This window comes from Methanocella arvoryzae MRE50 (assembly GCF_000063445.1).
GTDB classification, from domain to species: Archaea; Halobacteriota; Methanocellia; order Methanocellales; family Methanocellaceae; genus Methanocella_A; species Methanocella_A arvoryzae.
The window spans coordinates 2793292-2850037 of sequence record NC_009464.1 but is presented as its reverse complement, the minus strand read 5'-3'; the positions used below and the strand labels follow the sequence as shown (position 1 = coordinate 2850037).

Here is a 56746-nt window from a genome sequence, read left to right as displayed (position 1 = left end):
CTCCGCAGACCTGCACGATTGCCGGCCAGGTCGTAGACAGTCATGGAAAAGGCATCGCCGGGGCGAAAGTAACCCTGTACAACATGACGATCATCGAGGGCAAGACGTTCGATACAGGACTGACGACGGTAGAACATAACCCTCAATACACTTCCAGCGGCGATAAAGCGGGATATTACGAGTTTACGGGAGTGCCGCCGGGAACCTACGACATCATCGTCGACGTGAACGGTATGCGCTACCCCGAGATCAAACAAGTGCACGAGGGGACTTTGATAGTCGACTTTGAGATTTCACCCTCAGGCGGCCATCAGGTCACAACGTCGACACCGGGCCCCAGTAGCAGGCCTGCCACCAGCGAGCCGGTCGTGACCGTCATACCTGCCCCATCTATACCAGAGGAAAAGCAGGGTAACGATGACCCGTTTATATTGCGGGCAGGATTAGGCGTCCTGATAATAATACAGTTTATCATAGCCTGCGTCGCCCTGTGGATTGTCATGACCAGACGATTATAGGCAGAAGAAGTGAGTATAGCGGGTTTTAGCAGGCCGACGCTGGGAAAGCATACATAAACTATATCGTCGCTCTCAGAAAAATACTGTTTTATGAAAATCATCGCCATTCTCTCGAGCCCGCACGGCAAAAAAAGCGCTACGCTGGGCCTGGTCGAGGCAGCAATGGAAGGAGCCCGGCAGGCTGGCGCAGATACGGAGCTCATTGACATCACGAAGCTCAAGATCAACTACTGCAAAGGATGTATCACCTGCTACGCTAAAGGCAGATGCCCACAACAGGACGATTTTCAGGCAGTGCTGGACAGGATGCTGGCAGCCGATGGCATTATTTTGAGCAGCCCCAACTACATCGATAACGTGACAGGCCAGCTCAAGACCCTGCTCGACCGCATGGCAGACGTCATTCACGCCCAGCTGTTCGATGGCAAATACGGGTTCTCAATCACTACCTCAGGCGGGGGCAATGATGATTTCATCCTCCAGATTATGAACTCCTTCCTGACCAAATCCGGCGCAAACGCCATCGGAGGCGTAGGCATCGCAGTAGGCAAGGATTACGCATTGCTGCCGCAGAAGAAAGAAGAGGCAAAGAGGCTGGGAGCAGAGCTGGTATCCGCGATCAGAGAGAAGAAGCGATATCCAGATCAGGACGCCCTGCACGAGGACTTTAGAAAGCGGTTTGCTATCTCCGTGAAATACAACAAGGACCGCTGGGCTTCTGACTATGCCCGCTGGGTCAGCAAAGGCTGGCTGAAAGAGTAGGGCTGATCTACCCCCGCAACGATAAACTATAAATGAGTTATGTGCAGACTGGCATGCCATGGATGCGGCTGCTCTGCAGTACTGGCTTCAGGGAGCGCTACTGGGCCTGGCTTACCTGGCCCCTATTGGCATGCAGAACCTGTATGTCATGAACACGGCGCTGCGAATGGGCCCGTTACGCACCTATCAGGTAGCCGGGATCACCACTGCTTTCGACATCTCGCTGGCCCTCAGCTGCTTCTTCGGAGTCGGCCTGCTGCTGGAGAAAGTACCTGCGCTGATTAACGTGATGCTGCTGGTAGGCTGTCTGGCGCTGTCCTACTTCGGCGTCAGGATGATCACCGCGAAGCCGTCCTCAGACCGGGAGGTAAACGTCAACGAGCCGCTGCTGAAGGTCACTATTGCATGTTTTGCGGTGACCTGGCTGAATCCTCAGGCAGTGCTCGACGGTACCATGCTTCTGGGTAGCATGAGAGCGTCCCTTCCAGCAGGTATGGCTACAGCCTTCATCTTCGGAATAGTCACCGCCTCATGCCTGTGGTTCTGCGGGCTGGCGACTGCGACCAGGATATTTAAGAGTGCGCTCGACGAGAAAGTCATGAAATGGATTAACGTACTCTGCGGTACAGTGGTCATCCTCTATGGACTCAAGCTCGGTTACGAGCTGCTACAGGCTGTACTATGATAGATGGGCGCATAAACCGGGCATACAGCATGGCTCTCGATATGCTTTTAAGCTTACAGCGATAACATCATGATGACCACTTATGGGCAGGATACTGATCGCTACAGATGGCTCTAAATATAGCAACCTGGCCGTCGATTACGGCGTGATGATGGCCAGGAAGCTCGGCTATGACGTTCTGGGGCTTTACGTAGTCAACATGAAAAGCCTCGAGATCTACGCTCTTGAGCACCACGATAACATATCCGGATACGAGGCGGAAAACGCGAGGCTGAAGAAAGAAGGCGAAGCAGCGCTCGGGTACCTGTCCGCAAAGTGTAACGAGCAGGATGTCAAAGTCAGCACTACCATCGTGAGAGGCTACCCAGCCGAAGACATCATCAAGCTCGCGGAGAGCGAAAAGGTAAACATGATCATCGTGGGCAACCTTGGCAAGACCAACCTCGAATACATGTTCATGGGCAGCGTTTCGGAAACGGTGGTGAAGCGGGCTCCATGCCCGGTGCTGGTCGTCCGGGGCAAGATAGACATGGCCTGAATGACAGGCCATAAACCTTCTTAAGTTTTCGGTTATGTCCGGGGCAGCCTGACTGTGGCCAGGAAAGGCGGGACTTTCAGCATTTCGGTGATTTCCGCCAGCGTCTTTTCCCTGCATTCGAGTGCTATGGCATCTCTGATGCCGGCGAGGGCATCGTCGAAGCTCTGAGACTGAATAGAAAGATCCCCGGCCTGAGGAGCGCGGGCAACGTAGAAGGAAGAGCCGTCGTTTTCGTGAAAAGAGATCGATATTAAAAACCGGTGTAAGTGGGTCCCATCAAACAGCGCAAGCGGGACATCGGCCACGCAGAACACCGGTTCGTCGGAGAGAGGGGCGATAGTCGTGCCCTGCCCGGCCAGTTTCTGCTCGGCGTTCAGTAAGGCCTGATAGGGATCCCGACTGCTCGCCTCCACCTGAGACCCGGGGATACTGGCTGTATAGCTCCCCTGTCCCGGAGTGATTACCGCAGTCCCCCACCGGGACTGCTGATCAGGAGAGACATCGATCGTCGCCAGTATCGGGCATTTGGGTATCTCTCGCATTAGATCGTGGAGACCTTCGCCTTTGTACCGGGCTTCGATGACGTCGCCCAGCCGGTTCATAGCTTCCTTAATGGTCTTGCCCGATTCGTGCAGGTAATTGGTAGGGCAGGACGCCTCGAAAGAACGGCGGCCCCGGTAATCTTCGACTTCGTCGACCCGGCAGGGGAACCACTGGGACCTGTACCCGTCTTTCAGGTGTACGGTCACCCGGGCCAGCGTCACAAAAGTGTGCAGTCGCCGGTACCTCGGCAAAGCATATAAGCCCAGCCCCACGTCTTTCCGGACTTCCCGGGCCAGGTTACGCAGAGACGTATTGATCTGTCTGCCACGAGCAGCAGAGCATGCATGTTCGGACACATAAAAAGAATCTGGACCACGCGACCGGTAAATGATCGCATCTATCCTACCGGTCAACTCATCCCTGGCTATACCGGACATGAGAAGACATCCCGGCTGATCATTTAAACTCTTTCTCATCCCTTTCTCAGTAAAAACGCCTGCCGTCCCTGCCATTTTCTATCCAGGGCTGCACTCGCACAGCCTTCAGAGTAAGCCCGTCCAAACATATCTTGTTTATCAGGCGATCCGGGCTGAGAGGACCTGGAGACATAGTCGGTATTTCTGGAGAAATACCCGGCTCTGAATGCCTGATCAAATGTGAACCTATATGTCTGCGGCTTCCGACTTTTACAATACGGGAGGCGCGATGGGCAGATGGATGGCAGGGAGACCCTGATCAGTCTGGGCACATACCTGGGACTCATCGAAAACAGCGAGACTGCCCGGTACCTGGCGGGCAGGATCGACGAGGCTGACGCCGGGAAATGGCTCCTGGCATCGGCCGAGATTTTAAAGAAGGCCGCTGGCAGAGAGGGAATGATGGCAGCGATCACGATCATCGGTTCGACGGATTACGATCGTCTCCACCAACTGGCAGGCCCGGACACGGAGTGCGCTCTCGCCAGGCACGTCTACGACGGTCTGTCGGAAACACGAGCCCGGAGCGCAAATTTACCGCCCTTCGAGACATTCTACCCTTATTTCAGCCAGTTCTTGCGCAGAGTGGAAACGACGCTTCGCGGGGCGTTCTATGCCCTCGGTGTAAAAAAGGAGATCGTGGACCTTGACAATCCGCTGGCGTTCGAGGCAGTTGCGGAGCTGAGGCACCTTCCCGGGAGAAGATACGGTGAAACGTCGCAGTTGCCGAGTAACGTACGCCAGGTGACGGCCATGGTAAGATATGTCCACATCCTGATCGATCGGTACGATAGAAAATGTCTCGGTAGAGATCTCAGTAACCGAGTCAGGCAGAACCTGGACAGGATTTCTGCCTACCCATGGTATTTCGCCATGCTGGAGAAGACGCGAAAAGCAGAGGCGTCGAGACCGCTGGCTCAGGCCGTGGAAAAGCTCCGGAGCTACCCGGAGGACGGAGAAGACAAGCAGGACCTTATCATAGCCCTGTCCATCCTCCTGTTCAACATTCACCCGTCCCCGCAGCTCGCCGACTACCTGGCGAAGCTACGCCCCGGCACCGCAAACCGATATCTGCAGCATGCCTATTATGCGGTGCTGACGCTGAACAGCCTGATCACGGGCAGAAGCAGACTGGCTGCGCAATATGCCAGAAAAGCGTACGAGGTGGCGACAGATGCAGATATGAAAGCCTACGACTGCCTGCTTTCAGGCTGCATAAAAATACAGCTACGCGACTATGAAGAGGCTATCAGGGCTTTCGAGACAGGCATCAGCCTCGCAGACCTGAAAACCAGGTCACTGATAAAATTCTACATGGGGGTGCTACAGTATGAACTGGGCGACGCCGGGGGCGCGATCGACAGCTTCCGGGAAGCAAGAGCAGGCTGCACGGACGAATGCGACGCCATGACCGTGAGCAATAACATCGGCACCTGCTATATAGCCATGAGAAACCCCGTGGCTGCGCTCAAAGCCTTAGAAGAGGCCGAAAACTCTTTCCCGTATAACGGCCGGCTGACTGCCCGACAGATGCGTACTGTGACCTACAGCCTGATGGCTATAATATACCTGAGTATGCGCGAGTTTGACCTGGCAGACCACTATTGCAGGAAAGCCCTCAGGACGTCACGGGAAGCAGGCAACACCAGAAGCGTGGCCGATCAGCTGATCAACCTCGGCCTGGCAGCGAGCGGGAAAAAGGAGTATGCCCGGGCTGCCAACTATTTCACGTCTGCCCTGAACTATTCGTGCAACATAGACTATGTCGAGGGCGTGCTGTACTCTGTAGAGCGGTTAAGGCAGGCTCTGGCGCTGGACGGCAGGCACGGCGAGGTCAGGCAGATCATGAGAAACGTGATTAAAAAACACCCGCGATTCTCAAGCATTCTAATGGCCAGACGCTGGTAGACAGGCAACGCTTTTATACTCGGCACAGGTAAAGTGACAGCGATGAGTGACCGGGAGATCGTCTCAGCCCTGAAATACGTTTCGAGGATGAAGCCATCCTTCATGCTTTCCGAGCTGCGGGACTATACGAAGGATGAAGTAAGCACGGCCGACGTATACAGGATCGTCGAGCCGCTGCTGGATGAAACCGGGCTGAGGGCGGTGCCCGAAGGGGAAGACTACCGTATCGAGCGGCTGCCCAAACCTGCCCCGCTTGCGCTGGGCAAAGAGGAACTGGAGAGAGTGCAGACCTTTTTCAAGGCTCCGAGAGTGCCAAGGAAGCTCGAGCGGCTGATCGAGAATTACGTGGAAAGGAAAACCCACAGGCAGTATGACGATCCCGCGGTGCTCGAGAAACTCCGGCAGGCAGTCCAGGCGCAGAAAACGCAGTACTGGAAGGAAGGCAAGGCCAGGAAGATCGACTACAGCAGCGGCTACAGCGTGCTGGGCTATTTAGCATACCAGTTTCCCGTCTACTTCGTCCAGTTCCAGCACGTGCTCCACGATCTGGCCACAGACGGCCTGCTGAAGGACCGTATCAAGGTGCTGGACATCGGCACAGGCCCCGGTACCGTACCCCTCGCCATCGTCGATTACTACAACCGGCTGGACAGGGCTGAGGCTACCGTATACTCGCTGGAAAAATACGACGAGAACATCGAGGCATACCTTACGCTGGTGCCGGAGTACGCCGGACAGAAAGGCCGTGTCAGGATAGAGAAGCCGGTGAAAGCTGATCTCATGGAAAAGCCCCCGGTGCCAGACGGCATTGACCTGATGGTATTCTCCAATGTCCTCAACGAGATCGACGCGCCCTTCGATGCGAAGGTCGACGCGGTAGTCGAGCTGGCTTCCCACCTGGCGCCGGACGGCAACATCGTCATCATAGAGCCGGCAGATAAGGAAAACTCCACCCGAATGCGCCGCCTGGTCCGGAGGCTGCTCGATAAAGGCCTGGGCATATACAGCCCCTGTGCATTTATATGGTGCGACAAGTGCAAGGCAGACATGTGCTGGAGCTTCGAGGAGAAGGACGACATCCAGCCCACCGGCCTCATGAAGAAGCTGGCGGACACGGAAGAGTCCTACAAGTACCTGAATACGGACATCAAGTTCTCCTATGCAATCTTAAGGAAAGATACCCTGACCAGAGAAAAGTACAGAGTGCCCCGCCGGGCGAGCTATATGAGGCTCGCCATGCTCAAAAAGCACGTGGAGAAGCGCCTCAACGTCGTCGCCGCAGTCATGTCCGGCGATCTGGGAGACAAGAAAGACCACGTCTTCAAGATATGCGACGGCACTCCCGCAGGGCCGACGTATGCCATGCTGGCGCAGTACAACGTCAAGCCGGACAATGAGGCGCTGCTGAAGGCAAAGTATGGAGACGTTTTAGAGTTCGAGAATGTGCTGGTCAGGTACAATAAGGAGAACGACTCGATCAACCTACTGGTCAGCAAAGGTTCCATAGTCTCCCCGGCCGGGGCTGAGGAGAACGAGGAATAGTCCTCAGCGACTGGTTTACCACAGAGACGCACAGAGAAACGGTCAACCACAGAGGCACAGAGACGCACAGAGAATATTAGATATAAGGACATATTGATAATTAATTTTAAAGTAAGTCTCTGTGTCCCTCTGTGCCTCTGTGGTAAACCGTTTCTCTGTGAACCTCCGTGCCTCTGTGGTAAACCGTATCTCTATGGGTCTCTGTGGTGAACAGCCGATATGAACCCCTGTGGTAAACAATCCCCAATCTCTAAACGGATATTAGGAGATAATGTTCTGGACTAAGGTTTGACGATATCCGGCTCTTTGGTGTAGTCCCTCGCTTTCTCGCCCGAAGTCCAGAACCGTTCCCGGATAAGCAGGATGTTCTTGCGGAGCTCCATCAGGGGATCATACAGCGCGTGGATCTCGCCTTTCCAGACGTCCGAGGTCCAGTTTTTCTGCTTCTCGTCCAGATCCATGAGCATGAGGAAGACGTCGGAGTAGTGCTCCAGGTTTCTGACGTCTCTTTCGAGCTCTTCCTCGTCGGCGAGCATCTTGGCGATGATGGCGTTGATGTTCTGGTTGGCGTGTTCGAGCATTTCTTCCCGGGTGGGCATGAGAGATCACCTGCATGTCACATGAAGGACAATAACCTTATACAATACGGCCCGAGTGGATAAATAATTAATTCTAAATGCTGTGTTGAATAATTCTGAGTTTCTCACATTTTATCGGTAACTATACCTCTGCCCTTACTTATTCACAAGGGAAGGTACACGAACACGAATGCTGCGCTGTGACCGAGACGAAGGTCTCTCTTGCATAACCGAGACGAAGGTCTCTCTTGCATAACCGAGACGAAGGTCTCTCTTGCATAACCGAGACGAAGGTCTCCCTCGCATAACCAACTGTAAGCAGTCCCTTGCATACAGGATAACGGACTCTACAGCCCAATTCCGCCATATAATAAAGTTGTATTATTAAATTATGTTTTAACTAATGGTATTAAATATAAATCATGAAATACTCACGTGTAAAATCGTAATGATTAATCATTAGGTATCTGGGAAAAACATCCGGAGTGATATCATTGGATCTGAAAGATCTGAATTTCAGGTTTAAAGAGCTGGAATCCGAACTGGGGCGCATCAAGGAATTTGAGGTCTCAGTCGGCAGGATAGCTCCGCAAAACTGGGAAGAAAAAGTCGGCCCCACCCCGTTTCCGTCGATGACGGCACTTCGAGGCTGGGACAGGAAACTCCTCGGGCGCTATCGGCCGTTTTACATGCCGTACTGCGACGTCTGCTGCATATGTACAGCCGGAAAATGCGACCTTACCGGTGACAGGCGGGGAGCCTGCGGAATCCAGATGGCGGCCCAGCAGTCCCGCATGGTTTTGATCGCCACGTGTATCGGGGCCGCCACCCACGTCAGCCACGCCAGAGAGCTGGTCACCCACCTGATCAGCCGGTACGGCAGCGGCCATCCGCTCGACGTCGGCGGGCTCTCGACAGAGGTCGAAGCGCCGCTGACGCGGCTGGTGTGCGGGCTCAAGCCCGAAAAGCTGGGCGATCTGGACGAAGTGCTGGACTACCTCGAAAAGGAGATCACCGGCCTGCTCGCGACGGCGCACACCGGGCAGGAGGGAGACTGCCTCGACTTCGAGTCCAAAGTGTTCCACTCCGGCATGCTGGACCTGGTCGGCCTGGAGGTCGCCGACATAGCTCAGATCTCGGCCCTGGAGTACCCGAAAGCGGAACCTGACGCACCGCTGGCCGAACTGGGCATGGGCACGATCGATCAGTCTATGCCGGTCATCCTGGTCGTCGGGCACAACGTGCTTCCCTCGGTCAGCATCATCGAGTACCTCAAAGAGCAAGGCCTCACCGGACAGGTCGAAGTGACCGGCATCTGCTGCACAGCCATCGATGCTACCAGGTATTCACAGAGCGCGAAGATCGTAGGCCCTCTCTCCTGGCAGATCAAGTACATCCGCAGCGGCATTCCGGATGTCATCGTAACAGATGAGCAGTGCATCCGGACAGATGTGCTTTTCGAGGCGGAAAAAATCGGCTCGCGAGTCATCGCGACCTCGGAGAAGAACTGCATGGGCCTGCCCGATCGGACAGGGGATCCGGCCGACGCGATAGTCGCTGACCTGGAGACGGGGAAAGCGGCCGGGGCGCTGGTCCTCGACCCGGAAAAAGCCGGGAAGATCGCTGTCAGAGTCGCTCGCTCAGTTGCGCCGGCGCGCAGGAACAAAGTCTCTACGCCCCCGAATATCGCCGATATGGCCAGGGCCTGCACCGATTGTAAGCAGTGCCGGCGGGCCTGTCCCAACGACCTCCCGGTGCCCGGGGCGATCAGGGCGGTCGCAGCCAGAGATCTGGCGCCGATCGGCGAGGTATACGATAGGTGTAACGGCTGCGTCCGCTGCGAGCAGGCGTGCCCCAAAAAGATCCCCGTATATTCCGTCATGACTGCGGCGGCCGCCCACAAAACCAGGGACGAGAAGTTCAAGATCCGCGTCGGCAGAGGTGCCATTCAGGACGTGGAAATCCGGCAGGTTGGAGGGCCGATCGTCCTGGGAGAGATCCCGGGAGTCATCGCGTTTGCCGGCTGCGCCAACTACCCGAACGGCGGGAAAGAGGTGGCCGAGATGTGCCTTGAGTTCGCCCGGCGCAGGTTTATCGCGGTGACCTCCGGCTGCGCGGCTATGTCCATCTCGATGTACAGAGACGAGGAAGGAAAGACACCCTACGAGCAGCACCCGGGTGACTTCGACGCAGGGGGCATTGTCAACGTGGGCTCGTGTGTCTCCAACGCTCACATAGCCGGCGCCGCAGTCAAGATCGCCAGCATCTTCGCCAGGCGCAGCCTCCGCGGCAACTTCGAGGAGATCGCCGACTACGTCTACAACCGCGTCGGGGCAGTAGGCGTGGTCTGGGGTGCCATGTCCCAGAAGGCGGCGGCCATAGCGATGGGATTTGTGCGGCTGGGCATACCGGTCATAGTCGGGCCCCACGGGTCGAAGTACAGACGGATGCTACTGGGCCGGGCTGACAGGGAGGAGGACTGGTACACCTCCGATCCCGGGACGGGCGAGCAGGTCTACGCCGGCCCCGTGCCCGAGCACCTGTTCATCGCCGCGGAGACCAAAGAGGAGGCGATGGTGCTTGCCGCCAAGCTCTGCATGCGGCCGAACGACACCGGCAAAGGGCGGGCGATCAAGCTCACCCACTACATTGATCTCCACAGGCGGGTGCTCGGCACTATCCCTGAGGACCTGCCCTTGTTTGTCCGCAGCATGAGCGACGTACCGATCACCATGAAGGAGGAAATTTCCAGAGTGCTACAGCAGGCCGGCTGGCAGGAGAGAAAAGCTCCAGGCCAGAGGCCGTGAGTGGCTCCCGGCACTGGCCGGGAGCTGACGAGTTCTCGAATAGGGAGGTATGATAAGCAATGGCTATACTCGAGCCCTGGCAGATCGCCGAGATCTCCGGGCCCAGAAAGGCGGCGGCCATCTCTAAACCTGAAGTGGTAGTCGCCATGATCAAACGATCGAAACGTCCTGTCATGATCATCGGACATCTGGCCGCAGAGATCGCCGCGGGCGACAGAAAGCTGCTGGATTATCTGATCGACCTCGGAAACACGAAGAACATCCCTATCATAGCAACCGGCCACACCAACCGCAATCTGGTGAGCAGAGGGTACACGAAGGCTACGATCCTGCCGGCAGTGGAAGCCGCCCACAGGCTTGCAGACTCCGGATGGCAGGGGCTGGATGGAAAAGGGCCGCACGATCTGGCCTTTTTCGCCGGCCTGCCCTACTACCTGGAGTGGACGATCCTGTCCGGGCTGAAGCACTTTGCCCCGCACGTCAGGACTGTGTCCCTGGGCAACGGGTACCAGCCCCACGCCGGCTATTCGTTTGCCAGCATTCCGACTGAGCAGTGGCTGGAAAGCCTGAAAGCCGTCATAGGGCAGATGGAGGGTTAAAAAGCATGTTCAAGGAGATACCAGTTGATGTCAGCATTGCACATGCGGGTGAACGCATCCGGAAAAATGACCTGCACGTCGAGCTCGGAGGCCCGGACGTCGAAGAGAAGTTCGAGCTGGTCAAAGTCCGGCAGGGCGACCAGGTAAAGGATAGTGCCATCACGGTCATCGGCCCGGATGTCGCCGACATGGAGCCCGGAAAGAGCTATCCCCTCGGCATCCTGATCGAAGTAGCGGGCCCGGAGCTTGAGCCCGACTTCGAGGGAGTGATCGAGCGGCGGATCCACGAGTACGCCAACTATATCGAAGGGCTCATGCACCTCAACCAGCGTTACGATACGTGGATAAGGCTCTCGAAGAAAGCCTACGGCAAGGGCTTTACCACACTCAGGTTCGTGGGAGAGGTGCTGGAGCAACTTCTCCGGAACGAGTTCCCGATCATCGGGCAGATGCAGATCACCTTCTACACCGACGCTGCCAAAATATCGTCTGCCTATGCTGAGGCGATGAACTCCTACGAAGCCCGGGACGCCCGGGCCAGAGGCCTGACCGACGACGAGGTGGACGTCTTCTACGGTTGCGCCCTCTGCCAGTCGTTCGCGCCCGGCCACGTGTGCGTCATCACCCCGCAGAGATATGCGAACTGCGGCGCCATCAGCTGGTTCGACGGGCGGGCGGCCGCCCGCATCGACCCGAAAGGCCTGATCTTCCCCATAGAGAAAGGCAGCTGCCTGGACCCGGAAAAGGGGGAGTACACCGGGATCAACGAAAGTGCCGGCAAACGCTCCCTGGGGGAGGTTAGCCGGGTCTACCTCTACAGTGCCTTCACCTATCCCCATACGTCCTGCGGGTGCTTTGAAGGGATCGCCTTCTACATCCCCGAGGTCGAGGGCTTCGGCATCGTCACCCGGGGCTATAAGGAGGCCACGGTGAACGGCCTGCCTTTTTCGGCCATGGCGGACTCCACGGGGGGAGGTAGACAGATCGACGGGTTCCATGGCCTGTCCCTGGAATACATGCGCTCCCAAAAGTTTCTCGCTGCAGATGGCGGCTATGCCAGGGTTGCCTGGATGCCCGCCGGGCTGAAGGAGCAGATGAAGCCGTTCATCCCGCCGGAGATCTTCGGCAAGATCGCGACGGAGAGAGAAGTGAAGAACGTGGGCGAGCTCCGGCAATTCCTCGTAGAGCGGTCCCACCCGGTTATCCAGCGCTGGGAGGCAGAGGAGGAAAACCCGGAGGAAGAGCATGTGGAAGAACCGGGGCATGCCGAAATGCCGGTTTTCTCCGCAGGGGAGCTTCCCCTCAGCTACGGCGGCCTGAAGATCACGCTGAAGAACGCCAGGATCTACGCGGACCGGGCGATCATCCAGTGGAGCAAACCCAAAAAACCAGGAGCAGGTGAATGACATGGCAGGAAAAGATAACAGGCTGACAGGCGGCGGAAAGATGCGTGACAACATGCCGGACATTCTCTCGCTGATGGCCGGCGTAGACAGGATCGAGCTTGAAAACTTCACTATGGAGATCGGAGACCTGGAGCTCTGGATTCCTGCCCGGCGGGCAATGTCCCGGGCGATGCCGCAGGCGGTACAGCCTGTAGCGTCCCAGATTATGCAGGAAAAGCCGTCGGCGCTGTTCAGCGAAACCTATGTACCCCCGGTTGAAAATTTCCCGTGCAGCATCCGGGAAGTCAGGCTTGGCGCCACCAGAAAAGACGGGGGCAGCCGGAGAAGGACTTTCACCCTGGGCGGATCTGGCTCGCCGCCGTTTGTCTACGCCGATAGGCCGCCGGCTAACCTGCCGGTCTTCGCCATGGACGTCTTTGATATGTCCATACCGATGCCCGCCGCCGTCAAGGCAGACATCCGGGACGTCATGGACGACCCGGCAGAATGGGCGCGGAGAAACGTCGAACAGTTCGGCGCAGACATGGTCACCGTTCACCTTGTGTCCACCGATCCGCTGGGCAAGGACTCTTCGCCGGCAGAGGCGGCCCGGACGGTCGAGGACGTGCTGCAGGCGGTGGACGTGCCACTGATCATAGGCGGCTGCGGCGATCCGCAGAAGGATGCCGAAGTCTTCGCCAAAGTCTCCGAGGCGGCTTCGGGGGAGCGGCTGCTGCTGAACTCGGTCACGCTGGACATGGCAGCTGCAGGCGTACTTGAGACCATTACAGGAGCGGCTAAGGCCCACGGCCACGCGGTGATCGGGCTGACCGGCCTGGAGCTGAACAAGGCGAAGGAGTTGAACCGCAGGCTGTTCGACTACCTGCCGCCGGAAGACATCGTGATGGACCTCACCACAGTGGCGCTGGGCTACGGCCTGGAGTACTCCTTCAGCATCCACGAGCGTGCAAGGCAGGCCGCCTTGCTGGGGGACGATGAACTGCAGCAGCCGACCATCTCCGCGGCATCCAACGCCTGGGTGGCCAGGGAGGCCCGGACGAAGATGGATCCGGTGTACGGCCCCAGGGAATTCCGGGGCCCGCTGTGGGAGACCCTCAACGCGCTCACTCTGGTGCTCGCCGGAGTCGACATCTTCATGGTAGCCCATCCGGCCACCCTGAAAACCCTGAAAGAGATCATCCAGATGCTGATCCGAAAAGAAACTGTACCGTCGCCGGAAGCGAACATGTGCTGGAGCACGGCCAGGATATGAGGAGGTGAAACTGGTATGTCAGAGTCTAAAGTGAAAAAGAGCATCAGGGAGATCAGCCCCATCGACGTGTACAAGCTGCTCCCGAAGACGAACTGCGGGGAGTGCCACGAGGCCAACTGCATGACCTTTGCCACCCGGGTGGTCAACGGCGAGCTCACAGTCGAGGATTGCCCCCCGATCGCCGGTAAAAAATACATGGCAGATTACGAGAAGCTGCGGGAACTGATGAGGCCGCCGGTCAGGACGGTCACGTTCGGCACCGGCGAGACGGCTGCGAAAGTCGGGGGAAAATACGTTCTCTACCGGCACGAGTTCACCTACCACAACCCTCCGCCCATCGCCATCGACGTGGCCGACTACATGGCGAAAGAAGAGATCGATGCCAGGCTGAAGATGGTCAGCTCGTTCACGTTCAACTACATCGGGCGAACTCTGCGGCTGGATGCAGTGGCCATCCGCTCGACTACGAATGAGCCGGCGACCTTTGCCACGGTGGTCAAGGACGTGGCCGGACAGACTGATCTGCCCTTCGTGCTCTGCGCATACGACCCTGCAACAATGGCCGCCGGGCTTGACCAGGTCAAAGATCGGCGACCGCTGCTGTATGCGGCCACGAAAGAGAACTGGAAGGAAATGGCAGAGCTTGCCCTGCAGTACAGCTGCCCGCTGGTCGTCTCAGCCCCGCACGACATCCCTGGCCTGCGTTCGCTGGTCAGGACCCTTACAGAGTACGGCATTTCCGACCTCATCCTCGATCCGGGCACATCTGTAGAGTCTGACCTCGCCCGGACGATCCATGAGTTCTCTCAGATTCGGCGCTCGGTCTTCCAGCAGGACGACGAGCTCCTCGGCTACCCGCTGCTGGGCACCCCCATCAGCGCCTGGCTATCTCCCGAGCTTTCCCCCGAAGTCGTCCAGTGGAAGGAGGCGTGGATGGCCTCGCTGCTCCTCTCCAGGCACGCGGACATGCTCATCATGCACAGCGTCGAAGGCTGGGTACTCCTGCCCCAGCTGATCTGGCGGTTCAACGTGTACACTGACCCGCGCAAGCCCGTCTCGGTTGATGCAGGCGTCAAGACCTTCGGCTCGCCAGATAAGCAAGCGCCGGTGCTCATCACCTCGAACTACGCGCTGACCTACTTCATAGTGGAGAACGACATCAAGACCGCCAGCATCCACTGTTACCTGGTGGTTGCCGACACGGGCGGCAACAGCGTAGAGAGCGCCGTCGCAGGCAGGTACCTGACAGCGGAGTCCATCTCGAACGCCCTGAGCGATTACAAGGTAGCTGATCTGGTAGAACACCGCCACCTGGTCTTGCCGGGCCTGGCCGCCCGCCTCAGCGGGGACACCGAAGAGGCGAGCGGCTGGAACGTCATGGTCGGGCCGAGGGACTCTTCGGGCCTGGCCGAGTACCTGAAAACCCAGTGGCCCCCGAAGGACGATAAGCATGCTGCAGGTGCCTGAGAGAGAAGCCCGGGTCATCTTCCAGCCCATGAACAGAGTGCTCACAGTGCCCGGAGGGACGCTGCTGCTGGACGCGATGCGGACAGCAGGCCTGGCTATCGAGTCCGTCTGCGGGGGAAAGGGGACTTGCCGGAAGTGCCGGGTGATCCTGACCAGGGGTAAATGTAAGGTAGATGCCCGGATCGGGGGGAAGAGGCTCACAGCGGCGGAAGAGGCGAAAGGCTACTACATGGCCTGCCAGGTACGGGTCGTCGAAGACTGCGAGTTCACCATACCGGTCGAGAGCCGGATCGACTCGCCTCAGATCCTGCTCTCGGCCACGGTAAAGATCGATAGGGTTAACCCTGCGGTCGTCCGCTACCCGGTGGAAACCATGCCATCGATCGGTCCGCTCCCGGGCATGCAATCTATCAGGCTGACAGGCTATACAGGAGCCAGACCACACGTACCGGATACAGTCTATCAGCAGCTGCGGGCGCCAGACGAGCCCATGCTAGCCACGCTCTCTCTGGCACGCATACCTCCGGAGATCACAGGAGTAGAGGCTGCCAGAGGAGCCGGACCACTTTACGGAGTGGCTGTGGATCTAGGTACGACGACCGTCGTCGGCTGCCTGGTCGATCTGCAGTCAGGCCAGATCGTCGGCACCGGATCGGCCCTTAACAGGCAGATCACCTACGGCGAGGAACTGATGACCCGCATCGGTTACGCCAGCACACCGGCAGGTCTGGAAGAGATCAGAAAGGCAGCGGTCGAAAGCGTCGACCAGGTCATCAATTCGCTGGCGGAAGCAGCCGGCATCCGAAAAACCGACATCGTTGACATGTGCCTCGCCGGTAACACGGTGATGCACCACCTGTTCCTCGGCATGGCCCCGCGCTACCTGGAGCTGGCCAACGCGGACGTCTCGAGGGTCCCAGTAGTGAAAAAGGCGGCCAGCCTGGGACTTTCTCTCAGAGATGGCGCAACTGTCTTCTGCCTCCCCGGCGTGAGCAGGTTCGTCGGCGGGGACGCCATCGGAGACGTGCTGGCATCGAATATGTACTGCTCGGACGAGATCTCGCTGGTCGTGGACCTGGGGACTAACGGGGAGATCATTCTGGGGAACAAGGACTGGATGGTGTCTGTATCGTGCGCCTCGGGCCCCGCCTTCGAAGGCGCGGGGGCCACCTACGGCGTCCGGGCGATGAAAGGAGCCATCGACCACGTCAGCCTCGACCCGGCGACATCAGATGTATCCTTCACTACCATCGGGGGTGTGCCTCCGCGGGGGATCTGCGGGTCGGGCATTATCGATGCTGTCGCAGCCATGGTAACGACTGGCGCACTCGACTTCGCTGGCAAGCTGAACAGCGGCCATTCCCGGGTACGCCCCGGAGAAGAAGGCCTTGAATACGTGCTGGTGCCCGCCGGCAGGTCTGCCATAGGCCGGGACATCGTGATCACCCAGCAGGACATCGACTACCTCATGGACACTAAAGCTGCCGTCTGCGGCGCCATCGGCGTGCTCCTGAACAAGTGCAAGCTGAAGGTGACAGACGTCCGGCAGGTATACCTGGCGGGAGCCTTCGGCGCCTACACGAATCTGGCAAGCGCGACGAAGCTGGGCATCATCCCGGAGTTTCCCCGTGCGGAGGTTCACCCGATCGGCAACGGATCGCTCTCGGGCGCTTATGCCACGCTGGTTTCCCGGAGCCAGAGAGTCGTGGCTGAAGAGATCGCCAGGAAAATAGCCTACGTGGACCTGATGGTAGACTCGGAGTTTTTCGAGGAGTACCTGGCCGCCCTGTACATACCGGGAAAACGCGAGCTGTTCCCGGTCTCTTACGGAGGGAAAGGAACGCTGTATGAAAGTAGATGAAAGGATAGGGAAAAAGGAGTTTTGTAAATGAAAATCGCTATCGCAGGAAAAGGCGGAGTCGGAAAAACAGTCCTCGCCAGCAGTATCGCCTGGGCTCTGGCCCGGGCAGGCTATACCACGCTGGCCATCGATGCCGACGAAGCACCCAACCTCGCGCTATCACTGGGCCTTACCCGGTGGGAAGCGGCAGAGATCAGGCCAGTTCTGGAGAACGAGGAGCTGATCCGGAGCAAAACCGGTACAGACTATGCGGGAGTCTACAACCTGAACTTCACCGTGGACGACGTGGTCCGGGATTTCTCGGTCAGGACTCCGGCTGGCGTGCACCTGCTGGTCATGGGCACTGTGAAGGCCGCCGGATCAGGATGCGCCTGTCCTGCCAACAGCCTGCTCCAGGCCCTGCTCCGCCATCTCGTAGTGGAGCGAGACGAGGCGGTGGTCCTGGACCTGGAAGCGGGAGTCGAGCACCTGGGCCGGAAAACCGCAGAAAGCGTCGATTGCATGCTGGTGGTCAGCGACGTGAACCAAAAATCACTGCTCACCGCCAGGGCCATCGCCAGGCTGGCCCGGGAGACGGGTATCCCAAAAGTCCGGCTGGTGGGAAATCGCGTCGAAAACGGTGCCCAGCACGAGATCATCAGGGCCTTTGCCCGGGAGGAGGAACTCCCGCTGCTGGGGATCGTGCCCTACGACAGTGCAGTCGTCCAGGCAGGCATACTGGGCAGCTCCACGCTGACCCTCCGGGACTCTTGCGCCGCCCGGGCGATAGATAAGCTGACAGGCTTGCTCATTCAGGCCTCGGAAACGAGCGAGACGAAGGCAGTTCAGGAAGGTGGTAAAGCGTGAAAAGACTGGTGACGGCCGGCCGCGGCGGTACGGGCAAGACCAGCTTCGTGGCCCTGATGACGAAGTACTTCCTCGAAAAAGAGGAGACTCCAGTCCTCCTCGTAGACGTCGACCCGGACCAGAACCTGGCCGAGATGGTAGGCGTAGACCTGGAAAGCGAAGGCGTGAAAACGATCGCTGAGCTGGTCACAGATACCTTCCTCGAAAAGGGAGGGACCTCCGTGGGCATATCCCCGGCCGATCGCATCGAGGCAGCCATCTTCGAGCACGGGCTGTACGAGGGCGAGACATTCGATCTGCTGGCGGTCGGAACCAGGTGGATCGAAGGCTGCTACTGCCTCCCCGACGAGGCGCTCAAGAGTGCCCTGCAGGCCCTCACTAAGAATTACAGATACGTCCTGATCGACTCCCCGGCAGGCCTCGAGCACCTGAACCGCAAAATAGCAACGCAGGTGAACGACGTCTTCGCAGTGATGGGGCCGTCCCACAAATCCTTCGAGAACGCGAAGCGCTCCCTCCGGATCATGGAAGAGATCGAGATCGGCTTCGACCGGTTCTACCTGGTTGGAGGCTGCCTGTTTCCAGAAGAGCTGGAGAAGGAGGCGGCCGAGCAGACTGGCCAGCCGTATCTAGGTAAGATAGAGTTCGACCGGCAGGTCCAGGATGCCGTTATAGCAGGGCGATCGTTGCTCGATCTGCCCGATGATAGCCAGGGATACGCGTCGGTGAAGAGAGTGATGGAGAAGGCAGGGTACAGGTGAAAGGCGCTTCCTCAAAGATCGATAATTCTGAAAATTTAAAAATAAGCACATCAGCGAAGCGCTCTTTTTACTTGAACGCGTCGCCGATCTTCTCGAAGATAGTCTTGTGCTTGCCCTTCCTGGCCTCTTCCTTCTCGGCGGCCAGGATCTCGGCGTACATCTTCCGCTGGCTGTCAGACAGCTTCGACGGGGTCTTGATCACGACTTTGACGTGCATGTCGCCCCTGCGATTAGATCTCAAGCTCTGGATGCCTTCGCCTTTGAGCCTGAAGACGGTGTCTGTCTGGGTGCCGGCCGGGATCTTGATTCTCGCCTTGCCGGTCAGTGTCTCGACTTCGACCTCGTCGCCGATAGCCGCCTGGGCGAAGGAGATGGGCATGAGGCACGCCACGTCTTCGCCGTACCGCTGGAAGAACGGGTGCGACCGGACTCTGATCTGGACGTACAGGTCGCCTGGCATGCCGCCTGGCATCGGCGCGGGCTCGCCTTCGCCGGTGATCCGGAGCTGAAGGCCGTTGTCGACGCCTGCGGGCACTTTGACGAGGACTTTTCTGACTTTTCGTGTCCTGCCCTTACCCCTGCATTCGGGGCAAGGGGTGTCGAAGGTCTTGCCTTTACCGGCACAGCGGCCGCAGGTGCCTACCCGGACCATCTGGCCGAACAGGCTCTGGGTTACCTGGCGCACCTGGCCGGAGCCGTTACACTGGGGGCAGGTGGTGATCTTCGTCCCGGGCTTTGCGCCGGAGCCGTTACATACGTCGCAGGGCTCCATCCGGGGGACGACGACCTCTTTCTCGCAGCCGAAAGCGGCTTCCTTGAATTCGATCTCCAGGTCGTGGCGCAGGTCGCTGCCACGGTTAGGCTGGCCTCTGGAGCCGCCGCCTCCCCTGCCGAAGAACATTTCGAACAGGTTGTCGTAGTCTCCGAAACCCATGTCCCGGAAGATGTCGAAGTTGTTGAAGATGTCCGACTGAGAGTAGCCTTCCATGCCCGCGTGGCCGAACTGGTCGTACCTGGACCGCTTCTGGTCGTCGGACAGGACGGCGTACGCCTCGGAGATCTCCTTGAACTTCTCCTCGGCGCCTGCCTCTTTGTTCCGGTCGGGGTGGTACTGGAGGGCGAGCTTACGGTACGCCCTTTTTATGTCGTCCGTGCTGGCACCCTTCTCGACTCCCAGTACTTCGTAATAGTCTCGCTTGTTAACAGCCACAGTACTACATCCCCGGAACCGTTTCTATTTATTTCTTGTCGTTGACGACTTCGTAGTCGGCGTCCACGACGTTGGGGTCTTTGCCAGGGTTACTGCCAGACGCCTGCTGGCCGCCGGACTGCTGCTGCGCTGCCTGCTCTGCTGCCTGTTGCTGCTGGTACTGCTGCTGGGCAGCCTGGTACAGGACTGTCGCCACTTCGTTCATGGTCTTGGTCAGGTCGGCGGTGGCAGCCTTGATCTTCTCGATGTCGCCGGTCTTCTGGGCTTCGCGCAGAGCATCGGAGCCCTTGGTGACGCGCTCCTTCTGGTCTGCGGTGATCTTGTCACCCGCGTCTGCGAGGGTCTTCTCAGCGGAATACAGGAGAGTGTCTGCCTGGTTCATGACCTCGGCCTTCTCCTTCTTGGCCGCATCTTCTGCCGCGAACTTTTCGGCATCCTTGACCATGCGCTCGATATCGGACTTGTCCAGCTTGGTCGAGGCGGTGATGGTAATCGCCTGCTCCTTGCCGGTGCCCAGGTCTTTTGCCTTGACGTTCAAGATGCCGTTGGCGTCGATATCGAAGGTGACCTCGATCTGGGGGATGCCCCTCGGTGCAGGGGGAATGCCGATCAGGTGGAACCTGCCCAGCGTGGTGTTGTCGTAAGCCATGGGTCTTTCGCCCTGGATAACGTGGATCTCTACAGAGGTCTGGTTGTCGGCCGCCGTGGAGAAAACCTGGCTCTTCCTCGTCGGGATCGTGGTGTTGCGCTCGATGAGGCGGGTAGCCACGTTACCCAGCGTCTCGATGCCGAGGCTCAGCGGGGTGACGTCAAGCAGCAGCAGGTCTTTGACCTCGCCTGCCAGAACGCCGCCCTGGATAGAGGCACCCATAGCGACGCACTCCATCGGGTCGATGCCCCGCTCCGGCTCCTTGCCGAAGAACTTCTTGATCGTCTCGATGATGATGGGCATCCTCGTGGGGCCGCCGACCAGGATGATCCTGTCGATCTGGTTTGCGGTGAGCTTCGCGTCAGAGATCGCCTGCCGCATAGGGGCATAGCAACGCTCGACGACTTCTCTTACCAGCTCTTCGAGCGTGGCGCGGGTAAGCATCATATCGAGGTGCTTCGGGCCGCTTGCGTCGGCTGTGATGAAGGGTAAGTTGACCTGGGTCTGCAGGGTGCTGGAAAGCTCGATCTTGGCCTTCTCTGCCGCATCCCTGAGCCTCTGCATTGCCATCTTGTCGTTGCGGAGGTCGATGCCCGTGTCCTTCTTGAACTGGCTGGCGATGTAGTCGATGATCTTGTTGTCCATGTCGGTGCCGCCCAGCTGGGTGTCGCCCGACGTGGAGAGTACCTCGAACACGCCGTCGCCCATCTCCATGATGGTGACATCGAGAGTGCCGCCGCCCAGGTCGAAGACCAGGATCTTCTGGCTGCCCTTCTTGTCGAGGCCGAAAGCGAGAGCCGCTGCGGTCGGCTCGTTGATGACACGGAGGACTTCCAGGCCGGCGATAGTACCCGCATCCTTGGTAGCCTGACGCTGGTTGTCGTTGAAGTACGCCGGCACCGTGATGACTGCCTTGGTGATCTTCTCGCCGATGTACGCTTCTGCGTCCTGCTTGATCTTCTGCAGGATCATGGCAGAGATTTCCTGCGGAGTGTACTTCTTGCCGTCGATCTCCACCTTGTAGTCGGTGCCCATCTTCCTCTTGATTGCTATGATGGTACGCTCAGGGTTGGTCACGGCCTGTCGCCTGGCGGCTTCGCCTACCAGACGCTCGCCGGTCTTCGTGAACGCCACCACCGACGGGAACATCCTGGCGCCTTCGGCGCTGGGGATGATGACGGGCTTGCCGCCCTCCATAATCGCCGCTTCCGAGTTGCTGGTCCCTAAGTCAATTCCTAGAATTTTGGACATTTGCAATCTACCTCTTAGATACTTTCACTTTCGCACAGCGAATGACTTTTGAATGTAACATATAGCCTCGCTGGAACTCGTCGAGAATCGTGCCCTCCTCGACATCCTCCGAAGCTTCCTGCATCATCGCTTCATGCAGGCGTGGGTCGAATTTCTTGCCCACCGCCTCGATCGGCTTCAGGCCATGTCTGGACAGCGTGGCCGACATCTGGGCGTAGATCATCTCCAGTCCTTTGGCCATCTGTCCGTCGCCCGACTTCTTTGCGTTTGCAACGGCACGTTCCATGTTCTCGTACGCGTCGATGAGCTCGAGGATGAGCCCTTCGTTAGCGTACCGGACGACGTCTTCCTTTTCCCGGGCAACGCGTTTCTTGTAGTTCTCGAAATCCGCCTGCAGGTAGCGCAGACCGGTCAGGTACTCCTCCACCTGTCGTGTCAGGCGGGCGACTTCGTCGCCTTCGTTCGGTTCCTCGGCTGTAGCTTGCTCTTGCCGATTAATCTTTTCAGATTCATCCCCTCCGGGGACGCTTTTCGAGTCCATACATGCCCTCCGTAGCCCGGTTATTATATAGACGGGTTTAACGTAATGTTTGCACTTCTATATATAGTTTATCGTACAACCGATCGTGTAATTGCGCACCGTAAACGGTGCGATCACCGTCCACGGTACGATCACCGTTCACGGCGTGGTTCACGATATCTGCATGAGTGCAGATGCAGCCCCGTGAGCAGAAAACGATAGTCCTTTGTGAAACTTTTTCTACAGTCCGGGGACTGTACAATATGTTTCAAGAATGACCATTAATCCTGCAACAACCCATTACTTCAGAGTATAAATTTAAAGAGACAAAGCATAAATATTTTCCAGCGCCGCCAGTTTTTCCGGACGCTGACAACTAAAGCAGATAGATTTGGACGCTCCCGGATAGCCCATCCATGCCCTGCCCTGCCAGCGAAAACCCTCCAACCATAAGGCTTTTTAAAGAAGAACGGCAATTGCTATTATAGTCTTTCTTGAAACATGGTATACAGTCCGGCAGGTTGTATCCCCGGCTATGCGGGGGCTGCTGAAAGGCTGTATAGTTTCATAAAGGACTATATTATAGCAGGGACAGGTAACTACCCTGTAACCGCATACTGAAAAATGAATGGGTTGCCACCATGGAACGCGTTTCGACAGGCATAGATGAGCTGGACCAGTTTATCAGCGGAGGCTACCCCCGGGGAAAAAGCGTGCTCGTAACAGGGACTCCCGGATCTGGCAAGACTATTATTGCCATCCACTTCATCTACAGGGGCTGCCAGGACGGTAAAAAATGCGTTTATATAGCCACTGAAGAAGAGCTGGAGGACATCCTGCATCAGGCGGAGAGCATCGGCCGGGACATCAGGCCTTTCTACGAGTCCGGCCAGCTGAAGATCATTAAGCTATACGAGGAGAGAGCGTACACCACAATTCAGACGATGTCCCTGGGCTTTGAAAAGATCGACAGCCTGCAGTCGGACATCATCAGCCTGGTCGAGAAGATCCCGGGAGAGACAGACCTGGTCGTCATCGATAACCTCGGCGTGTTTACCCTGAACATGTCCATGGATGAGTTTCGAAAACAGCTGGATACCCTCAACCTTTTGCTGGGCAAGCAACACTATACCTCATTGTACATAATGGACGACACGTCCAACCGCCGCACGGAGGGCGTGGCATCCTACTCCGCATATGGCGTGATCCGCCTCTCCATCAAGGAGAATCCGTACACGAACCTGAGAGAGCGGCACCTCGAGATCAGCAAGATGAGGGCGACAAGCATCCCGCTGGAGAGCTACGCGTTCAACATCACGTCCGAAGGCATCATGATATTACAAAAGAAGGGTGTCTGGTCCCTTTAGGAGCCAGAGAGGAACAAAAGATCAGTGCTGAGCCTTCATCTTGATCAGGTCATCCATGGTCTCCTTTTTCCTGTAGGCCATGCCCTGGAATATGGCGATAAGGCAGCCGTTCTCGTCGGTGATGTCGATGGCGTAGGTGCCGATGCGGCCGCCCAGCGACGTTTCCCGGGCGGTGGCTGTAAGTACGCCGGTCGATGAGGGTTTCACATATGAGATGCTGCAGTTGATGGCTACCGCCACGGTGCCATGAGAGTTGCAGGCTGAGGCGAAGGCATAATCGGCCAGCGTAAAGATGACGCCGCCGTGGACTGTCCCGATGCCGTTAAGGTGGTGCTTCTGAATGACCATTCTGGCCTTCGAGCTTCCGCCTGCCGCCTCCAGCAGCTCGATGCCGCAGTGCTGTGCAAATAGATCATTGTCCCGGAAATATTGTGCAACGTCAGCCATGATGATTCGATGCCAGATTGTGAGGCATCTATAATAACAGTTGTTACGTGCGATCACAGACAGGCATGTACGCATACCCTTAGTGCCCATACTTGTGTGATGGCGTGCCGGAAGTCCGGATTGCTGCGATAACTGCAGGATATTATTTAATAAATTTGTCAGAATACTTGTTCTGGAGTGATTATTATGGCGCAGATGATGATGAAGAAGCCACCGTCAGGACTTGAGGATGGCATCGAGAAGATCTCGGCGACGCAGGAGTTAGGCCTGGAGCACGCCCTGCTCGACCGGATTATGCTGGCTATGAACCATACTATCAGGATGGCCGGAAAAGGCTCAAAATCCAGTCTCGAGCCCTGCGTCAGGGGATGTGAGCTCATCAAGCAGGTTGTAGACAAGCACCACATGGTGATGGAAGAAGAGGAAATCTACCCCAGGTTCGAGAACACTAAACTGGCAGACCTGGCCAGGGTCTTGAAAGATCAGCACACCGAGATGCGCAAGATGGTCGCCAGGATGGAGAACCTCGCCAGCAAGGGCAGCGACGTCGACGAGCTGAGGAATACGTTCATGGACTTCCACGACATGGTCATGGCTCATGCCGCCTGGGAGGAGACCTGCCTGTTCCCGTGTATGGAAGGCACCTGGTCCCAGAGCGACCTGGACAACCTCAAGGAGACCCAGGAGAAGCATGAAAAGAAGCTCCTCGGGGAAGACGCTACCATGAAGATCTACGGCATGGTCTCAGAGCTGGAGTCTTCGGCTGGCATCAGTGGCCTCAAGGACTTTACCCGCAGAGCGAAGTAAATCACTTTTTTACAGAGAGCCATCCCTCACAGGGATCGGCTCCTGTACCTGGCTTGCCGGCTGAACCTACGGCAAAGATTATGTTCACGCCGCCTTTAGGGATAGCAGACAGTGGTAAGGATGGCAGACGCAGTTATTGTTCGAGCTGGCATGGCAAAGGCCAGAGCCCTATCAGATCTCGTGAGGACGGAGCTACCCCTCTCAGCAGGCATATGTGTGGTGGCGGGAGAAATCCTGGCGCTGGGCGGGCTGCCTTCGCTGCCTGTCGCCATCCTGGGCTTCGCTACGGGCTTTTTCATCTCAGGCTCGGCAATGATCACTAACGAGTACTTCGATCTCGAGGTCGACCGGATCAACCACCCGGACAGGCCGTTGCCGTCCGGCAGGGTCAGTATCCTGGAGATGGCGGTAATGGCGGCACTGTTCAGCGTCGCCGGCCTCGTCGCTGCGGCGCTGTTAAGCCCCCTGCTTCTCGCTGTTGCCGTCCTGCTGCTGGTGATCGGCATCCTGTACAACTGGAAACTCAAAGAGTCGGGCCTGCCGGGAAACATGATGGTAGCAGTCTCTGTGGGTATGACGTTTATATGCGGAGGGATGGCTGCCGGCCGGCCGATGGACGGAGTTGTCTGGACCTTCGGCGCCATGGCATTCCTGTTCGATCTCGCCGAAGAGATAGCGGGGACTGCGATGGACATGGAGGGCGATCGGCAGAGGGGCGCGAGGACGCTTGCCCTGATGTACGGCAGGCAGCCCGCGCTGCGAGCATCCATGCTGCTGTTCGCAGGGTTCATCGGGCTCAGCCTGCTGCCGTACCTGGCAGGCTGGCTGGGATACGGCTACCTCGCCGCTATACTGCTGGCGGATACAGCCATCGCTTACCTGGCCTTCGGGCTGTACAGGAGCCTGACACCGCGGGAAGGCCGGGCGAAAATGCGCCGGCTCTACCTGACGATGACGGATATGATCGTCGTCATATTGCTCCTGACAGCCGCTAACCTTGCCTGACCTGCGACACTCGTTAAAACCGGTAACGCAGGTGCCGGATCAGCCTCCGGTAGAAGCCGAGCCTGCCCATTACGCCGGACGTCACGCGCTGAAGCCGGGACACGGATAACCGGTCGACGAGCTCGGGCATGGTCAAAAAGGAGACCGAATCTACCAGCCTGAGACCGGGAACCTGCTTTTCGAGCTCCAGGGGATCGCCGATGCCCCAGGCCAGAGTAATGCCTGACGCCCTGACGGCCGGGACCAGAGATATCAGCCGTGTCATCAGCCTGCTGTAAGCGTCGAACACGAACTCGCCGGCCGGGAATGTCCCGGTGATTCGCCTGAACAGCGCCAGCGCCGCATCTTCCGAAAGGTACATCACCAGCCCTTCGGCGATCACCAGCACCGGCCTGTCAGACGGGACCTCTTCAAGCCACCGCAGATCCGTGACCGAAGAGCCGATCATGGCGTAATTTTGGCGCTCTGGATACAGGCGCCTGCGCAGCTCGATCACGTCCGGGTAGTCGATGTCGTACCAGAGGACCGAAGCCGGAGGGTCGATCCGGAAAACCCGGGTATCCAGGCCGCAGCCCAGGTGCAGCACTGTCGAAACCGGGTTGGCGGCGATGAACTCCCTCGCCCAGCCGTCCAGGTGCCTGGCCCTCATGGGGAGAGTGATGTGGCCACCCCTCTCAAACCCAAGCCTGGCAAAATCGTAGTCGATCCGTTTGACGGCTTCGTCTGCGAACTTATCGCCCAGGATGGGGTGCTCTACCCTGTTATCCAGCGCTTTGCCGTACAACGTCATAAGAGACGTTTCCTTCTCCTTCGTCAGGTGAACTTTTTCCGTATCCGTTGTTGAGACCTCCTAAAAAGCGCCGGCAGAGTCGGCCACTATCGCGGCATCAGGCGTTTTTTAACACGCATTTATGTCCTAATGTCGCTAATTAAGGTTGCGTGTGCATACGGACCATAATTACAGAAAGGTAACCGGCGCATACCGAGAGCCTTGAGCCGATCAATAAAACCGGCCGCCGGCCACGCAGTATTCAGGTAGCAGGCAGGACCGGCCGCCATTATTGTAAATTAACTATTTCGAGCCGGTGTTTTAACTTTACCAGGGACTGCGGATTACATGCCAGTAAGTGCGTCCACAACCAGGAAACCGGAAGATAGCCGGATTGTGGTCCCCGGGCGAGTGCTGGATATCCTGGCGCGGAACCGGGGCCGTTACCTGAGAGAGCTGGCAGAATTTCTGGAGATCCCGAGCGTCGGCGCAGATCGGCGCCATACAGCCGATATGAGAAGGGCGGCGGAGTGGTTCCTGGCAAGGGTGGAGCGGTCGGGCTTTTCTGGAAAAGTGTTCGAGACACGGGGACATCCGATAGTCTACGCGGAGCGTTGGCCGGAGAAAGCAGCGCCGACACTGCTCGTTTACGGCCACTATGACGTCCAGCCACCCGGGCCTCTGCATGCCTGGAAAACTTTGCCTTTCACCCCGGTCGTGAAGGATGGAGCTATATATGCCAGAGGGGGCAACAGATAACAAAGGCCCGGTGCTCACGTACCTGAACACCATGGACTCCATCATAGCCGCCGAGGGCACTCTGCCCCTCAACGTCAAACTGCTCGTGGAGGGGGAGGAAGAGATTGGCAGCCCGAATATTGAGCGGTTTGCCCGGGAGCACCGGAGGATGCTGAAGGCTGACACCCTCGCGATGTCGGACACAACCCGGTACAGTACCAGGGTTCCAGCTATCCACTACGGGTACCGCGGCCTCGTCAACATGCAGATCGAAGTGACCGGCCCGGTCTTCAGCGTACACTCGGGCGTATTCGGCGGCATCGTAAGGAACCCGGCTATGGTGCTGGCCAGAATCCTGTGCCACCTGAAGGACGATGACGGCAGGGTGACGATACCGGGCTTTTACGATCACGTCAGGAGAGTGGAGCAGTGGGAGCGGAAAGAAATGGCTAATCTGCCGGTTGACGACGTAGCCCTGAGAAAATACCTGGGCGTGGACACGCTGGCACCTGAACAGGGCTACACCCTGCTGGAAAGCAGATACGTTCGCCCGACGCTGGATGTCACAGGCATATCAGGCGGCTACGAGGGAGAAGGCATGAAGACTATTATCCCCCATAGAGCCGGTGCAAAGGTGAGCATACGACTGGTGCCGGATCAGAAGGCGGATGTGATAGGGCCGCTGGTCGCAGACTACATATGCTCGCTGGCACTACCCGGCTCCAGGGTAACGATCCCACACTGGTATGGAAACGACCCGATGCTCACCCCCACCGACACTCCGGCGATGGCGGTGGCGAAGCGAGCCATCGAGTACGGCTTCGGCCGGCGGCCGGTCCTGGTCCGGTCAGGCGGCACAGTAGGAGCGGTGACAGCGCTACACAGGGAGTTAGGCATCGAGAATATCCTCATGATGGGCTGGAGCAGCCCGGAAGACGGCGCTCATGCACCCAACGAACATTTCAGCCTTGAAGACTTTGACAGAGGCATGAAAACGGTTGCAGCTCTGCTTTACGGGCTGGCACAGCTAAAAGAATCAGAAATGACCAAAATTAGCTCATGAATAGTTTATTGTAAGTGATGGGCCCGCTGCGATTTGAACGCAGGACCTCTCGGTTATCAGCCGAGCGCTTGTCGCTGCTTTTGAGCAGTTCCGACCTGGCTAAGCTACGGGCCCTGAATGACCTGCTCATTTATCCCTTGCCCTTCCTTGCATGATACAGCACGATATGTGTAGCGATTCATGGTAAAAGGCAGGATAACGAGCTCAATATTTTTCCGTCGTGAGATGATGGGCCCGCTGCGATTTGAACGCAGGACCTCTCGGTTATCAGCCGAGCGCTTGTCGCTGCTTTTGAGCAGTTCCGACCTGGCTAAGCTACGGGCCCGACATCTCTGTAAAAGGTACTACTACTACATAAAAGTTATGGGCGAAAGCACATGTTTACACGCCTGAGTACGACAGGTATATAAAACCCGTATGTGATCATTACCCCGCAATGAAGTGCGATAAGTGCAACCGGGAAGCGGTCATATTTCAGAGGTACTCCGGGATGCATCTTTGCGGCCCCCACGAGGTCGCCGACGTAGAGCGGAAGATCAAGCGCAGGATGCGGAAGGAGAGGATGGCGAAGCCAGGCGATCACATAGCCGTGGCTATGAGCGGCGGCAAGGACAGCGCTGTCACCCTTTCCATACTGGTAGACACGTTCACCACCAGGTCTAACATCAAATTCTCCGCCATCACTGTCGACGAGGGCATCGAAGGCTACCGGAACGAGTCGATCCCGTACGCGAAAGAGCTCTGCGACCGCCTGGGCGTGCCCCACTACGTCGTCTCGTTCAAGGAAGAGATCGGGCACACGCTGGACGACATCCTCAGCCGGGAGCGCAAGGAAGCGTCCTGCACCTATTGTGGCGTCTTCCGCCGTACTTTGCTGAACAGGAAGGCGAGAGAGATCGGCGCCAACAAGCTCGCCACAGGCCACAATCTAGACGACGAGGCACAGGTAGTCCTGCTGAACGTCATGAACGGAGACGTCGAGCGTCTCGCCAGATTAAGGCCCTCAAGAGCCCAGGAAGGGCTGATCCCCAGGATCAAGCCGCTGATCGACGTGCCGGAGAAGGAGATCGCACTTTACGCATTCCTGAAGAAGCTGCCGTTCTACATGGGCGAATGCCCGTACACCAGCGAATCGTTCCGGGGCGAGATCAAGGACATGCTCAACGACTTCGAAGCCAGGCATCCGGGCACGAAGTACTCCGTCCTGAGCGGGTTCGAGAACATGATCGACTGCTTAAAGGAAAAATACCCCCAGGTACCCCTGCATAATTGCGAGGTCTGCGGGGAGCCGGGCATCCAGGGCGTCTGTCAGGCCTGCAAACTTAAGAAGCGGGTAAAGATCGACAGGGAACCGGAAGCCTGAAGCTCCTTATTTTGATAATAGTTTTTAGCCTGCCAGTGAACAGTATGTGTATGGCCGGCGCAGTTGAGGTAGAGAAGATCATTCAGGAAATGGGCGAGCCCTATTCATCGATACTCGGGATCGACCTGAAGCGGGGAGACCCTGAATGGCTGAAGTGGTTTCTGGCTGCATTTCTCTACGCGAAGCCAATTCAGGAGGACTCCGCAGCCGAGACCTATCGGACGCTGGTAGCCAGCGGCCTGACCAGCGCCGCCGCCATAGCAAGCATCGACCGGGACCTGCTGGTACGACTGCTGGACGAAGGCGGCTACGTCAGGTATGACGAAAGCACCGCAGACCGGCTGATCGCAATTTTTAGCACGCTGCAGCAGCAGTACGACGGCAAGTTCAGCCGCCTGTATGCCGCTGCCACAGACAGCCGTGACCTGGAGGAACGCATCAAAGCCCTGGGCAAAGGCATCGGCCCCGTAACAGTCTCAGTGTTTCTCCGGGACATGCAGGCAGTCTGGCCCAGGGCAGACCCCGAACCCACGCCCAGAGAGAAGGAAACAGCAAAGGCGCTGGGAATAGGCGACATCCGACAGTATGCCCGCGACCACAGGATCGACAGGGTCCGGCTTGAGACAGCATTACACCGGTACTCCCGTAAGCTGCGGAGAGGCCGGTGCATAAGCAAGAAGAAAAAATGAGATATTCTCGGCCCCGGGAGGCCTCGGTTTTAAATCGCAAAGTCGCAGAGGCGCAACGACGCAAAGTTTTATTGATATGTCTTTGCGTCGTTGCGTCGTTGCGCCCTTGCGAATTAAGTACAAGGGGGTCTGTCGCCGAGAATTGCTTTGACTGTTGTATATCTCCCTTATCCTTTGGCCACTGCCAGCGGCACGAGCCGGGCGACCTTTCGGGAGATACCCAGCCTGTGCACTACTTCGACCACCTCGTCTATGTCCTTGTAAACTTCGGGGGCCTCTTCGGAGATCGCTGCGGCGCTGGGGGCCTTGACGATGATGCCCCGCTCGGCGAGCTCGCGCTTGATCTCGTTGCCGTGGACCTCTTTCTTGGCGGCAGAGCGGCTCATGACTCTGCCTGCGCCGTGGCAGGTGCTGCCGAAGGTCATCTCCATGGCGCCCTGCGCTCCCACGAGGACGTAGGAGGCGCTGCCCATGCTGCCCGGGATGATCACGGGCTGGCCGATGTCCCGGTACGTGGCGGGCAGTTCCGGCCTGCCGGGTGCGAAGGCCCTGGTGGCGCCTTTGCGGTGGACGCAGAGTTTTTTCTTCTCGCCGTCGACCGTGTGCTCTTCGTACTTGGCCACGTTGTGGGCTACGTCGTAGACGAGGTCCATCTTCAGGTCGGTGTGGAATTGCTTGTTGAAGGCTTCCCTGACCCAGTGGGAGATCATCTGGCGGTTTGCCCAGGCGTAATTGGCACCGGCGGCCATCGCCGCAAAGTAGTCCTGTGCCTCTTTTGAGGTCAGCGGGGCACAGGCCAGTTGTCTGTCGGCGAGCTTGATGCCGTACTTGCGGGAAGCCTGCTCGAGCGTCCGGACGTAGTCAGTGCAGATCTGGTGGCCGGCACCCCGGGAGCCGCAGTGGATCATGACTGTGATGCCGCCTTCCTCGAGGCCGAAAGCCTTTGCCGCAGCTTCGTCGTAGATCTTCTCCACGTGCTGGATCTCGAGGAAGTGGTTGCCGCTGCCGAGCGTGCCGAGCTGAGGCTTGCCCCGGTCCCGGGCTTTCCGGGATACTTTTGCCGAGTCGGCGCCCTTCATCTCGCCGTTCTCCTCGCAGTGCTCCAGGTCGGCTTTCACCCCGTAGCCGTTCTCTACCGCCCACCGGGCGCCGTGGTTGAACACCTGGGTGAGGACGTCCTCGGAGGCCCGGAACTTCGACTCCGAGCCCACGCCGGATGGCACTTCCCGGTAGAGGCTGTCGATGAGGGCGTCAGTCTTGCCCTGCACGTCCTCGAATCGCAGCGGACTACGTAATAGTCGGACGCCGCAGTTGATGTCGAAGCCTACCCCGCCGGGGCTTATCACTCCATTTTCCATGTCGAACGCGGCGACGCCACCTATGGGGAAGCCATAGCCGACGTGGGCGTCTGGCATGGCCATGGAGTACTTCTGAATACCGGGCAGCGTGGCAACGTTAGCCACCTGCTGGATCGCGTCCTGCTCCAGGTCTTTGACCAGCAGATCGGACAGGAATATCCTCCCCGGGACCAGCATTCCGGGTTTGGAGTCTATCGGCAGTTCGTAGATATCTTCTCTGACCTTGACTAAATTAACCATGATCGCACGCCTCAGATGTCCAGTAAAACTTGTGCTTCGTACTTAGAATTTTTCTTCTCTACCCGCAGATCGTGGTAGGTGACAGCCTTAATATGCAGGGAGACTTCGTGTTCGGGACGAACGGCCTCTCCGTAAGCCCGGCCGCTCAGCTCGTAGCTGCCGTCGCTGCCGGTGATCCGGACCTCGAACCGGGAGAAGACCAGACGCTCCACTTCGGTCAGGTAGAGTAGCTCGGATAGCCAGTCGTACAGCAGGTACTCCAGCGACTCGGCTGTCAGGCGCACTTCCCGCTCCAGCTCCGGCTTCACCCTGCCGGGATCTACGATCAGCGCAAACGTCGCCCTGGCGGCGTTGACGAACGCCTCTTCCAGTGTAGCTCCGTAAGCGATGAACTCGGCGTCAGCCGTGTGCTCGAGGTACTCGTAATCCATAAAAACGCCTTATAAAAATTAGAGAATTAAGTATAAAAAGGCTCAGTTCATGAAAGACATGAGCATCGTGTCGTCGATCACGTCGATATAGCGAGCCTGAGTAGCGGAGACGTACAGGTAATTCTCCCCGACCGGGATCTTGATGTCATTGGGCTTGGGGCGCTTGATCGCCGTCGGCAGCAGGATGGCACCCCCGCAGGATGTGCAGACCCGGTAATCCCGCTTCTGGTTTTTGATGAGCTGAATAATTGATTCGCTGATCTGGAACTCTTTCACTTAAAATCACCATTTTTGGGTTATAAGTCAATACTGCTTCTCCAAAATAAACTTAACGCAGGCCAGAGCTACCTGTATAATTGCCTGTCATATATACTGACCTGTATATAGCCCGCCAGGAGCATAATAAACGAAAAGATGCGCCTGTATACCGGTTTTCGCCTTTTCCGGGGTACGAGTAAATATTAATACATTGAAGGGCGATTTATCGACATATATACTCGCAGAGTGGTGATGAAGTGGTCGAATATCCAAGTGCAAGCTGGAACCAGCAGAGAATGCAGGAAGCGCTGAAGAGCCCCGAGTTAACGGTCAAGATGAGCGCGCTCCGCGTGCTCCAGGAGGTGCCTAAAGACGAGTACGTCCAGGCTCTCATGAATTCGCTAGAAGACCCTGACCGGCTGGTGCGCATCAACGCGGCCATCGCCCTGGGCAAGATCAGAAACCCGCAGGCGACCATTCCGCTCATCCGCCACGCCGTCACCGATCCAGACCGGGAGGTCCAGTCGTACGCCCTGTGGGCATTCAGGCAGATCGACTATTCGATGGCATCCCAGCAGCTGATCGAGCTGCTCACCACCAGCGACAATCATCCCATGATCCGGTTCGCCGCCAACGAGATCCGCCAGAAGAGCGACGTCAAGGCGATCGAAGGGATCATCCAGCGGTTCCACAGCCGGGAAGCTTACGCAGCCTACGACCTGGACGTAAGGGCCTCGGGCGCGCTGTACGAGATAGGCAACATTACTGTCGAGCCGCTGGTCAAGTGCCTGGACAGCGAAGACGTCCGGGTGCAGGTCAACGCGATCTATACGCTGGGCAAGATCGGCGACAACCGTGCCGTCCTGCCCCTGATCAGCCACATCCAGAACGCGGGCATCGAAGTCCGCTCACGTATCAGTGACGCTCTCATCAAGATCGGCGATTCCGCAGTGCCCGACCTGATCAAGCTGCTCGAGCACAACGACCGGGACATCAAGTGGATCGCCGCATATACGCTGGGCAAGATCGGCCCCGCTGCAGAGCCTGCCCTGATCGCCGCCCTGCAAGCCCGGGGAGATAAGCCGTCCGAAGACATCATCTACGCCTTAGGCACGGCTGGCACGGCAGACTCCTTTAGCCTCATCCATAAGATTTACCAAAATACAAAGGACGACAGCGTCAAGGCATGGTCCACCATCAGTCTCTCAAACCTGATCGCCCGCAACTATGACAGCCTGGACAGCCCTGAGATGGCGGAAGAATTCCTGGACTCTCTTGGTGAACAGCTCAAGCCCCACATGACCCTCGATAGTGAGGCGCTGCTGAGGCTGGGAAAAATCTACGTGATCCGGGCGCTCCGGTCGGAAACGCCGGATAAGCTGAGCCAGAACATTACAATAGCAGTCAAGTGTTTCGACCTGTCGATCATCGAGGGCGAGACCGTCCTGGCCAAGGCCTACCGGCTGTTCTACGGCTCCTATCTGAAGCTGATGACATCCAGGTCTGCGGAAATCATGGGCTACGTAGAAAGGGACTTCACAGACCTCAAGAAAGACGCTGAGAAGACCGATAACAAGAAAGAGATCATGATCGTCATCGGGGATGTCCTCGCAGTCCTCAGGAAGGCTTACGCCGACCGCAGCTACAATTTCACCGGGCTGTTCGCGGAGTACGTGGACACTTGCGTGACTATCGAGCGGTTTATCCCGCTGGACGAAGGGCCGAAGGAGGAGGCGAAGAAGCTCAGCCAGAAGGAGATCGCCAAACTCCACACGGACATAGAGATCGTGCAGAAGAAGATCGGCACCCTCATCGACCAGTTCGGAGCCTCGGCCGATACAGAGTCGGCTGCGCAGGCGCTGCGCCTGTCGACTGAGCTGGCCAAGATGGACACGGGCACCTACAACGACTTCAGGGTCGTCGAGTCCTGCCTGAAGACCATCGTCAACCACATGAAAGTGCCCGCGGAGGAAAAATCCGACCTGCACTTCAAGATCCTGATGATCTCGAAGAACGGCCTGTCCCAGGTAGAGGCTGTAATCGACCAGATCTCGAAGAGCCTGAATGTCAAGCCGTCGGCCGAAGAGGAACAGAAAGGTGCGATAGAGACCAAAGCTACCGAAGCAGCGACAGAAGATAAGGAGGTAAATAAAAAGACCAGCATCTTAGAGTACGTTGCCATCGTTATTCTGGTGCTCCTCATAGCCGCGGTACTGCTCTTAGCCCTGAACAAGTTCGGCTACATAGACCTGCCGTACACATTCCCCATCAGCTGGCTCAACAGGGATATCGCAACGCTGTTCTTGAACGCGTAAAAAGAATGGCTGAGCCTTGACAAAAGGCTCACCCGTCTACTTTTTTCTGAGAAGATAAACAGAGATTAACCCGATGCCGGCCAGCGCAGCTTCAATTCCCATCCCTGGGGCCGGTGTTGGCGGAGAAGCCGGTGTGGCGGTGGCGGAGGGCGTGGCTGTTGGCAGCGGGGTGACAGCCGCAGTTGCAGACGGAGCTATCGTCGGCGTATCAGTCCAGTTCCTGGGCGGTATCGCCACGTTTGCCGTCGTAGTGCCTTTATCTACAGTAGCGATGGCAAACCAGCTGTTATTATTGTGCACCGCCTCGATGTAGTACTTGCCTTCCGGCACCCGGGTAAAGGTATAGGTGCCGGGCGCAGCCGCCTGTTCGTCCCACTGCACGTACTGGGGATTATCCGGCAGCTCCACCATTTCGCCTTTTCCGCCGGCAGCCTCGTCATAGTAGTACAGAGTGACGACAGCCCCTGAGATATTACCGAGATTCACCTGTGCAGGAACAGGCTCAGGGGATACAGTCTGGGCATAAGCCGGCACTACGAATGCTGCTATGGTAATAACGAGCGATATCAGCAGAGTAAGAACGGTCTTTTTATGCAAGGGCAGTCCCCTTAGAAACCCGCGATGGACTGAGATATATATTTTCTCGTACTCTACTGGCAGGCGTGTTGCCAGGAAAAAGACTACAGGAAAAAATGATCCGAGTTACTGCCAGGTACTATCGCAGGGACGCCGGAGATCTACCCGGTCCCGGCGATAGCCCTGTGTAAGCGAATATAAAACGCTTACATCGGGTATACAGAACTGGTAACGTCCTTATCGCAGACGCACTCTTTAGGTTCCCTGTGGCACCCGGAGCACTGGTTCTCGATTACCGAGGCACCGCAAGTCTGGCATGCTGTCGTATCGCAGGATTCACCTTTCTTCTCTTCCTCCATGATTAATGCACCACAGGTGAATTTATTCCCGGCATATTTAACGTTGAGCGCGCCTTTAAGCGGGCTGAAAGCCCGTAACATCGTGAATACGAGTTTTTGCTGTGCTGCTGAAGGAGCATACCGCCTGGATTGTAAAGCAGATACGGCAATGCCTGAATCTATTTCAACACCGTAGCCTGGCTTTTCGCACCTCTTCGCGGATAAACGACCAGGATAGTACCTAAAACTGTATTAATTTTTAATAATACGGAGGCGGAACTGATCGGTGAGGTTGAGGAGGGTATAGAGGGTATGATCTGGAGAAAGTGTTTGTTAGCTTTGCTTATAATTGCAATTCTGCTGGCCGGCACCGTGCAGGTTGCCGCCTGGAAGGCGGCAAAGACGAAGTGGGTAATCGGTGACATCGTTTACGGCAACGAGGTCGTTCTGCAGAAACCTAGCCAGACGCTCTTTCACCAGCAGACGCTGGCGACAAGCGATACCGAAGCCATTGCGATCGCGTTTCCAGCAGCATTGAGTATAACAGGCGTGGCTCCGGCTTTCCAGGCAGGGCTGACAATCACCCAGACATCGGACGCGGCCATCCTCGCTACTGATACAGGCTTTTACACCGCCAACTGGTGCTTCAACTGCTTCTCCAATAATGGCGGATGGGCAGTCGGCGACATCGCGGCCATGAGCCCGATCAGATCAGCCTCCATGGTCGGATCAGGCCTGATCTGGCCATATATGAACACGCCAGACCCCACGGCCGGTTACACAGTCATGAGATTCAAGCCGTACATCAACTCGTCCGAAAGCCCCGGCAACATCAGCATATCGCCGGGTGCCGGCCTGATCAATAATACAGTCGATAATGCTACTAGCCCCACTGTAGTAGGTACCAATAACTCAACTGCGGCCTGGAAGAGTAAAGAGCCGATCAACTACAAGACAGCCACGAAAGAGCAGATCAGGAACGCATCCGGGCTAGAAAGGATGTGGAGAAACGCCAATCTGGCTAACACGGTCCCCAAGTCCTATAATGGTTCGGTAGAACGGCCCACCTGGATCAACCCCAGCCCGGACGTCCTCAAGATGGCCGACAGGAATAAGGTGCTCAATGACTCTCTGAACATGACCAGACCGGGGGAGAAGGCCCACACACTTTTCTGGGACCTGTAAGATTGGGCTGAACTCTGAACAGCGTATGCCTGAGCCGAACATATCTTGGCGCATAGCACGCACAGATCAGTACCGTCCTCACTCTTGCTGGCTCAATGGTAGCAGAGAGATAGATGAGCCCGGCAAGCAGTTCAACCTGTACAGGCATAGCGCAATCGGAATAAATTAACATGGCCTACCTGTAAGCCGGTAGTTGTAGATGGCGGCAATTATTTCAAGGGTCTAATTGACTTTTAGCACCAATCTTATCCCTATCGCCCGAAATTCTCCCGGAAACCGTATGAGTTTTTAAGTCAACGGGAACTGACAGATTGATCAGGTTGAGGAGGGTATAGAATAGATGAAATTGAGAAGGGTATTAATAGCTTTGCTTTTCATAGCAATGCTAATTGCTGGCACGACCCAGGCATATGCATGGGGAGCCAGCAACATAAAGTTTGTTATCGGCGACGTCGTTTACGGTAACCAGGCCGGCGTATGGAAAACCAACCAGCAGTTGTTCCACCATCAAACGCTAGCGGCAAGCGATAATGAAGCGTTTGCCATCTCGTTCCCCGACGTCAGCACCGAAAATAAGATTGGCGCTCTGGCACTGGCAGGCCCGACCATCGCCCAGACATCCGATGCGGCAGTAGTAAGCACGGATACAGGATTTTTCCAGGCCAACTGGTGCTTCAATGATTTCACCAACAATGGAGGGTTTATTGTCGGAGCTGCCGGAGGAATGATCCCGCCCATATCCGGGCCCATGCTCGGGTCAGGCTTGATCTGGCCGTACATGATCTCCCCTGAAGAGGTAGCGGGACCCACGACCATGAGATTCAAGCCTTATACGAACTCATCTTCAGGCCTGGGCAATGTGACAATCTCGCCGGAATCGGGCATGATCAATAACACAGTGGCGAATACCTCTGCCCCCGGGGCAGCCGTTGCCAACAATACTACCGCCGGGAGCAGTAAAAAACCTTTGAACTACAAGACCGCCACTAAAGATGAAATCCAGAGTGCCTCCGGGATGGAGAAGCTGTATAGAAACGCCAAGGTGAAAAGCCCCTTACCGCAGTCATACAAGGGTACTATAGAGCGGCCCACCTGGATCAACCCGAATTCCAGCGTCATAAAAATGACTAACCAGAGTAAAGCGATCTCTGATTCGATGAAGATGACGAATCCGGGCACGAAACTTCACACGCTGCACTGGCGACTGTGAATAATCAGGGTTAGAAAGGTGAACTTGAACGTGGATGTATCTGGCACCGGATCGCCGACGATCTGGTGCCCGGCCGTCCGGCAGAGCCGATTTTTCCTGCATTAACGACGCCTAAGGCGCTCTTTTAATCGATAAATTATTAGAATAAATTCGTCGTGAACCTGATTGGAGGGATTGGGTGAGAAAGATCATATCATATGGGGCATTAATACTCACGTTTCTGGCCATCGTAGCGACTGGCACAGCCGGAGCCTTACTCGGCGGCACAGCCTTTGGCTTCCCGAAGATGGTGCAGTCGGGCACGACCACGGCTTTCAACCAGGATTTCGCGCAGGCCTTCAACAATGAAGCGGTGAACGTCGGCTTGCTTGGTGCAAGCTCCGGTTTCGGCGGCTTCCCGGGCGTTTCTCAGTCTGCCGTCCAGGGCCAGACCTTAAGGCACGTTGACTTCGAGCAGACCACTCAGACCGCTTCGTTAGCATACCCGCTGGTCGATACAGGACTGGGCTTCGCCGGCTTCGGCATGGGCGGCTTCGGCAGCGGCTTCGGTTTCGGCGGCTTCTGCTAAGTCTGACGTCAGGATCAGGATTATCAAAGCCAGCCCGGACTTTGTCCGGCTTAAGCGCGGGCTGAGCCTGTGCTCTATATCCTCTGGCCAAAAAAGATACGCTCTCCGGACGGGGCTTTTAGTAGATGGTGGAACCTTACTCGGCTTACGATAAGCGACCGTCCGGAGGCCAGAAGAGCAAAAGGGGAAGCGAGCGTTAAACGCCTTTATTATTATCATCGTTTACTGACCACCACACCAGTAAACCTCCGGCAATCGATAACACGACTCCCGGCAGAGTGGTGATTGCCATGATCAGGAGGTAGACGGGCAGAAACGGGGGCTCTGTCGGATACGGCCCTGAGCCGATGCGATCATTGTAGTACTGCTGTGTACTGTTAAAGTACGACAGCAGCAAGAACAAGTCGATGGCTGCCAGCGGTATCGAAGCTGCGAGCAAAGGCGCATACAGCCCTTTGATCAGCGAGACGCCCGAAGGCCGGGATAGTAGCGCAGCAAGGATGCCGCAGAGCAGAATAGTGACCGCGAAAAACAATAAAAACAGGCCTGCAGTGTCGAGAGCCGAGTAGTAATGGCCTCCAGGCCCCTGCAGTTCGTACAGCTTCCACGACATCCTGGACAAGCTCAAATCGATCGAACTGATAATTGTAAATGCGTACCAGATCAGGGCTAAAGTGGCCATACCGACGATGATCGAGATGACGGGCCAGCCCTTGCGCATAGACATAACAATAGCTTAAGATAGTATCCATATAAATAGTATATGTCATATAGTCCGGTGACTACGATATCGTAGACTATCTGTATGATAAACGCAGGAAACAAAACTAGTTTTAAAATAACAGCGCTGAGGGAGGGATTCGAACCCGCGCGAGACTTGCGCCTCAACAGCTCTCAAGGCTGCCGCCGTAGTCCACTTGGCTACCTCAGCATAAAAGATGTGCTCTTGCGAATCTTACATATGACGCGGACTGTATAAAGGTTTCGATGTCCAGCCAGCGGCAGCACAGAAATCACGTGGAAGCCTGAAAACTATATATGGGCGTCAGCCCATATGCTCTTAGCGTGACAACGCAACGTTTTGTAGTCGGCTGCGGCGCTGTCATCGTCAACCGCAGCGGCATGATCCTGATGGTCCGCCAGATGAAAGGCTACTGGGCGGATAAGTGGATCTTCCCTGGCGGCAAGCTGGAGATGGGCGAAACCCTCGAAGCCTGTGCCCACAGGGAAACTTTAGAGGAGACCGCCTGCCGGTTCGAAATCGAAAGACAGGTCGGGGCGTACATCATTTACGATCCGCAAACGCCCTTCGAAAAGCAGGTCGTCCTCATCTACTTCCTCGGCAGGTACACTTCCGGAATACCCACAGTCGGCGACGGTGTCACAGACACAAAGTGGATGACGGCTGAAAAGATAGAGGAGATGGGTGCGAGAGGCGAAGTACCGGCCATACTGATACAAGTCCTCCACGATGCGCTCCAGCTGAAAGCATGAAGGCGCAGGAATAAGAAGTAGTTGCCGCCGAGATATTGAAGAAGTTCTCAGGCTTAGAAAAAGTTAGGAAAATAGTTTGATCACGGTGCTATTTACACCGTGATGATGATTACTTCGGACTTCTGCTTGTTGATGCTGATCTCGCAGGTATTCTGGCCACACTGGGCATGCCAGACGTCGACTACGGAGGCGGCGTCGGTGGACTTCACCCGCTCCAGGGTGCCTTCCTCGAGGCGGCCGATGTTAGCCGAGTGCACGATGTGCTTGATGGTGTGCTCGGGGTTGTTCTTGTAGTCTTTTGCGTTAATGTGCATAACCTTCCTCATGTGTTTCATCTCCATAAGCTTTGATTAGCGTCAGAAACCGGGAGTGCGCGTCAGGACGAGCCTGCACTGCTCGCATTGTGCCTCTGTTACGGTTCGCCTGAGGCGGACGCAGGTCCAGGTCATCGTGCCTTCCAGCACACACAGGGACATCGTTGCCACGTAAGGGCACTGGCAGCGCTCGTTCATCAACTGTGACACCTTCCCTGGCCTGTACGGGGTTGTACAGGCCTCGGTTTTCTAAAGTATCTGCGCATCTACGGCATATACTTTACCGGTGCCATATATTCACGGAACCAGTAGATATATTTTGGCCATACGATCGGGCGTTGACGGACTATGAAGACCGATCGGCCTTCTTTTTCTTGCCGCTCGCCTGGACGTTGACGCTGATCTGGTCCAGGATCACAGTGAGGTCTTTCTCCAGTTCCTCGCAGCTGATAGGTACGCCTTCGAGGTCCTTCATGATCGACGTGTCGATGACTTCCTCCTTGACGGTCTCGGCAGCGATCTCGGAGAGGAGATCGGATGCGGCATCATGGACTTCTCCTGTGAAAGCGTTTTCCGGTGACCCGGACTCTGGGGGCTTAGGCGTCAGTGGCTGCAGGGAGAGATCTGGTTTACGCTCTTCCTTCGGCTTTGCCGGATCCTGCGGTGCAGATGCCATGGCGTCAGGCGGGTTTAAGCCCATGTCTCCGGCCTGTGTGTAGGGGTTCAGGCCTTCCGGGGACTCAGGCGGGGACTGGGCTTCGGGCTTCTTCTCCTGAGCCGGCTGCTGGTTACGCATGCCGGTATCAATTTCCCGCATGGTCTTGCTCTCGGAGAGGGTGCTGAGGTTAGGGATCTTCACGTTGCTGCTGATATCCAGGCCTATGTTCTGGGACTCCCTGAGTACCTGCTCCAGCTGCTCGTCGATGTTCTGTACCTCTTGCTTCGTCTCTTCTCTGACCTTGCCCCGGCTGAAGATGCCCCGGAGCAGATCGGTGATGACTGTAATGAGGTTCGCAGAAGAGTTTGCCTCAGGCTTCTGGACTTCCTGCACGATGACGTTCTCCTCCGGCTCGAAAGAGAGGCCGTCGAGATCTTCGATCTCGGGGAGGGACAGATCGTCAGTTCCGGGCGTGCCAGCACTTCCGGCATCCGGTTCAATAGTCTCTGTCTCTGCTTCTTCGGCGGCCTGCTGGTCGTGACCACGGTTTAGCACGGGCAGCAGCAGTCCGTCGGAAGCATCAGAGTCCTTCTTGACGGTCAGCCGGATAGCTACGACTATTATCACTATGGCGAGGGATAAACCCACGAGTAGGATTAAGAGCATGTTGCCTTCTAGTTCCATTTTATAAACCACCTGCCGTTAATGTAGGGAAGTTAAAGATCGACTGAACTAAGACTGGTACGATGATCAGGCACAGGCCTGCAGAGACGCACATGATGGCGCCGTAGTAGCACAATTTATAGTTGTCCCCGCCCACAGCGCATTTCGACGCGAGAGTGTTGACCAGCGTGAGCACGAGCACCATCAGGACCATGTACTGGCTCAGGAGGGTGACGTCCACGTTCTGGAACAGGTTAAAACCCATAGAGGAGATGGATATGCCTCCGCTAACACCCCCAGTGTCCATGAGGTCAGTAGAGCTATAGAGTTTAGAGATCATCGTGGAGAAGATGATCATGATCTCGACGATGAAGATAATTAATGCGGACATGCTGATGTGCAGAGGTATGGCCAGCGAGGTAAAGCTGGACGAGGTCAGGTTGCGTTTCATGCGCAGCAGCACGATCTCGAGGTCCGAGCTGTTGACCAGCTTGCCGATCTTCACCGGGTCGCCGCCCATCTCGACCGAATCGAGGAAGATGTAGGTGAATTTATGGATCAGTTCGCTGCCAGTGCTGCCTACGAACTTTTCCCAGCAAATCTTGGGATCCATGCCCATCATCAGCTGCACATAGACCCGCTGAACCATGGTGTCCAGCGAGCCGATGGACTTCTGGTCCACCTTCTTGATGCCTTCTTTGACTGTCACGCCCATGCCGCCGCACATGGAGCCCAGCATCTTGATGAACTGGGAGAAGTCCCGGTCCCGGCGGTCGATGTTCTTGTCGTCTATCATGCCTATGAAACCGATCGGGGCTATGCACATGCCGAAAACGATCAGGATAAAGCCGATGTTTACATTGAGCATGAAGAGGAGCGCAGACAGAAGGAGACCTCCCGGTATCAGGATGTTCTGCATGTCCTTGATCTGCTTTTGCTCAATGGACAGGTACCTGGCCCGGTGGGTTTTGTACTCTTTGGGAGCCTCAGCATTGATGACGAACACCGCGATGCCGCCTACGCCCCCGGTCAGGAGGACCGTAAGCATGAGCATGGTGAACGGGTCGCCCAGGTTATACAGGATAACGGAGAGGAGCATCGTCACGGCGACGAAGGCCATCGACACAAGCAGCGCTGTGTATGCGTCGGTCCACTTTTTCAGGGACTCGAGGCTCCGCTCGTACTCGTTCTTATAGATCGTCATCATCGTCAGGTATTCGCTTTCGAGGAACTTGGATTCCGGCTCGCCTGAAGACATGGCGTTGGCCAGGCGCATGAGGAAGTCCTTCAGCCGCTTGTTGGCCACGCTTTTTGCGACGATCTGGCAGGCGTACGCGTATTCGTAGTTCCAGTTCTTGGCCAGCATGTAGACCTGCTTGAAATATTTGCTGCAGACGAAGTCTTCTCGCTCCGCGACCCGGCGGAAGATCTCGTCCCTTGCCAGATCGGCGGTCGCGATGGTATTCATGTAGGTAACGGTGTACATCAGGTCGATGTCGATCCGGCCGCTTTCCGCGTAGCTCTGTAAGTAGGTGATAATGGGCCGCAGGATACCTTCGAACGGGAGCGGCTGATGGCCTTTAGCCTTGACAGCCTTCTTGTTCACGGCCTTTGCATTTGCAGCAGCGCTACCGACGTCCTGCACGCTCAGACCTCCATCTTGGTGAGCCCTTTACGCTCCACCTGGGTGATCATGCTGAAAAACTCAGCGTAATCCCGGATGCCGGACTCGCCGATCTTCTTGAGGATCTTGGCCCGCTTCTCCAGTTCGTCGTAGATGAGTTTCGTCCTGGTCTGGGGAATGCCCAGCTTTCTGGCTATTTTCTGCTCCAGCAGGTAGCTGGAGCCATAGGCCTTGAAAGAGTGAGTGTCCGTGACCGGGTCCCACGCGAACGCTTCGACGAAGCTTAAACCTTTGGTCTGCGGGTTATAGCCCACGATCTCGTTGATGGACAGCACGCGTCTGACGATGCGGCCGTCGGGCCTTCTCACTGCGCTCTGGATTATCACCAGGTTGAGGTTGTCCACGTAGGTCTTGGGCACGTTGATCGGATCGCCGGTGAGACGCTGGATGAGCTTTTCTACCGATGCAGCGTGGAACGTCGACAGCACAGGGTGGCCGGTTTGAATGGCCTGGAAGGCGATGGCACCCTCTACTCCTCTGATTTCACCTACGATGATGTAGTTAGGCCTCTGACGCAGCGCTGCCTTCAGCAGGTCGAACATTCCTACGTCCGACATATTCATGCCTTTGCCCGCGCCTCTGGTGATCTCTCTGGTCCAGTTCTTGTGAGGCGCCTGCACTTCGGCCGTGTCTTCGATGGACACAATCTTAGCGTTGGGCGGGATGAAAGCCATCATGGCATTCAGCAGAGTGGTCTTACCGCTGGCAGTTTCTCCGCTGACGAAGGCGCTCATGCCTTCCTGCAGCATGATCCAGAGGTAGGCCGCCATGGTGTAGTCCAGCGAGCCGCCGTCGATCAGGGTGAGCAGGCTGAGGGGCTTGTCGGAGAACTTACGGATGGTGAAGTTGCTGCCCCGCTTGGACACGTCGTCGCCGTACACGATGTTGATACGGCTGCCGTCCGGCAGAGTGGCGTCGACGATGGGGCTGGCGAAGGTAATCGGCTTGCCGATCTTTTCCGACAGCTGCAGGACGAACTTGTTCAGGTCCTTGTTAGTGAACTCCACGGTGGTCTTCAGCCCTTTGAAGACCTTGTGCTCCAGGAAAATCGGGCCATACCCATCACAGGTGATATCTTCGATGTTCGGGTCTTTGATCACTGGCTCAAGCAGGCCCATGCCTACTTTCTCTCGCATAACGTAGTATTCCACAGCCCGGTACTCGTTTTTGGTGAGCGTGACTGTTTTTAAGCCGGCTTTCTCCTTGCTGCCGAACAGGCCGGCGAACGGGAAATTACTCTTCTTCTGCACTGTAGTCGCAGTCTTCTGCTTCTTCTTGTCGTCGATCACGCATATCTTGGCCAGGCACTCCCGGAGAATCTCCTTACGCTCCTCGAGGCTGGTGGGATTGAACTTGGCCACCATATCGACGAGCCGTTCCTCTACTATGGGTAGATACGGGCCGATGTCGACGATGAAGTGCTGCTCTACAGGGATGTAGTAGTTACGCACATCCTTCATGTCCGGATAAATGTGGATATAGATCTCGTCACCCGCCGGGTAGATCAGGTTCGGCGTCTTGAGCTCGCCCAGCTTCCGGTCGAGCTTTGGGTAGATCTTGGGCATGCCAATCTCGTCGATCGGGATCATGTGGAGGTAGTCCAGCAGGTAAGGGTTCTTCTCAGCCTCTCGCTTCCCTTCCTCGGGCAGAATACGGTATATGCCGCACTGGTTCAGGTCTGAGTGGTCGTGATCTACAGGTTTTCTGTTTGCCTCGAACGGCAGTGTGAAGCCTTCCACCATATTTTTCTCCTCCTTTGCTTATGATGCGATACGCCTGAGCCTATACCTGCGCAGACGAGAACGGAATGATTTTCAAGCCGTAGCCCGGGTGTACCTCGAAGCTGATAATGTTACCCGTGGACTTTCTCGCGCCCCGGATCTTGGAGACCTCCATCATGGCTACATATTTGTCGCCCACCTGCTCCAGTCGTAGCTTTATGTGGCCGTCGGCGATAGACCTGATCCGGATCAGGGTATCCTCGTCGAACGCGTACTGGTGCAGAGTGATCAGGATAGTCTTGCCCTCGTCGCAGAGATTCTTGCACTCTGCAAAGAACTTGAAGATGTCATCCTGGGTAGCGCTGATAGTGAACACAGTGAACGAGTCGATGATGATGACCTGGGACTTGCCAGCCTTGATGTGAGTAATGAGCCGCTGCAGGAAATTGCGGGACAGGTCGGCAGCCATCTCCACGCCCTCGACGTGGATGGGATAGATCTTCAGGTAGCCCCACGCGAAGTGATCGGAGATGTCCAGGCTCAGGCTTTCCATCTGGCTCAGGAAGCTTTTGATGGTGTTCTCGGTCGTGTAGATGGAGAAAGTAAAGCCCTGGCTGAGGCCGCCCCAGCAGATCTGCTGGGTCAGGACACTCTTGCCGGTATCGTTCGCGCCTTCTATGAGGTTGAGAGAGTGGATGGGGAGGCCATCGGCCATCTTTTTGTCCATCTCGGTGTTGCCTGTCGAGAGCAGTTCTTTCTTCCTCTCTTTCTCTATAGCCGCAAAATCGGTCAGTTCGGTCATTTTCTCACTCACCTATGTTAGTATGAAGCGCGTAGATGCCGTAACCCCGTCCGGGGCTGCCACCAGTACGGTTCCGGTGCTCGCGGGGAACCCGCTGTCGCTGGCGATCTCTACGTGCAAGGTCTCGCCGGGATCCAGTATCCCGGGGTTGATGACGTCGCCGGTGATCGAGTCTATGCCGGCGTTTCTCCAGTACAGGCCGGTGGTCTGGTCCGGCTGCTGGTGTGGTACCCAGCAGGTGTCTATGACACCATTGCCAGGGTCCGTGAATTTGAGTATTATGTCCATCCGGGGGAGGTCAGTAATTTTTTCACTGCCCACGTTATGCACATCGAACGCGAGCGAGCCGTTCAGATAGCCTGCCGCCCCGTCCAGCTCCAGCGCAGTCTTGAGCTGCTGGTTTTTCAGGTCCCCTGAGTTCTTCAGTGTCGCAGTGGTGAGGTCCGCTGAGTGGGCCATGCCCCCGATAAGGACGTAGCCCGCCGCTATCAGCACGACGATGGAAATGGCAGTAGCAATCACAGGACCGAAACCCATGCTCTCACACCCTGAAATCGAACTGTGTCATAGCAGATACTCCGTTGGGCGCCGCCACCTGTACTACCCCGGTAGCAGAGGGGTGAGATGCGCTCAGTACTGCCCGGACCGTCATCGACTCCCCCGGCAGCAGCAGGACTGTACTCGTAGTGTTCCTCATGGGTGATGCGACACCGGCGCTGTACCACTGGCCTGCGCCGGTAACGGGGCTCTCAGCTGCAGGCACGTACCCGAGCCATATGGCATCCACGTATTGCATGGTGTCCGGATCTACGTACTTCAGGAGCACGTCCATCCCGGAGACGTCGGAGATACTGGCGCTACCTGAATTGGTCAGGTTGAACTCAAGGGTATCTTCGCTCACCCTGGTCACATTGGCCACAGTCAACGCCGTATTTAGCTGCCCGGCCTTTTTATCACTGACCGTGGCAGCTGATGCAGTCGCAGCATTGATCGTGTAGCTCATGCCGGCGAGGATCATGTAGCCGGCCACCAGCAGGATGACGATCGAGAGTCCCGTTGTGATGATGCCACCAAAGCCCATGTTTACCACCTACCAGGAGAAGGTATCCTCCGCGTACACGCCGTTGTCCAGCGCTATCCTGAACTTTGCAGTGCCGGCCGGAAGCGCGCTCCCGTAATCTATGGTCACCTGCAGCGTCTCTACAGGATCCCAGTCCCTGTCGCCATCTCCTCCGAGTATGACGTAATCCCAGTATCGGGAGTCTCCGGACCGTGAGATCCTGGTCGAGACCCCGTTGCCGGGGTACAGGTATATGTCGGTCTGTTCGAGGTCGGACTCCCTGATGACCGTGTCGCCGGTGTTCTTCACCCAGACGACCAGAGTGAAGTGGCCTTCTGCATCAGTACCGGGGTACTCCGTCAGCACTTTCAGGTCTGTCTTCATCCGGTCAACTGTAACACTGTTCATGGACAGGATAGATCCCGAAGCACTGTATAGTGCCGGATAGATGGCGTTCAGCAGCACTACTGCCGCGATGATGGTCGCCACCGTCAGGATTGTCGTGCTGATGGTCTCTTCTGCCATGGTTCAGTGCCTCACAGGGTAAACTCTTTCCCGGCTGCTACGCCGTTATATACTACCAGCCGGACAATCTGACGGTCCGATCGGAAGTCGTAGTCATCGGTGCTGATGGCGATGTCGAGCGTCTCTCCGGGATCCCAGTTCTGGTCGCCGTTGCCGTCCTGGATCTCATATTGCCAGGAGGGCAGAGCTGTACCGGTCTTGCACTTGTACAGGTCAGACCCGCTGCCGAAGTAGACGTCAGTCTTAACCAGGTTTGCGCCGGTGATAGTCAGCTTCCCGGTGTTCTTTACATACACGTGTAGTGTGCTTGAAACCGAAGGGTCGAGCCCCTCGGATATGATGGTGAAGTCCGTTTTCATCCGGTCGCCGGATGCTTCGGACACTGATGTTACTGATCCTGAGATGCCGTATACGGCGGGAAACATCGCGTTGATGAGGGCCGCAACGGCGACGACACCGGCGATGATGAGGATTGCGGTGCTGATGGTGTTTTGAGCCATGATCTCTCGCCTCCCGCTTCAGATCGTAATCGTGCCTTCGAAGCTCGCGCCATTATGGAGCACGAGCTTGATCTGGTGATCGCCGGAGGAGAACTTCGAGGCTCCCGGGTCGTAGACCGTCAGCTCCAGCGTCTCGCCGGTGTTCCACTGGCCATTGCCGTCAGTATCGTCGAGACTGTAAGCCCACCATAACCCGGCGGATGGGTCGGGCGATGCTCTGGCCATGCTGCCTTTATCGCCGAAGTATACGTCGGTATAGGTAATCCTGCTCTCGGGAACTCCGACGCTTCCGACGTTCTTGACCCATACCTGAAGTGCGGTAGAGTTAGGCGAGTTGGCCATCACGACCCGGATGTCACTCTTCGCCCGGTCGCTGGCCAGGCCGGATACGCTCGATATTGATCCCGTAGCTGTGAAGAGGGCGGGATACACGGCATTGACCAGCACGACAACGGAAATGATGGCCGCTATGATCAGTATTGCAGTCGTGATGACATCCTGAGCCATGTTTACCAGTCCCTCATGATCTTATTCTTAAGCTATACTGTGAATGTCTGTTCGCTCATGCCGCCGTTGGCAAGCTGTAGCCTGATCCGGTAGTTGCCGCCCGAGAAGCTGGCCGCCGGGTCGAAGACCCTGATGATAAGGGTTTCACCGTATCCCCAGTTCGTGTCGGCACCGGTAAGCGTGTAGTCCCAATACCTCTCTGTCTCAGAGACCTGGCCAGATACAAGCATCAGGGGCGCGTTTTCTTCTGCCAGGTAGACGGTCATCGTCTGGAAGGATTCTTCCGGTATCTCTGCCCGGCCATTGTTCAGCACGTCAAAGCGGAACTCCGACGAAGAAGCCACCTCATAATTGATGAAAGCTATGCTGGTAGCAGCGCGGTCACCCGCCTCGCCGCCAGTCGACCGGATATTGTCAGAGCTGCCGAGGATGGACGGGAAGATGGCGCCCAGCAGGGCGGTGGTGATGATCACCGTAGCTATAACCATTATTGCCGTACCGATTACCTCGTGCGCCATTTCTGTCACCGCTCATATGGTCAGCGTGTACTCGCTGGTGGCCCCGTTAGGCAGGGCAAGCCTGATCCTGTGCGTTCCCGGGTTCTGTGGCAGCCCGGCAGAGATCACTTCTATCTTCACCGTCTCCCCGGGATCCAGGTAACTGTCGCCGTTGTTCGGCGCTTCGATGCTGCTGGAAGATACATAGTAGGTCATTGATCCCGTATCGTTGCCGTAGTAAAACCGCACGGCCTGCAATTCGCTTTCAGGGATGCGCGTCCGCCCGGTATTCTTGGCCCACACATCGAGAGCAGTACTGTTGACAAAGCTGTATGATGAGACGGACAACAGCGTTTTAGCCCGGCTGTCGGTATCGGAGGTAGAGGAAAGAATGTCGCGGGTCGAGCCGTTAAGCGTCGGATAAATAGCACTGACTACAGCGACCACCGCGATCACTGAGGCGATAATAAGAATCGCTGTGCTCATCGTGTTCTGAACCATAGTTTTTGCTCCCGCTACACTTGCCTTATACCAGTCTTTATCGGCAGGCTGATGTCTGCCAGTAATTGTTTTTGCCGCAGACAGGCCTGTTGTGTCCGGAACCATCCCACAATGGTCCAGGCAGGCTCTTGCCCGCAGTTGTTTTTACGATTAGTACCGCTCTTCCGGGTTGAGCAGGACATTGAGCATCCTCGAGTCAAGCTCCTTGTCCCCGGGGTTCAGGATCATGTACAGCGTGTACAGATCGCTGACGCATTCTTTGATGTCGAGCCGCTTCGGAGGCCTCTGGGGCTCCGATTCCATCAGCTTGGACATCCGCTGCACGATGAGCTTCGTCTCTTCGCTGAGGTAGCCTGTGGACACGTACATCTCCAGCAAGTCGTTGAGCCTCTCGCTCCCGTTCTTGCGGATCATGTTGCGAGTCCAGTCCATGATCTGGTTGATCGTGTAAGGATCGATCTTGCGGCTGCCGGTCAGCGTGGCAGGCCCGCCGGTGCGTGTCCTGTTCCGCATGGTCTCCAGCATCCTCCGCTGCTCCTCGAACTCGTTCATGACTTCTATGTCACGCTTCGTGTAACCGTCCGGAAGGTCATTCTCGCCCCTGGCGGCGGCTCCGTACTTATCCATAGCTTTGTCGAGCGCACGCTCCCGTTCCAGGAGTTCCTGCTCACGTCGCCTGAGATCGCCAACGGCAGACAGTTCATCCGCATCGCCCGCATCAGCCTCTTCTTCATCGTCGACTTCCGCAGGCTTCTTCTTGCTCTTCTTAGGCTTTTTCTTGCTCTTCACAGCCGGCCTTTCCTCTTCTTCATCCGCTTCATCCTCTTCGGGCTTCGGCGGCATCTCGAACTCGATGGGATCTTCCTTGATGACCGGCGGAGTGGCCGGCATCTGCAGCTGCTGGATATTGAGGAAGGGGTTTTCTGCGTTGTTCATCTGTTCCCTGATATCAACGATCAGCTTCTTGATCGACCCCTTGAGAATCATGATCTCTTTCTCGAGCTTGTCCACTTTCCTGGAGGGATCCTCGCTCGAGGCATCCATGATGATTCGATTGATGGTGTTCTGGTCTATCTGTTCCATACCCACACCTCTAGCCCGTCACTCCCCGGGTTTGCGACTGAATTTCAGCCGTCGCCTGCGGTGCAGGCAACGCATAGCAATTACTGATTGCGCCCGCTGCAGGCGTATAAAGATAATAACTGGTCCGGTGAACACCTGTTTTGTCGCGATTGATCTGGGTCATGTTCAGTTACTCCAGCTGGCTTTCTTACACTTCTATGCATGCAAGCACACGTGTAGCGTGCCGTAATTACACATAAAACTCGGCCAGTGTTATAATATATTTTTTGTACAGAATGCGAAATTAAGTGAATTTAATTTCAAAAGTAGAAGTATCAGCAGATTATTTCCCATTTATTAATTGTAAAACTGAAAATGGATACTACAGGGTAAATGCTGGTCGCCAGAAAAAAGTAGAGTGACAGGCATGGTCAGCCATGCCTGCTGTGCTCAAGCCCTGTGCTTGACAGCCCTGCTCCGTCGGGGCCTGGGGTTGGGCTGATCCACAATCTGCGGGAGTCCGGGCTCTGGCACGATCCTGACGTTACGGGCCCTCTTCCGGATCCGGAGAGGCTCTTCCTCCTGCTCAGGCTCGTTCGGCAGCAAGTCAATATCCGGCAAGGGCTCGGTTATTTCGAACTCGTCTTCATCAGTGTCATAGCCCCGGTATAGTGGAGAAGGCTCCTGATGCCGCCTCTGGACCGGGCGGTAACGTGCAGGCCCTCGCAGCTCATCGGGCGCAGGCCCATAGTAGCGGTCTTCAGGAAGGCCGGCAGTCCCCCGGTATACTCTCCGGGGACCAGATGCAGGCCGATAGTAGTCCCGCTCATACATGTCTCTGACAGGCTCCTGCCTGAACCCATATGGTTCATGCCAATAGTAGCGCCGGTCGCCATGGCCCCGGTAATAGTACTCGGGAGGATATCTGGCATCTCTGTGCCGCCCGGCATTCTGCGGACGGTACCTGGGATCAGCCTCGCCAGCTTCAGCCTCATAGCCATAGTAAGGATAGCCATAATGTGCCGGCTCGTACTCAGGATGCTCGTAGAAGAACTGACGAGGATCGTAGTAAGGCTGTCCGTAAGCCTCGTGGTACATCCCGTATCCCCACCGGTCAGGCCAGTGCTCCTGAGGAGGATAGTGAGGGTAATGAGGATAAGAATACGGCCAGCTGCTTCCCCTGTGGTGCACATCATAATCGGGGCTCACAGGCCTGCCGCATGCAGAACAGACGTGCCTTTCGCCAGAGCGGGCGAGGCCGCCAGAATAGCGATCTAATCCGGCATTTCCCGTTGCCCGATCGGCAGGTCTGGACTGCTCGATCAGTTGCAGCAGATAAGTTAGCAGTTCAAGATAATGAGCGTTAGTCTCGTAAGACCGGTTTGGAGTCTCCGCCCTCTTCGCCAGAGGGCAGCCTTGAGCCGGGCTGTTAACTGAGGCCGACAGCGGGCAGTTATTGTGCATGTGCGCCTCGCTCACTCTCGCCGCGTAAGGACACCCGGTGTAATTGCCAGCATTCTTCTCCTGAGCCATAGTTCTCTCCTTTTCTGCCTGCCTGGCTGCTTCTGCCTTTGCCTTATCTTCTGCCGCTTTCTTCTCTTCTTCCTCATCTGGCATCTCGAACTCGATCGGATCTTCCTTGATGACCGGGGCCGGGGGCGGCATCTGGAGCATCTGGATGTTGCTGAAAGGGTTCTCCGCGGCGTTCATCTGTTCCCTGATATCGAGGATCAGTTTTTTAATCGAGCCCTTGAGTATCATGAATTCCTTTTCTATCTGGTTGCATTTGCAACCCTGTGATAGTTCGGCATCCATGAGGATCTGTGTTACTTCGCTCTGGTCCATTTGCAACACCTCCACACAGGCGTTTGCTGTGCAGGCATGTTCAATAAATGCTCAAGCTATGCCTGTCAGACCCCGTGCTTTGAAGACCAGAGATCAGCGTTGCTAGATTGTAGAAAGACATACGCTGTCCAGGTTTATGGGGCCTAATCGGCACTATTAGTGCACCTTAAGCATCTAAAAAATTGACAATTGCTTATAATATAGTTTTTGTATAAAAAATGAGATTAAAGAATTTTATTTGCAAAATTGCAACAACCGTTGCCGAAAAAATTTCAGGCAGGGATTGTATGCGCCAGCTATAGAAAAGCCTGCCTGGAAGATGGTCAGTGGAAAGGCGATACAGAGCTGACCAGGTAGTACAGGTGGAAGTTATTATACAATACAAGTCAAGGTGCTGTTTATGGAGCATTCCGGTGAGCCTTGCAGCCATCAATCCATGCGTATGCCCAATACGATCTTGAAATTGCTGAACAGACTATCGAGAGGCAACCGATCAATGCCAGGAAACTTGACATAGTAACGATGTAGGTCCTGATGCCAGTATACTTGTTATCCCATTCCGCACAGCCCTTTAATTGAAGAACTGGTGAAAAGAAGTGCCACTATAAAGCTGAATAAAGATATAAAAACGCGGACTATTGGGAAATAAAGGGCTGTGGGTGCCTTACGGCACCGCTTCAGCTTAGAATAACGACATTATGGGTTCAATTGCGGGCGGAGTGGTAACCGAGACCGACAGGACTGCACCAGTCGGAGGCTTAACCTCGAGAGTGATCTTGGTGTTAGGCCCAACCTGCTCATCCTCAGCGATGTTGATCTTCAGCTGAACCTTCTCGTACTTCTCCAGCAAGTTGTTCTCATTAGTCTGCTGGATCCACTTTACCTGTCCACCTTCTTCCCAGGAGGTTCCGTCGAACACACTTTCATTGTAGACATTTGCCGTCCTGTACGAGATAATCGTCTTGTTAATGTCAACCGGGTTGTTACCAGCGGTAATCTGCAGGGTCATCATAAGACCAGTCAGGTTACCAGAAGCACCAATACCGACGACATCGCCGGCCATCTCAATCGAAGACGTTGCCTGATCTACACCTGTGTGCACGACTTCCTTGCTCTTCTGCGAAGTGAAGAAACCTGCACCCAGCATGACGTAAGAGAAGACAGCAGCAACCACCACGAAAGCGATGAGCACTATAGCAGCCTCAAGACCCGTGAAAGCCGCATCGTTCTTCTGGAATTTCCTTCTGTTGCTTTTCATCGTATTAACCTCACACGTATTTTAGGTTCACCTTGTAATTTTTATAAAGGGCTGTGGGTGCCTTACGGCACCGCTTCAGCTTAGAATAACGACATTATGGGTTCAATTGCGGGCGGAGTGGTAACCGAGACCGACAGGACTGCACCAGTCGGAGGCTTAACCTCGAGAGTGATCTTGGTGTTAGGCCCAACCTGCTCATCCTCAGCGATGTTGATCTTCAGCTGAACCTTCTCGTACTTCTCCAGCAAGTTGTTCTCATTAGTCTGCTGGATCCACTTTACCTGTCCACCTTCTTCCCAGGAGGTTCCGTCGAACACACTTTCATTGTAGACATTTGCCGTCCTGTACGAGATAATCGTCTTGTTAATGTCAACCGGGTTGTTACCAGCGGTAATCTGCAGGGTCATCATAAGACCAGTCAGGTTACCAGAAGCACCAATACCGACGACATCGCCGGCCATCTCAATCGAAGACGTTGCCTGATCTACACCTGTGTGCACGACTTCCTTGCTCTTCTGCGAAGTGAAGAAACCTGCACCCAGCATGACGTAAGAGAAGACAGCAGCAACCACCACGAAAGCGATGAGCACTATAGCAGCCTCAAGACCCGTGAAAGCCGCATCGTTCTTCTGGAATTTCCTTCTGTTGCTTTTCATCGTATTAACCTCACATTACATTATAGCCAGAACTCTTAGGATTCTCCTAGCTATCACTATTAGCTACTTGACTGGGTGCTAATATAAATTTTTTCTAATTGTTGCGAAATTATTCGTAAATAATTTCAGATATGGAAAATTGGTTATGGAATTACAAAAATATAACAAAATTGAGTTTGTTTCAATAAAGTAAAACATGCGACTATAATATGACAGTTAATTATGATAATAATAATATGGACAAATGCCAGATCAGAGGTCGTTTCCAATTATGTAAGCTATCATCCCGAAAAGGAAGATGTATAATATAATAGAAATGCTGCCTGATTCGGGCGATAATGCAATTAGCAATGTGTAATATTCTTAAGCTATTTGTAAAAACAGGAAGTAATCAGCCCCCGTGCTTAAAAAACAGAGATACTACAGCCCGCGCCGCACCCGGCTGGAACGGCGTAGCATGGACTATAGTATCTACTGGATGAAACGCTATGCGTCACCGGTATCCGTAAGCTGGCGCACCGCCGGAGGGCTGGCCGTATGACGGCTGACCGTAACCTGGCTGTGGGTATCCCGGCTGCTGATACCCGGGCTGCTGATACCCAGGCTGCTGCGGATACCCGGGCTGAGCGACAGGAGCAGGTGTGACGGCTGCCTGCGGCGGTATGCGATAGTACTCGAACGCGTTCTTTGCGTCAGAGAACCTGGCCGTAGTGATCACATTACCGGCAGGATCGTATACGGTAAGCAGGATGTCGCTGCCCTTCATGTCAGTGAAGCTGTAGATCGAGCTGACCATGTACGTGAGGTTGGCCATGGTGCCTGCCATGCCGTACGGGTCGCCGCTGACCAACAGCTTAACGTCGAGGGAAACCGTCTTGTTGGGGTTCTCACTGACGTACACGTTGGCGTTGCCCTGAGAGCCTTGAGAGAGCTGCTCGCCGATGATGGCAGCCCGCTCGTTGTTGCCGTAAGCCATGTTCGCCACGGGCTTCGCGGGCGCGGGCGGTATGTTCAGGACGCCGGGCTGCTGCTGTTGCTGTTGCTGTTGCTGTTGCTGTTGCTGTTGCTGTTGCTGTTGCTGGCCGCCATACTGAGGCTGCTGTTGCATGCCAGGCTGCATGCCCTGCTGCACCAGGGGCTGCTGCACGCCCGCAGGCTGTGCGCCTTGCGGGAGACCGGCCACTTGCTGCTGGCCGGCACCCAACTGCTGCGCTACCGCAGTCCCCGCTACCAAGAGCAGCGACAGAAGAATAACTGCACATGTCATTGGTTTCATTCACAATCCTCCCCACATAATACCTGTTATGAATCCACCAGTCAATCTGGAGGGTATTTATTTATAAATTCACCAATTAAAATTGCGCGAGAAAAGGTTCCGGCCTAAGATCATGAGTTGGCGGTTCGTCAGCTCAGGAGACAGATGCAGGAGCAGAGAGCAACTCGATCCATTTTTTAGCCTCTATCCAGCACGTCGAAATAATCGCTATAGCGATAATGGCGATCCATGCGGCCGCTGGCAGCCCCGAAGTCTTAAGAACAGGATGCAGGGCAGACATGCTGGTGATAGTCACCGAGAGCACTACCATTCCAGCCAGCCACAATACACCGAAGCGGTTGGACATAAGGCCCTGCTTCAACAGTGGTAATTCCTTCTGCTTCAGGTTCAGGGCCAGCAGGATGTGGCCGATCAGCCAGGTGACAAAAGCGGCCGTCTGCGCCATGACTACGTTACCAGTAGTATAATACAGCCAGAGATATACTGCCAGAATTCCGATTGCCAGCCCGGCCCCATTTCTGGCGATCTCTCCCGCCATGGACAGGCGGAGGAAGTCCGTCGTTTTGCGGGGAGGGCGCTTTATTACGTCAGGCTCTTCGGGCTCGGTGACGAATATGGTTGAAGAGGCCAGATCCATCAGCAGCTCGACGAGGATGATGTGTATAGGGGCAAGCGGGAAGGGTATGCCGAACGCGAGTGGCACGAGGAATATGGCCAGCAGGACAGCCTTGGCAGAAAGGTAATAAGTCAGCCCTTTGCGGAAGTTGTCAATCGCGGTCCGGCCAATCCTCACCGCATCTGCCAGGCGGGCGTAGTG

Annotated in this window: 59 protein-coding genes and 3 tRNA genes (2 of these 62 running past the window's edge); 26 read left to right on the top strand and 36 right to left on the bottom strand. The window is 56.2% G+C overall.

Translation table 11 applies throughout. The annotated features are described in order from the left end of the window. The 4 genes from RCI_RS13920 to RCI_RS13905 all read left to right on the top strand — a co-directional run. Positions 1–518 carry the 3' portion of a carboxypeptidase-like regulatory domain-containing protein gene (locus tag RCI_RS13920; protein WP_048198692.1) on the top strand. Its footprint begins 121 nt before the window's first position, so 518 of the gene's 639 nt are visible here — the last part of the coding sequence; the start codon falls outside the window, past its left edge; the stop codon is at positions 516–518. A gap of 90 nt (positions 519–608) precedes the next feature. Next, positions 609–1280 carry a flavodoxin family protein gene (locus RCI_RS13915; RefSeq protein ID WP_012037089.1) on the top strand — a complete coding sequence of 224 codons (672 nt, stop codon included), beginning with the start codon at positions 609–611 and terminating at the stop codon, positions 1278–1280. Positions 1281–1338: 58 nt separating this feature from the next. After that, positions 1339–1965 carry a LysE/ArgO family amino acid transporter gene (locus RCI_RS13910; protein WP_048198690.1) on the top strand — a complete coding sequence of 209 codons (627 nt, stop codon included), beginning with the start codon at positions 1339–1341 and terminating at the stop codon, positions 1963–1965. An 82-nt stretch (positions 1966–2047) separates the two neighbouring features. Beyond that, positions 2048–2503, top strand: coding sequence for a universal stress protein (locus tag RCI_RS13905; protein ID WP_012037087.1), 456 nt, complete (start codon positions 2048–2050; stop codon positions 2501–2503). A gap of 32 nt (positions 2504–2535) precedes the next feature. Here RCI_RS13905 and RCI_RS13900 read toward each other — a convergent pair whose 3' ends face one another. After that, a complete protein-coding gene (locus tag RCI_RS13900) occupies positions 2536–3402 on the bottom strand; it encodes a hypothetical protein (RefSeq protein WP_148266644.1) in 867 nt (288 codons plus the stop codon). Positions 3403–3759: 357 nt separating this feature from the next. Here RCI_RS13900 and RCI_RS13895 point away from each other — a divergent pair, with 357 nt between their 5' ends. Beyond that, positions 3760–5430, top strand: coding sequence for a tetratricopeptide repeat protein (locus tag RCI_RS13895; protein WP_048198688.1), 1671 nt, complete (start codon positions 3760–3762; stop codon positions 5428–5430). Between the two features lie 42 nt (positions 5431–5472). Next, entirely contained in the window at positions 5473–6972 is a 1500-nt protein-coding gene (locus tag RCI_RS13890) for a small ribosomal subunit Rsm22 family protein (RefSeq protein ID WP_048198687.1), read from the top strand. Positions 6973–7253: 281 nt separating this feature from the next. On the opposite strand, the gene RCI_RS13885 is transcribed toward RCI_RS13890, so the two are convergent. Continuing rightward, positions 7254–7571, bottom strand: coding sequence for a hypothetical protein (locus tag RCI_RS13885; protein WP_012037083.1), 318 nt, complete (start codon positions 7569–7571; stop codon positions 7254–7256). A 464-nt stretch (positions 7572–8035) separates the two neighbouring features. Between RCI_RS13885 and cdhA the strand changes: the two genes are divergently transcribed. From cdhA to RCI_RS13845, 8 genes are read left to right on the top strand one after another with little or no spacing between them, the layout of a single operon-like run. Further along, positions 8036–10357, top strand: a complete 2322-nt coding sequence (cdhA, locus tag RCI_RS13880) for a CO dehydrogenase/acetyl-CoA synthase complex subunit alpha (protein ID WP_012037082.1) — start codon at positions 8036–8038, stop codon at positions 10355–10357. A 59-nt stretch (positions 10358–10416) separates the two neighbouring features. Continuing rightward, positions 10417–10956: a CO dehydrogenase/acetyl-CoA synthase complex subunit epsilon gene (cdhB, locus tag RCI_RS13875; protein WP_012037081.1), complete on the top strand. Its 540-nt coding sequence runs from the start codon at positions 10417–10419 to the stop codon at positions 10954–10956. A 5-nt stretch (positions 10957–10961) separates the two neighbouring features. Further along, a complete protein-coding gene (cdhC, locus tag RCI_RS13870; RefSeq protein WP_012037080.1) occupies positions 10962–12362 on the top strand; it encodes a CO dehydrogenase/CO-methylating acetyl-CoA synthase complex subunit beta in 1401 nt (466 codons plus the stop codon). Position 12363: 1 nt separating this feature from the next. Further along, on the top strand, positions 12364–13614 hold the full coding sequence (gene cdhD / locus RCI_RS13865) for a CO dehydrogenase/acetyl-CoA synthase subunit delta (RefSeq protein ID WP_012037079.1): 1251 nt from the start codon (positions 12364–12366) through the stop codon (positions 13612–13614). A gap of 15 nt (positions 13615–13629) precedes the next feature. Then, positions 13630–15081 carry an acetyl-CoA decarbonylase/synthase complex subunit gamma gene (gene acsC / locus RCI_RS13860; protein ID WP_052309995.1) on the top strand — a complete coding sequence of 484 codons (1452 nt, stop codon included), beginning with the start codon at positions 13630–13632 and terminating at the stop codon, positions 15079–15081. Next, entirely contained in the window at positions 15065–16942 is a 1878-nt protein-coding gene (locus RCI_RS13855; protein ID WP_052309994.1) for an ASKHA domain-containing protein, read from the top strand. The genes acsC and RCI_RS13855 overlap by 17 nt, the downstream gene beginning before the upstream one ends. A gap of 27 nt (positions 16943–16969) precedes the next feature. Beyond that, positions 16970–17788 carry an ATP-binding protein gene (locus RCI_RS13850; RefSeq protein ID WP_012037076.1) on the top strand — a complete coding sequence of 273 codons (819 nt, stop codon included), beginning with the start codon at positions 16970–16972 and terminating at the stop codon, positions 17786–17788. Continuing rightward, positions 17785–18549: an ATP-binding protein gene (locus RCI_RS13845; RefSeq protein ID WP_012037075.1), complete on the top strand. Its 765-nt coding sequence runs from the start codon at positions 17785–17787 to the stop codon at positions 18547–18549. Before RCI_RS13850 ends, RCI_RS13845 begins: the two co-directional genes overlap by 4 nt. 67 nt (positions 18550–18616) lie before the next feature. Here the strand turns inward: RCI_RS13845 and dnaJ are convergent, their stop codons facing one another. From dnaJ to grpE, 3 genes are read right to left on the bottom strand one after another with little or no spacing between them, the layout of a single operon-like run. Next, positions 18617–19759, bottom strand: a complete 1143-nt coding sequence (dnaJ, locus tag RCI_RS13840) for a molecular chaperone DnaJ (protein ID WP_012037074.1) — start codon at positions 19757–19759, stop codon at positions 18617–18619. Between the two features lie 28 nt (positions 19760–19787). Continuing rightward, a complete protein-coding gene (gene dnaK / locus RCI_RS13835; RefSeq protein WP_012037073.1) occupies positions 19788–21659 on the bottom strand; it encodes a molecular chaperone DnaK in 1872 nt (623 codons plus the stop codon). 7 nt (positions 21660–21666) lie between these two features. Then, the gene (gene grpE / locus RCI_RS13830) at positions 21667–22200 is read right to left on the bottom strand and encodes a nucleotide exchange factor GrpE (protein WP_012037072.1); all 534 of its coding nucleotides are present in this window, start codon (positions 22198–22200) and stop codon (positions 21667–21669) included. Between the two features lie 620 nt (positions 22201–22820). Here grpE and RCI_RS13825 point away from each other — a divergent pair. Continuing rightward, entirely contained in the window at positions 22821–23546 is a 726-nt protein-coding gene (locus RCI_RS13825) for an RAD55 family ATPase (protein WP_012037071.1), read from the top strand. Positions 23547–23567: 21 nt separating this feature from the next. Here the strand turns inward: RCI_RS13825 and RCI_RS13820 are convergent, their stop codons facing one another. Next, positions 23568–23993: a PaaI family thioesterase gene (locus RCI_RS13820; RefSeq protein WP_048198685.1), complete on the bottom strand. Its 426-nt coding sequence runs from the start codon at positions 23991–23993 to the stop codon at positions 23568–23570. 186 nt (positions 23994–24179) lie between these two features. Between RCI_RS13820 and RCI_RS13815 the strand changes: the two genes are divergently transcribed. Both RCI_RS13815 and RCI_RS13810 read left to right on the top strand, forming a co-directional pair. Next, complete coding sequence (locus RCI_RS13815; protein ID WP_048198683.1) at positions 24180–24800, top strand: hemerythrin domain-containing protein; 621 nt, start codon at positions 24180–24182, stop codon at positions 24798–24800. Positions 24801–24920: 120 nt separating this feature from the next. Next, complete coding sequence (locus RCI_RS13810) at positions 24921–25805, top strand: UbiA family prenyltransferase (RefSeq protein ID WP_197535226.1); 885 nt, start codon at positions 24921–24923, stop codon at positions 25803–25805. Between the two features lie 13 nt (positions 25806–25818). On the opposite strand, the gene RCI_RS13805 is transcribed toward RCI_RS13810, so the two are convergent. Next, positions 25819–26595 (bottom strand): class I SAM-dependent methyltransferase, encoded by a 777-nt coding sequence (locus tag RCI_RS13805; protein WP_048198681.1) that lies wholly within the window; start codon positions 26593–26595, stop codon positions 25819–25821. 327 nt (positions 26596–26922) lie between these two features. Between RCI_RS13805 and RCI_RS17405 the strand changes: the two genes are divergently transcribed. Together RCI_RS17405 and RCI_RS13800 are read left to right on the top strand one after the other, a co-directional pair. Further along, positions 26923–27333 carry a M20/M25/M40 family metallo-hydrolase gene (locus RCI_RS17405; protein ID WP_081477359.1) on the top strand — a complete coding sequence of 137 codons (411 nt, stop codon included), beginning with the start codon at positions 26923–26925 and terminating at the stop codon, positions 27331–27333. Further along, positions 27311–28375, top strand: coding sequence for a M20/M25/M40 family metallo-hydrolase (locus tag RCI_RS13800; RefSeq protein ID WP_231844858.1), 1065 nt, complete (start codon positions 27311–27313; stop codon positions 28373–28375). Before RCI_RS17405 ends, RCI_RS13800 begins: the two co-directional genes overlap by 23 nt. An 18-nt stretch (positions 28376–28393) precedes the next feature. Here the strand turns inward: RCI_RS13800 and RCI_RS13795 are convergent. Beyond that, positions 28394–28489: transfer RNA gene (locus tag RCI_RS13795), tRNA-Ile, on the bottom strand. A 115-nt stretch (positions 28490–28604) separates the two neighbouring features. Beyond that, positions 28605–28700 (bottom strand) — tRNA-Ile (locus RCI_RS13790). 111 nt (positions 28701–28811) lie between these two features. Between RCI_RS13790 and RCI_RS13785 the strand changes: the two genes are divergently transcribed. Both RCI_RS13785 and RCI_RS13780 read left to right on the top strand, forming a co-directional pair. Next, entirely contained in the window at positions 28812–29738 is a 927-nt protein-coding gene (locus RCI_RS13785) for a TIGR00269 family protein (RefSeq protein ID WP_012037064.1), read from the top strand. Positions 29739–29788: 50 nt separating this feature from the next. Next, entirely contained in the window at positions 29789–30427 is a 639-nt protein-coding gene (locus RCI_RS13780; protein ID WP_148266642.1) for a hypothetical protein, read from the top strand. 167 nt (positions 30428–30594) lie between these two features. On the opposite strand, the gene RCI_RS13775 is transcribed toward RCI_RS13780, so the two are convergent. The 3 genes from RCI_RS13775 to RCI_RS13765 are packed head-to-tail and all read right to left on the bottom strand — an operon-like array spanning position 30595 to position 32732. Further along, positions 30595–32025, bottom strand: a complete 1431-nt coding sequence (locus tag RCI_RS13775) for an RtcB family protein (RefSeq protein WP_012037062.1) — start codon at positions 32023–32025, stop codon at positions 30595–30597. An 11-nt stretch (positions 32026–32036) separates the two neighbouring features. Further along, positions 32037–32456: an archease gene (locus tag RCI_RS13770; RefSeq protein WP_012037061.1), complete on the bottom strand. Its 420-nt coding sequence runs from the start codon at positions 32454–32456 to the stop codon at positions 32037–32039. A gap of 42 nt (positions 32457–32498) precedes the next feature. Beyond that, positions 32499–32732 (bottom strand): hypothetical protein, encoded by a 234-nt coding sequence (locus tag RCI_RS13765; protein ID WP_012037060.1) that lies wholly within the window; start codon positions 32730–32732, stop codon positions 32499–32501. Positions 32733–32971: 239 nt separating this feature from the next. Here RCI_RS13765 and RCI_RS13760 point away from each other — a divergent pair, with 239 nt between their 5' ends. Next, a complete protein-coding gene (locus RCI_RS13760) occupies positions 32972–35029 on the top strand; it encodes a HEAT repeat domain-containing protein (RefSeq protein ID WP_012037059.1) in 2058 nt (685 codons plus the stop codon). 36 nt (positions 35030–35065) lie between these two features. On the opposite strand, the gene RCI_RS13755 is transcribed toward RCI_RS13760, so the two are convergent. Further along, positions 35066–35626, bottom strand: a complete 561-nt coding sequence (locus tag RCI_RS13755) for a hypothetical protein (protein WP_012037058.1) — start codon at positions 35624–35626, stop codon at positions 35066–35068. Between the two features lie 185 nt (positions 35627–35811). Further along, positions 35812–35964: a hypothetical protein gene (locus RCI_RS17215; protein ID WP_173363050.1), complete on the bottom strand. Its 153-nt coding sequence runs from the start codon at positions 35962–35964 to the stop codon at positions 35812–35814. 309 nt (positions 35965–36273) lie between these two features. Here RCI_RS17215 and RCI_RS13745 point away from each other — a divergent pair, with 309 nt between their 5' ends. The 3 genes from RCI_RS13745 to RCI_RS13735 all read left to right on the top strand — a co-directional run bounded on the left by RCI_RS13745 (position 36274) and on the right by RCI_RS13735 (position 38906). After that, positions 36274–37128 carry a hypothetical protein gene (locus tag RCI_RS13745; RefSeq protein WP_231844857.1) on the top strand — a complete coding sequence of 285 codons (855 nt, stop codon included), beginning with the start codon at positions 36274–36276 and terminating at the stop codon, positions 37126–37128. A 382-nt stretch (positions 37129–37510) separates the two neighbouring features. After that, entirely contained in the window at positions 37511–38338 is an 828-nt protein-coding gene (locus tag RCI_RS13740) for a hypothetical protein (protein ID WP_231844856.1), read from the top strand. A 178-nt stretch (positions 38339–38516) separates the two neighbouring features. Then, positions 38517–38906 carry a hypothetical protein gene (locus tag RCI_RS13735; protein ID WP_012037055.1) on the top strand — a complete coding sequence of 130 codons (390 nt, stop codon included), beginning with the start codon at positions 38517–38519 and terminating at the stop codon, positions 38904–38906. Positions 38907–39102: 196 nt separating this feature from the next. Here RCI_RS13735 and RCI_RS13730 read toward each other — a convergent pair whose 3' ends face one another. Further along, on the bottom strand, positions 39103–39633 hold the full coding sequence (locus RCI_RS13730; protein WP_012037054.1) for a hypothetical protein: 531 nt from the start codon (positions 39631–39633) through the stop codon (positions 39103–39105). Between the two features lie 118 nt (positions 39634–39751). Continuing rightward, positions 39752–39837, bottom strand: a tRNA-Ser gene (locus RCI_RS13725). A 134-nt stretch (positions 39838–39971) separates the two neighbouring features. On the opposite strand from RCI_RS13725, the gene RCI_RS13720 reads away from it, so the two are divergent. Beyond that, positions 39972–40400, top strand: coding sequence for an NUDIX hydrolase (locus tag RCI_RS13720; RefSeq protein WP_231844855.1), 429 nt, complete (start codon positions 39972–39974; stop codon positions 40398–40400). A 92-nt stretch (positions 40401–40492) separates the two neighbouring features. On the opposite strand, the gene RCI_RS13715 is transcribed toward RCI_RS13720, so the two are convergent. The 20 genes from RCI_RS13715 to RCI_RS13625 all read right to left on the bottom strand — a co-directional run. Next, the gene (locus RCI_RS13715; protein ID WP_048199402.1) at positions 40493–40726 is read right to left on the bottom strand and encodes a hypothetical protein; all 234 of its coding nucleotides are present in this window, start codon (positions 40724–40726) and stop codon (positions 40493–40495) included. A 30-nt stretch (positions 40727–40756) separates the two neighbouring features. Continuing rightward, entirely contained in the window at positions 40757–40912 is a 156-nt protein-coding gene (locus tag RCI_RS17110; protein WP_158308929.1) for a hypothetical protein, read from the bottom strand. Between the two features lie 148 nt (positions 40913–41060). Next, the gene (locus RCI_RS13710) at positions 41061–42056 is read right to left on the bottom strand and encodes a hypothetical protein (RefSeq protein ID WP_012037051.1); all 996 of its coding nucleotides are present in this window, start codon (positions 42054–42056) and stop codon (positions 41061–41063) included. 1 nt (position 42057) lies between these two features. Next, positions 42058–43680 (bottom strand): archaellar assembly protein FlaJ, encoded by a 1623-nt coding sequence (flaJ, locus tag RCI_RS13705; protein WP_158308928.1) that lies wholly within the window; start codon positions 43678–43680, stop codon positions 42058–42060. Between the two features lie 2 nt (positions 43681–43682). After that, positions 43683–45461 (bottom strand): type II/IV secretion system ATPase subunit, encoded by a 1779-nt coding sequence (locus tag RCI_RS13700; RefSeq protein WP_012037049.1) that lies wholly within the window; start codon positions 45459–45461, stop codon positions 43683–43685. Positions 45462–45501: 40 nt separating this feature from the next. Continuing rightward, positions 45502–46242 (bottom strand): ATPase domain-containing protein, encoded by a 741-nt coding sequence (locus RCI_RS13695; protein WP_012037048.1) that lies wholly within the window; start codon positions 46240–46242, stop codon positions 45502–45504. 12 nt (positions 46243–46254) lie between these two features. After that, the gene (locus RCI_RS16005; protein ID WP_012037047.1) at positions 46255–46779 is read right to left on the bottom strand and encodes a flagellin; all 525 of its coding nucleotides are present in this window, start codon (positions 46777–46779) and stop codon (positions 46255–46257) included. A 4-nt stretch (positions 46780–46783) separates the two neighbouring features. After that, positions 46784–47323, bottom strand: coding sequence for a hypothetical protein (locus tag RCI_RS13685; protein WP_012037046.1), 540 nt, complete (start codon positions 47321–47323; stop codon positions 46784–46786). A gap of 9 nt (positions 47324–47332) precedes the next feature. After that, the gene (locus RCI_RS13680; RefSeq protein ID WP_012037045.1) at positions 47333–47827 is read right to left on the bottom strand and encodes a hypothetical protein; all 495 of its coding nucleotides are present in this window, start codon (positions 47825–47827) and stop codon (positions 47333–47335) included. An 11-nt stretch (positions 47828–47838) separates the two neighbouring features. After that, positions 47839–48327 (bottom strand): hypothetical protein, encoded by a 489-nt coding sequence (locus RCI_RS13675; protein WP_012037044.1) that lies wholly within the window; start codon positions 48325–48327, stop codon positions 47839–47841. Positions 48328–48345: 18 nt separating this feature from the next. Further along, the gene (locus RCI_RS13670) at positions 48346–48834 is read right to left on the bottom strand and encodes a hypothetical protein (RefSeq protein ID WP_012037043.1); all 489 of its coding nucleotides are present in this window, start codon (positions 48832–48834) and stop codon (positions 48346–48348) included. Between the two features lie 32 nt (positions 48835–48866). After that, positions 48867–49352 carry a hypothetical protein gene (locus tag RCI_RS13665; protein WP_012037042.1) on the bottom strand — a complete coding sequence of 162 codons (486 nt, stop codon included), beginning with the start codon at positions 49350–49352 and terminating at the stop codon, positions 48867–48869. Between the two features lie 12 nt (positions 49353–49364). Beyond that, positions 49365–49832, bottom strand: coding sequence for a hypothetical protein (locus RCI_RS13660; RefSeq protein ID WP_012037041.1), 468 nt, complete (start codon positions 49830–49832; stop codon positions 49365–49367). A 150-nt stretch (positions 49833–49982) separates the two neighbouring features. Further along, positions 49983–50915, bottom strand: coding sequence for a FlaD/FlaE family flagellar protein (locus RCI_RS13655; RefSeq protein ID WP_012037040.1), 933 nt, complete (start codon positions 50913–50915; stop codon positions 49983–49985). Positions 50916–50925: 10 nt separating this feature from the next. Next, positions 50926–51078, bottom strand: a complete 153-nt coding sequence (locus tag RCI_RS17105; RefSeq protein WP_158308927.1) for a hypothetical protein — start codon at positions 51076–51078, stop codon at positions 50926–50928. A gap of 266 nt (positions 51079–51344) precedes the next feature. After that, a complete protein-coding gene (locus tag RCI_RS13650) occupies positions 51345–52739 on the bottom strand; it encodes a hypothetical protein (protein ID WP_012037039.1) in 1395 nt (464 codons plus the stop codon). A gap of 682 nt (positions 52740–53421) precedes the next feature. Continuing rightward, entirely contained in the window at positions 53422–53997 is a 576-nt protein-coding gene (locus RCI_RS13645; RefSeq protein ID WP_012037038.1) for an archaellin/type IV pilin N-terminal domain-containing protein, read from the bottom strand. Between the two features lie 80 nt (positions 53998–54077). Next, on the bottom strand, positions 54078–54653 hold the full coding sequence (locus RCI_RS13640) for an archaellin/type IV pilin N-terminal domain-containing protein (protein WP_012037038.1): 576 nt from the start codon (positions 54651–54653) through the stop codon (positions 54078–54080). A gap of 493 nt (positions 54654–55146) precedes the next feature. Beyond that, positions 55147–55929 (bottom strand): hypothetical protein, encoded by a 783-nt coding sequence (locus tag RCI_RS16440; protein ID WP_012037037.1) that lies wholly within the window; start codon positions 55927–55929, stop codon positions 55147–55149. A 133-nt stretch (positions 55930–56062) separates the two neighbouring features. Further along, positions 56063–56746, bottom strand: the final stretch of a protein-coding gene (locus RCI_RS13625) for a cation-translocating P-type ATPase (protein ID WP_012037036.1). 1860 nt of this gene lie beyond the right edge of the window; only the last 684 of its 2544 coding nucleotides appear in the window; its start codon lies off the right edge, out of view; its stop codon occupies positions 56063–56065.

Bases quoted from the DNA above. Each gene is read 5' to 3' on its own strand.
- RCI_RS16440 (WP_012037037.1), bottom strand. From the start codon at position 55,929: ATGAAACCAATGACATGTGCAGTTATTCTTCTGTCGCTGCTCTTGGTA.
- RCI_RS13650 (WP_012037039.1), bottom strand. From the start codon at position 52,739: ATGGACCAGAGCGAAGTAACACAGATCCTCATGGATGCCGAACTATCA.
- RCI_RS13815 (WP_048198683.1), top strand. From the start codon at position 24,180: ATGGCGCAGATGATGATGAAGAAGCCACCGTCAGGACTTGAGGATGGC.
- RCI_RS13730 (WP_012037054.1), bottom strand. From the start codon at position 39,633: ATGTCTATGCGCAAGGGCTGGCCCGTCATCTCGATCATCGTCGGTATG.
- RCI_RS13820 (WP_048198685.1), bottom strand. From the start codon at position 23,993: ATGGCTGACGTTGCACAATATTTCCGGGACAATGATCTATTTGCACAG.
- RCI_RS13825 (WP_012037071.1), top strand. From the start codon at position 22,821: ATGGAACGCGTTTCGACAGGCATAGATGAGCTGGACCAGTTTATCAGC.
- RCI_RS13915 (WP_012037089.1), top strand. From the start codon at position 609: ATGAAAATCATCGCCATTCTCTCGAGCCCGCACGGCAAAAAAAGCGCT.
- cdhB (WP_012037081.1), top strand. From the start codon at position 10,417: ATGGCTATACTCGAGCCCTGGCAGATCGCCGAGATCTCCGGGCCCAGA.
- RCI_RS13660 (WP_012037041.1), bottom strand. From the start codon at position 49,832: ATGGTTCAGAACACGATGAGCACAGCGATTCTTATTATCGCCTCAGTG.
- RCI_RS13695 (WP_012037048.1), bottom strand. From the start codon at position 46,242: ATGACCGAACTGACCGATTTTGCGGCTATAGAGAAAGAGAGGAAGAAA.
- RCI_RS13775 (WP_012037062.1), bottom strand. From the start codon at position 32,025: ATGGTTAATTTAGTCAAGGTCAGAGAAGATATCTACGAACTGCCGATA.
- RCI_RS16005 (WP_012037047.1), bottom strand. From the start codon at position 46,779: ATGGGTTTCGGTCCTGTGATTGCTACTGCCATTTCCATCGTCGTGCTG.
- RCI_RS17215 (WP_173363050.1), bottom strand. From the start codon at position 35,964: ATGGAGGAAGAGAAGAAAGGTGAATCCTGCGATACGACAGCATGCCAG.
- RCI_RS17405 (WP_081477359.1), top strand. From the start codon at position 26,923: ATGCCAGTAAGTGCGTCCACAACCAGGAAACCGGAAGATAGCCGGATT.
- RCI_RS13710 (WP_012037051.1), bottom strand. From the start codon at position 42,056: ATGGAACTAGAAGGCAACATGCTCTTAATCCTACTCGTGGGTTTATCC.
- RCI_RS13655 (WP_012037040.1), bottom strand. From the start codon at position 50,915: ATGGAACAGATAGACCAGAACACCATCAATCGAATCATCATGGATGCC.
- RCI_RS13885 (WP_012037083.1), bottom strand. From the start codon at position 7,571: ATGCCCACCCGGGAAGAAATGCTCGAACACGCCAACCAGAACATCAAC.
- RCI_RS13700 (WP_012037049.1), bottom strand. From the start codon at position 45,461: ATGGTGGAAGGCTTCACACTGCCGTTCGAGGCAAACAGAAAACCTGTA.
- RCI_RS13670 (WP_012037043.1), bottom strand. From the start codon at position 48,834: ATGGCTCAGGATGTCATCACGACTGCAATACTGATCATAGCGGCCATC.
- dnaK (WP_012037073.1), bottom strand. From the start codon at position 21,659: ATGTCCAAAATTCTAGGAATTGACTTAGGGACCAGCAACTCGGAAGCG.
- RCI_RS13800 (WP_231844858.1), top strand. From the start codon at position 27,311: ATGCCAGAGGGGGCAACAGATAACAAAGGCCCGGTGCTCACGTACCTG.
- RCI_RS13890 (WP_048198687.1), top strand. From the start codon at position 5,473: ATGAGTGACCGGGAGATCGTCTCAGCCCTGAAATACGTTTCGAGGATG.
- RCI_RS13665 (WP_012037042.1), bottom strand. From the start codon at position 49,352: ATGGCGCACGAGGTAATCGGTACGGCAATAATGGTTATAGCTACGGTG.
- RCI_RS13780 (WP_148266642.1), top strand. From the start codon at position 29,789: ATGGCCGGCGCAGTTGAGGTAGAGAAGATCATTCAGGAAATGGGCGAG.
- RCI_RS13905 (WP_012037087.1), top strand. From the start codon at position 2,048: ATGGGCAGGATACTGATCGCTACAGATGGCTCTAAATATAGCAACCTG.
- RCI_RS17105 (WP_158308927.1), bottom strand. From the start codon at position 51,078: ATGACCCAGATCAATCGCGACAAAACAGGTGTTCACCGGACCAGTTAT.
- cdhC (WP_012037080.1), top strand. From the start codon at position 10,962: ATGTTCAAGGAGATACCAGTTGATGTCAGCATTGCACATGCGGGTGAA.
- RCI_RS17110 (WP_158308929.1), bottom strand. From the start codon at position 40,912: ATGAACGAGCGCTGCCAGTGCCCTTACGTGGCAACGATGTCCCTGTGT.
- RCI_RS13850 (WP_012037076.1), top strand. From the start codon at position 16,970: ATGAAAATCGCTATCGCAGGAAAAGGCGGAGTCGGAAAAACAGTCCTC.
- RCI_RS13770 (WP_012037061.1), bottom strand. From the start codon at position 32,456: ATGGATTACGAGTACCTCGAGCACACGGCTGACGCCGAGTTCATCGCT.
- RCI_RS13740 (WP_231844856.1), top strand. From the start codon at position 37,511: ATGCTAATTGCTGGCACGACCCAGGCATATGCATGGGGAGCCAGCAAC.
- RCI_RS13645 (WP_012037038.1), bottom strand. From the start codon at position 53,997: ATGAAAAGCAACAGAAGGAAATTCCAGAAGAACGATGCGGCTTTCACG.
- RCI_RS13805 (WP_048198681.1), bottom strand. From the start codon at position 26,595: ATGACGTTGTACGGCAAAGCGCTGGATAACAGGGTAGAGCACCCCATC.
- acsC (WP_052309995.1), top strand. From the start codon at position 13,630: ATGTCAGAGTCTAAAGTGAAAAAGAGCATCAGGGAGATCAGCCCCATC.
- RCI_RS13910 (WP_048198690.1), top strand. From the start codon at position 1,339: ATGGATGCGGCTGCTCTGCAGTACTGGCTTCAGGGAGCGCTACTGGGC.
- RCI_RS13785 (WP_012037064.1), top strand. From the start codon at position 28,812: ATGAAGTGCGATAAGTGCAACCGGGAAGCGGTCATATTTCAGAGGTAC.
- grpE (WP_012037072.1), bottom strand. From the start codon at position 22,200: ATGGACTCGAAAAGCGTCCCCGGAGGGGATGAATCTGAAAAGATTAAT.
- RCI_RS13810 (WP_197535226.1), top strand. From the start codon at position 24,921: ATGGCAGACGCAGTTATTGTTCGAGCTGGCATGGCAAAGGCCAGAGCC.
- cdhD (WP_012037079.1), top strand. From the start codon at position 12,364: ATGGCAGGAAAAGATAACAGGCTGACAGGCGGCGGAAAGATGCGTGAC.
- RCI_RS13675 (WP_012037044.1), bottom strand. From the start codon at position 48,327: ATGGCTCAAAACACCATCAGCACCGCAATCCTCATCATCGCCGGTGTC.
- RCI_RS13680 (WP_012037045.1), bottom strand. From the start codon at position 47,827: ATGGCAGAAGAGACCATCAGCACGACAATCCTGACGGTGGCGACCATC.
- RCI_RS13855 (WP_052309994.1), top strand. From the start codon at position 15,065: ATGCTGCAGGTGCCTGAGAGAGAAGCCCGGGTCATCTTCCAGCCCATG.
- RCI_RS13895 (WP_048198688.1), top strand. From the start codon at position 3,760: ATGGATGGCAGGGAGACCCTGATCAGTCTGGGCACATACCTGGGACTC.
- RCI_RS13715 (WP_048199402.1), bottom strand. From the start codon at position 40,726: ATGAGGAAGGTTATGCACATTAACGCAAAAGACTACAAGAACAACCCC.
- RCI_RS13640 (WP_012037038.1), bottom strand. From the start codon at position 54,653: ATGAAAAGCAACAGAAGGAAATTCCAGAAGAACGATGCGGCTTTCACG.
- RCI_RS13685 (WP_012037046.1), bottom strand. From the start codon at position 47,323: ATGGGCTTTGGTGGCATCATCACAACGGGACTCTCGATCGTCATCCTG.